The 57,671-nt window shown below is 71.8% G+C and carries 46 protein-coding genes (2 of these 46 only partly in view); 18 read left to right on the forward strand and 28 right to left on the reverse strand.

Going from position 1 to position 57,671, the window contains the following annotated elements:
* The 4 genes in view from ACQPXD_RS41860 to ACQPXD_RS41875 are tightly spaced (at most 9 nt apart) and all read left to right on the forward strand, a layout consistent with a single transcriptional unit that may run on beyond the window.
* Positions 1-601, forward strand: the final stretch of a protein-coding gene (locus ACQPXD_RS41860; protein WP_432828201.1) for a fibronectin type III domain-containing protein. It extends 1,979 nt beyond the left edge of the window; only the last 601 of its 2,580 coding nucleotides appear in the window; its start codon lies off the left edge, out of view; the stop codon is at positions 599-601.
* Between the two features lie 9 nt (positions 602-610).
* Positions 611-1,630 carry an AAA family ATPase gene (locus tag ACQPXD_RS41865; protein WP_432828203.1) on the forward strand — a complete coding sequence of 340 codons (1,020 nt, stop codon included), beginning with the start codon at positions 611-613 and terminating at the stop codon, positions 1,628-1,630.
* A gap of 4 nt (positions 1,631-1,634) precedes the next feature.
* Positions 1,635-2,750, forward strand: coding sequence for a DUF58 domain-containing protein (locus tag ACQPXD_RS41870; RefSeq protein ID WP_432828205.1), 1,116 nt, complete (start codon positions 1,635-1,637; stop codon positions 2,748-2,750).
* Positions 2,744-4,987 (forward strand): DUF3488 and transglutaminase-like domain-containing protein, encoded by a 2,244-nt coding sequence (locus ACQPXD_RS41875; RefSeq protein WP_432828207.1) that lies wholly within the window; start codon positions 2,744-2,746, stop codon positions 4,985-4,987. Before ACQPXD_RS41870 ends, ACQPXD_RS41875 begins: the two co-directional genes overlap by 7 nt.
* A 663-nt stretch (positions 4,988-5,650) precedes the next feature.
* Here the strand turns inward: ACQPXD_RS41875 and ACQPXD_RS41880 are convergent.
* Positions 5,651-5,995: a plasmid mobilization protein gene (locus ACQPXD_RS41880; protein ID WP_432828209.1), complete on the reverse strand. Its 345-nt coding sequence runs from the start codon at positions 5,993-5,995 to the stop codon at positions 5,651-5,653.
* 251 nt (positions 5,996-6,246) lie between these two features.
* On the opposite strand from ACQPXD_RS41880, the gene ACQPXD_RS41885 reads away from it, so the two are divergent.
* Positions 6,247-7,674 (forward strand): GH1 family beta-glucosidase, encoded by a 1,428-nt coding sequence (locus ACQPXD_RS41885; protein ID WP_432828211.1) that lies wholly within the window; start codon positions 6,247-6,249, stop codon positions 7,672-7,674.
* 412 nt (positions 7,675-8,086) lie between these two features.
* Here the strand turns inward: ACQPXD_RS41885 and ACQPXD_RS41890 are convergent, their stop codons facing one another.
* Together ACQPXD_RS41890 and ACQPXD_RS41895 are read right to left on the reverse strand one after the other, a co-directional pair.
* Positions 8,087-8,752: a response regulator gene (locus ACQPXD_RS41890; protein WP_432828213.1), complete on the reverse strand. Its 666-nt coding sequence runs from the start codon at positions 8,750-8,752 to the stop codon at positions 8,087-8,089.
* On the reverse strand, positions 8,749-10,173 hold the full coding sequence (locus ACQPXD_RS41895) for a sensor histidine kinase (protein WP_432828215.1): 1,425 nt from the start codon (positions 10,171-10,173) through the stop codon (positions 8,749-8,751). Before ACQPXD_RS41895 ends, ACQPXD_RS41890 begins: the two co-directional genes overlap by 4 nt.
* Before the next feature lie 187 nt (positions 10,174-10,360).
* Between ACQPXD_RS41895 and ACQPXD_RS41900 the strand changes: the two genes are divergently transcribed.
* The 4 genes from ACQPXD_RS41900 (at position 10,361) to pth2 (ending at position 13,801) form a co-directional block, all read left to right on the forward strand.
* A complete protein-coding gene (locus ACQPXD_RS41900; RefSeq protein WP_432828217.1) occupies positions 10,361-10,864 on the forward strand; it encodes a DUF1707 SHOCT-like domain-containing protein in 504 nt (167 codons plus the stop codon).
* 306 nt (positions 10,865-11,170) lie between these two features.
* Positions 11,171-11,818 (forward strand): SDR family NAD(P)-dependent oxidoreductase, encoded by a 648-nt coding sequence (locus tag ACQPXD_RS41905; RefSeq protein ID WP_432828219.1) that lies wholly within the window; start codon positions 11,171-11,173, stop codon positions 11,816-11,818.
* 43 nt (positions 11,819-11,861) lie between these two features.
* Positions 11,862-12,671: a metal-dependent hydrolase gene (locus ACQPXD_RS41910; RefSeq protein ID WP_432828221.1), complete on the forward strand. Its 810-nt coding sequence runs from the start codon at positions 11,862-11,864 to the stop codon at positions 12,669-12,671.
* 773 nt (positions 12,672-13,444) lie between these two features.
* Entirely contained in the window at positions 13,445-13,801 is a 357-nt protein-coding gene (gene pth2 / locus ACQPXD_RS41915; RefSeq protein ID WP_432828223.1) for a peptidyl-tRNA hydrolase Pth2, read from the forward strand.
* Positions 13,802-13,869: 68 nt separating this feature from the next.
* On the opposite strand, the gene ACQPXD_RS41920 is transcribed toward pth2, so the two are convergent.
* Positions 13,870-14,076, reverse strand: a complete 207-nt coding sequence (locus ACQPXD_RS41920) for a hypothetical protein (protein WP_432828225.1) — start codon at positions 14,074-14,076, stop codon at positions 13,870-13,872.
* A gap of 174 nt (positions 14,077-14,250) precedes the next feature.
* Here ACQPXD_RS41920 and ACQPXD_RS41925 point away from each other — a divergent pair, with 174 nt between their 5' ends.
* The 4 genes from ACQPXD_RS41925 to ACQPXD_RS41940 all read left to right on the forward strand — a co-directional run bounded on the left by ACQPXD_RS41925 (position 14,251) and on the right by ACQPXD_RS41940 (position 17,552).
* Complete coding sequence (locus ACQPXD_RS41925; RefSeq protein ID WP_432844152.1) at positions 14,251-15,219, forward strand: LLM class F420-dependent oxidoreductase; 969 nt, start codon at positions 14,251-14,253, stop codon at positions 15,217-15,219.
* Complete coding sequence (locus ACQPXD_RS41930) at positions 15,216-16,052, forward strand: hypothetical protein (protein WP_432828227.1); 837 nt, start codon at positions 15,216-15,218, stop codon at positions 16,050-16,052. Before ACQPXD_RS41925 ends, ACQPXD_RS41930 begins: the two co-directional genes overlap by 4 nt.
* 79 nt (positions 16,053-16,131) lie before the next feature.
* Complete coding sequence (locus ACQPXD_RS41935; RefSeq protein WP_432828229.1) at positions 16,132-16,920, forward strand: SDR family oxidoreductase; 789 nt, start codon at positions 16,132-16,134, stop codon at positions 16,918-16,920.
* Positions 16,921-16,931: 11 nt separating this feature from the next.
* On the forward strand, positions 16,932-17,552 hold the full coding sequence (locus ACQPXD_RS41940; protein ID WP_432828231.1) for a nucleoside/nucleotide kinase family protein: 621 nt from the start codon (positions 16,932-16,934) through the stop codon (positions 17,550-17,552).
* Positions 17,553-18,380: 828 nt separating this feature from the next.
* Here the strand turns inward: ACQPXD_RS41940 and ACQPXD_RS41945 are convergent.
* Both ACQPXD_RS41945 and ACQPXD_RS41950 read right to left on the reverse strand, forming a co-directional pair.
* Positions 18,381-19,217, reverse strand: coding sequence for an amidohydrolase family protein (locus ACQPXD_RS41945; protein ID WP_432828233.1), 837 nt, complete (start codon positions 19,215-19,217; stop codon positions 18,381-18,383).
* A gap of 1,810 nt (positions 19,218-21,027) precedes the next feature.
* Positions 21,028-22,245, reverse strand: a complete 1,218-nt coding sequence (locus tag ACQPXD_RS41950) for an alginate lyase family protein (protein WP_432828235.1) — start codon at positions 22,243-22,245, stop codon at positions 21,028-21,030.
* Between the two features lie 400 nt (positions 22,246-22,645).
* Between ACQPXD_RS41950 and ACQPXD_RS41955 the strand changes: the two genes are divergently transcribed.
* Positions 22,646-23,248: a hypothetical protein gene (locus ACQPXD_RS41955; protein ID WP_432828237.1), complete on the forward strand. Its 603-nt coding sequence runs from the start codon at positions 22,646-22,648 to the stop codon at positions 23,246-23,248.
* A 488-nt stretch (positions 23,249-23,736) separates the two neighbouring features.
* On the opposite strand, the gene ACQPXD_RS41960 is transcribed toward ACQPXD_RS41955, so the two are convergent.
* The 14 genes from ACQPXD_RS41960 to ACQPXD_RS42025 form a co-directional block, all read right to left on the reverse strand.
* Entirely contained in the window at positions 23,737-23,844 is a 108-nt protein-coding gene (locus ACQPXD_RS41960; protein ID WP_432828239.1) for an MFS transporter small subunit, read from the reverse strand.
* On the reverse strand, positions 23,841-25,232 hold the full coding sequence (locus tag ACQPXD_RS41965; protein WP_432828241.1) for an OFA family MFS transporter: 1,392 nt from the start codon (positions 25,230-25,232) through the stop codon (positions 23,841-23,843). The genes ACQPXD_RS41960 and ACQPXD_RS41965 overlap by 4 nt, the downstream gene beginning before the upstream one ends.
* Before the next feature lie 141 nt (positions 25,233-25,373).
* Positions 25,374-26,945, reverse strand: coding sequence for an FAD-dependent oxidoreductase (locus ACQPXD_RS41970; protein ID WP_432828243.1), 1,572 nt, complete (start codon positions 26,943-26,945; stop codon positions 25,374-25,376).
* 377 nt (positions 26,946-27,322) lie between these two features.
* Positions 27,323-29,569: a S8 family serine peptidase gene (locus ACQPXD_RS41975; protein ID WP_432828245.1), complete on the reverse strand. Its 2,247-nt coding sequence runs from the start codon at positions 29,567-29,569 to the stop codon at positions 27,323-27,325.
* A 77-nt stretch (positions 29,570-29,646) separates the two neighbouring features.
* Entirely contained in the window at positions 29,647-30,495 is an 849-nt protein-coding gene (locus ACQPXD_RS41980; RefSeq protein ID WP_432828247.1) for an SRPBCC family protein, read from the reverse strand.
* Positions 30,496-31,666: 1,171 nt separating this feature from the next.
* Positions 31,667-32,518, reverse strand: coding sequence for an FAD binding domain-containing protein (locus ACQPXD_RS41985; protein ID WP_432828249.1), 852 nt, complete (start codon positions 32,516-32,518; stop codon positions 31,667-31,669).
* On the reverse strand, positions 32,515-34,878 hold the full coding sequence (locus tag ACQPXD_RS41990; RefSeq protein WP_432828251.1) for a xanthine dehydrogenase family protein molybdopterin-binding subunit: 2,364 nt from the start codon (positions 34,876-34,878) through the stop codon (positions 32,515-32,517). The genes ACQPXD_RS41985 and ACQPXD_RS41990 overlap by 4 nt, the downstream gene beginning before the upstream one ends.
* The gene (locus ACQPXD_RS41995) at positions 34,875-35,399 is read right to left on the reverse strand and encodes a (2Fe-2S)-binding protein (protein ID WP_432828253.1); all 525 of its coding nucleotides are present in this window, start codon (positions 35,397-35,399) and stop codon (positions 34,875-34,877) included. The genes ACQPXD_RS41990 and ACQPXD_RS41995 overlap by 4 nt, the downstream gene beginning before the upstream one ends.
* A gap of 205 nt (positions 35,400-35,604) precedes the next feature.
* Positions 35,605-37,440, reverse strand: a complete 1,836-nt coding sequence (locus tag ACQPXD_RS42000; protein WP_432828255.1) for a DUF4118 domain-containing protein — start codon at positions 37,438-37,440, stop codon at positions 35,605-35,607.
* Positions 37,441-37,621: 181 nt separating this feature from the next.
* Positions 37,622-38,734, reverse strand: coding sequence for an XdhC family protein (locus ACQPXD_RS42005; RefSeq protein ID WP_432828257.1), 1,113 nt, complete (start codon positions 38,732-38,734; stop codon positions 37,622-37,624).
* The gene (locus ACQPXD_RS42010) at positions 38,727-39,752 is read right to left on the reverse strand and encodes a vWA domain-containing protein (protein ID WP_432828259.1); all 1,026 of its coding nucleotides are present in this window, start codon (positions 39,750-39,752) and stop codon (positions 38,727-38,729) included. Before ACQPXD_RS42010 ends, ACQPXD_RS42005 begins: the two co-directional genes overlap by 8 nt.
* Positions 39,739-40,596 carry an AAA family ATPase gene (locus tag ACQPXD_RS42015; RefSeq protein WP_432828261.1) on the reverse strand — a complete coding sequence of 286 codons (858 nt, stop codon included), beginning with the start codon at positions 40,594-40,596 and terminating at the stop codon, positions 39,739-39,741. The genes ACQPXD_RS42010 and ACQPXD_RS42015 overlap by 14 nt, the downstream gene beginning before the upstream one ends.
* A gap of 41 nt (positions 40,597-40,637) precedes the next feature.
* The gene (locus ACQPXD_RS42020) at positions 40,638-41,648 is read right to left on the reverse strand and encodes an LLM class flavin-dependent oxidoreductase (RefSeq protein ID WP_432828263.1); all 1,011 of its coding nucleotides are present in this window, start codon (positions 41,646-41,648) and stop codon (positions 40,638-40,640) included.
* 142 nt (positions 41,649-41,790) lie between these two features.
* On the reverse strand, positions 41,791-42,306 hold the full coding sequence (locus ACQPXD_RS42025) for a nucleotidyltransferase family protein (protein WP_432828265.1): 516 nt from the start codon (positions 42,304-42,306) through the stop codon (positions 41,791-41,793).
* 142 nt (positions 42,307-42,448) lie between these two features.
* On the opposite strand from ACQPXD_RS42025, the gene ACQPXD_RS42030 reads away from it, so the two are divergent.
* Positions 42,449-42,946 carry an NUDIX domain-containing protein gene (locus ACQPXD_RS42030; protein ID WP_432828267.1) on the forward strand — a complete coding sequence of 166 codons (498 nt, stop codon included), beginning with the start codon at positions 42,449-42,451 and terminating at the stop codon, positions 42,944-42,946.
* Here ACQPXD_RS42030 and ACQPXD_RS42035 read toward each other — a convergent pair.
* Positions 42,928-44,613 carry a bifunctional 3'-5' exonuclease/DNA polymerase gene (locus ACQPXD_RS42035; RefSeq protein WP_432828269.1) on the reverse strand — a complete coding sequence of 562 codons (1,686 nt, stop codon included), beginning with the start codon at positions 44,611-44,613 and terminating at the stop codon, positions 42,928-42,930. The two genes, ACQPXD_RS42030 and ACQPXD_RS42035, sit on opposite strands and share 19 nt — an antisense overlap.
* A gap of 221 nt (positions 44,614-44,834) precedes the next feature.
* Between ACQPXD_RS42035 and ACQPXD_RS42040 the strand changes: the two genes are divergently transcribed.
* Together ACQPXD_RS42040 and ACQPXD_RS42045 are read left to right on the forward strand one after the other, a co-directional pair.
* A complete protein-coding gene (locus tag ACQPXD_RS42040; protein WP_432828271.1) occupies positions 44,835-47,183 on the forward strand; it encodes a glycoside hydrolase domain-containing protein in 2,349 nt (782 codons plus the stop codon).
* A 22-nt stretch (positions 47,184-47,205) separates the two neighbouring features.
* Positions 47,206-48,300 carry a hypothetical protein gene (locus ACQPXD_RS42045; RefSeq protein ID WP_432828273.1) on the forward strand — a complete coding sequence of 365 codons (1,095 nt, stop codon included), beginning with the start codon at positions 47,206-47,208 and terminating at the stop codon, positions 48,298-48,300.
* Positions 48,301-48,384: 84 nt separating this feature from the next.
* Here the strand turns inward: ACQPXD_RS42045 and ACQPXD_RS42050 are convergent, their stop codons facing one another.
* The 6 genes from ACQPXD_RS42050 to ACQPXD_RS42075 all read right to left on the reverse strand — a co-directional run bounded on the left by ACQPXD_RS42050 (position 48,385) and on the right by ACQPXD_RS42075 (position 55,077).
* Positions 48,385-49,302 carry a carbohydrate ABC transporter permease gene (locus ACQPXD_RS42050; protein WP_432828275.1) on the reverse strand — a complete coding sequence of 306 codons (918 nt, stop codon included), beginning with the start codon at positions 49,300-49,302 and terminating at the stop codon, positions 48,385-48,387.
* A gap of 11 nt (positions 49,303-49,313) precedes the next feature.
* Positions 49,314-50,195 carry a carbohydrate ABC transporter permease gene (locus ACQPXD_RS42055; RefSeq protein ID WP_432828277.1) on the reverse strand — a complete coding sequence of 294 codons (882 nt, stop codon included), beginning with the start codon at positions 50,193-50,195 and terminating at the stop codon, positions 49,314-49,316.
* Positions 50,196-50,235: 40 nt separating this feature from the next.
* A complete protein-coding gene (ngcE, locus tag ACQPXD_RS42060) occupies positions 50,236-51,651 on the reverse strand; it encodes an N-acetylglucosamine/diacetylchitobiose ABC transporter substrate-binding protein (RefSeq protein ID WP_432828279.1) in 1,416 nt (471 codons plus the stop codon).
* A gap of 22 nt (positions 51,652-51,673) precedes the next feature.
* Positions 51,674-52,426 (reverse strand): sugar isomerase domain-containing protein, encoded by a 753-nt coding sequence (locus tag ACQPXD_RS42065; protein WP_432844154.1) that lies wholly within the window; start codon positions 52,424-52,426, stop codon positions 51,674-51,676.
* 38 nt (positions 52,427-52,464) lie between these two features.
* A complete protein-coding gene (locus tag ACQPXD_RS42070; protein WP_432844156.1) occupies positions 52,465-53,448 on the reverse strand; it encodes a MurR/RpiR family transcriptional regulator in 984 nt (327 codons plus the stop codon).
* Positions 53,449-53,799: 351 nt separating this feature from the next.
* Positions 53,800-55,077: an aspartate aminotransferase family protein gene (locus tag ACQPXD_RS42075; protein WP_432828281.1), complete on the reverse strand. Its 1,278-nt coding sequence runs from the start codon at positions 55,075-55,077 to the stop codon at positions 53,800-53,802.
* A gap of 44 nt (positions 55,078-55,121) precedes the next feature.
* Between ACQPXD_RS42075 and ACQPXD_RS42080 the strand changes: the two genes are divergently transcribed.
* Positions 55,122-56,141: a coiled-coil domain-containing protein gene (locus ACQPXD_RS42080; RefSeq protein ID WP_432828283.1), complete on the forward strand. Its 1,020-nt coding sequence runs from the start codon at positions 55,122-55,124 to the stop codon at positions 56,139-56,141.
* A 682-nt stretch (positions 56,142-56,823) separates the two neighbouring features.
* Here the strand turns inward: ACQPXD_RS42080 and ACQPXD_RS42085 are convergent.
* Positions 56,824-57,671 carry the 3' portion of a PucR family transcriptional regulator gene (locus ACQPXD_RS42085; protein ID WP_432828285.1) on the reverse strand. 685 nt of this gene lie beyond the right edge of the window, so only the last 848 of its 1,533 coding nucleotides appear in the window; its start codon lies beyond the right edge, outside the window; its stop codon occupies positions 56,824-56,826.

Consider the following 57,671-nt stretch of genomic DNA (forward strand, 5'->3'; position numbering starts at 1 on the left):
GGCCGGTCCGGGCGCCTCCGCCTCCGGCGCCGCGGACACCCTGGCCCAGCCCAAGATGACCGTCGACGACGGCGCCGACACCGCCGGGCTCAACTCGATCACCGCGCACTTCACCGCGACCGACGGCGGCGGCGCGCCGGCCAAGTGCAAGCTCGACGTGGCCGGCGTCGGGGCGGTGGAGGCCAACTGCTCGGGCTCGCTGACGATGAACGGGCTGTGGCCCAACACGGCGTACAGCTACACCGTGACGGTCACCAACACGGCCGGCATGACCGCGAGCGGCACCGGGTCGATCAGCACGCCGGTCTACAAGGGCACGGTCGTGTGCAACGACCCCGGCTACTGCGGGAAGACCGCCCAGGGCGGCGGCATCTGGGTCTACACGACCCCGTCGCAGAGCGGCAGCGGCATCGGGGACGTCTTCAACGGGGAGAGCTACGTCGCGATCTGCCAGACGAACACCAGCGTGAGCATCAACGCCGAGCCCTACGGCGGCAAGAAGAGCACCCAGTGGATCAAGATCCAGTTCAAGGGTGAGAACTACATCCCGTATGCCTGGCTCAACCTGCCCAACGGCACCGGGCCGCTGAAGCAATGCTGATGGAGCACCGTGATCGCGCCTGAACAGCCCATGGAAGCCGGCATACCGCACAACGCCGATCGAGCCACACTGGGCGCAGAGGAGGTCGCCGCCGCGGCGGAGCTGGTCGGGCGCCTCGCCCGCAACGTCGAGTCGATCGTGCTGGGCAAGCCGCAGGTGGTGCGGCTGACGATGACGGCGCTGCTGGCCGAGGGGCACGTGCTGCTCGAGGACGTGCCCGGGGTCGGCAAGACCACGCTCGCCCGGGCGGTCGCGGCCAGCGTGCAGGGCCAGTGGCGGCGCATCCAGTTCACGCCCGACCTGCTGCCCTCCGACGTCACCGGCGTGACCATCTTCAACCAGGCGACCCGCGGCTTCGAGTTCCACCCCGGCCCGGTGTTCGCCAACATCGTCATCGCCGACGAGATCAACCGCGCCTCGCCCAAGACCCAGTCGGCGCTGCTGGAGGTCATGGAGGAGCGCTACGTCACCGTCGACGGCGTCCGCCACGGGGTGCCGCGGCCGTTCCTCGTCGTCGCCACCCAGAACCCGATCGAGATGGACGGCACCTACCGGCTGCCGGAGGCGCAGCTGGACCGGTTCCTGATGAAGCTCGCCGTCGGCTACCCCAGCGAGGCGGTCGAGATCGAGGTGCTGCGCGGCGCGGTCGCCCGCTCCCCCGAGGCCCTCGACCCGGTCACCGACACGGCGTCGGTCGCCCAGCTGGTGCGGCTGGCCCGGCGAGTGCACATCGCCGAGCCGCTGCTGGGCTATGCGGTTCGGCTCGCCAACGCCACCCGCGCCCACCCGCAGATCCGCATCGGGGTCAGCCCGCGCGGCGTGATCGCGCTGACCCGGGCCGCCAGCGCCTACGCGCTCACCGACGGTCGCGGCTACGTGGTGCCCGAGGACCTCAAGACCCTCGCCGAGCCGGTGTTCGCGCACCGGCTGCTGCTCTCCCCCGACGCGCAGGTCCGCGGCGTCGCGCCGGCCGAGGTCGTGCGCCAGGTGCTCGACGCGGTGCCGGTGCCGTCCCCGGTCGCGGCCTGAGCCGATGCGCCTCACCGCTCGGGGGGCCGGGCTGTGCGCCGCGGCCGCGGTGCTGCTCGGCGTCGGGCTCGTCTTCGGGTACCCCCACCTCGTCGTTCTTGGCACCGCGAGCGTGGCCGCGCTGGTGTTCGCGGCCGGCTATGTCTGGTGGCGGCCGCGGCTGACCGTCTCCCGCGGCGTCGAGCCGGACCGGGTCATGCGCGGCGAGTCGAGCACCGTCACGCTGCGGGTCGGCAACGCCAGCCGGCTGCGCGGCGCCACGCTCGTCGCCCACGATCGCTGCGGGCCCACCACCGTGCCCGTCCCGCTGCTGCGGCTGCGGGCCGGGGGCGAGACGACGGCGCAATACCCGGTGCCGACCGAGCGCCGGGGCGTGATCGCCATCGGCCCGCTGCACGTGGTCCGCCGCGACCCGCTCGGGCTGCTCGCGCTGGCCCGCGGCTACGGCGGCACGGCGCAGGTCTGGGTCTACCCGCGGGTGCACCGGCTCACCGCCGTGCCGACCGGGGTCGCGCGGTCGCTCGACGGGCGCGACGACCGGGTGCCGCACGGCACGATCACGTTCGACACACTGCGGGAGTACGTCGTCGGCGACGAGCTGCGGCGGGTGCACTGGCGCACGTCGGCGCGGGTGGGCGAGCTGATGGTGCGCGAGCAGCTCGACACCAGCCTGCCTCGTTTGGTGGTACTCCTGGATGATCGGCGATCGTCGTATCCCGACCCGGAGCTCTTCGAGTCGGCCTGCGAGGCGGCGGCGTCGATCGTCCTAGCCGCCTTCCGCGACGCGCTCCCGATCGCGCTGCGCTTGCTCTCCGGCACCGCCCACGCTTCGGGCTCCTCGGCTCGCTCGTTCCTCGACGTGCTGGCCTCGGTCGAAATTTCGGACATTTCCGATTTTTCGTCTATTTCGGTTTTGCAGGCCGAGCGGGTCGGGGACACGCTCGTCTATCTGACCGGTTCGTCCGATCTGAGCCAGGTCAGCGCGCTGCGGACGGCCTATCCGACGCTCGTCGCGGGCGTGTTCGGCGATGACCGCCCGGCGCTGGAGCGGGTGGTGGTGCTCGCCGTCCGCGACGGCGAGGAGTTCGCCGCCGCGTGGGACGGGGTGCAGACATGGTGAGACGTCTGCTCGTCCCGGCCGCCCTGCTCGGTATGCTGGTGCTGGCCGGCGTGTCGCTCGCGCCCATCTACAACGGCACCCTGTTGCCGCTGCTCACCACCGTGGCCGCGGCCGCCTCCGTGCTCGTCGGCCTCGCCGTGCGCCGCCTGCCGGCCTTCACCGCCGCGCCCGCCTCGGTGCTGGGTCTCGCGGCGATGGTGTTCATCACGGTGCGTGTCTCCGCCCGGGCCGGCCAGATCCCCGGCGCGGTGCCCGACGTGGCCCGCGAGGCGCTGCGCAACAGCATCCCCCGGCTGCTCACCGCCCTGATCCCGATCGAGCCGCAGCCCGACACGGTGCTGCTGCCGGTCATCGCCACGTGGCTGGCCGGCCTGGCCGCGGTCGAGGTGGGCGTGCGCTACGGCCGCGTGCTGCTGTCCTACACCGCGCCGACGCTGCTGTACGGCGGGGCGCTGTACCTCGTCGGCCCGGACACCACGGCGGCGCGCGCCACGTCGTGGGTGCCGCTCGCCTACGCCGCCTTCGGCGCCCTCGGCCTGATCGCGAGCGCCCGCCCGGACTTCTCGCCCGACACGCTCACCGGCACCCAGCGCCGGACCCTGGGCCTGCGCGTCGGCGCCGGCGCGGCCGCCGGCCTCGCCGTCGTCGTCGTGCTCTCCCAGCTGCTCGGCCCCGCCGTGGCCGGCCAGGGCAACGACACCCCGGTCGACCCGCGCAACTACGTGACCCCACCCCAGCTCGACGCCCTCGACGAGAACCCGCTCGTCCGGCTCTCCGGCTGGAACCTCAACAAGGACCAGCACCTCTTCGACGCCGTCGTCACCCCCGGCCCGGGCGCCGCCGCCGAGCCGGTGATCCGCCTGGCCGTGCTCAACGACTACGACGGCGTCACCTGGCGGATCGGCTCGGTCTACCGCAACGCCGGCCGCGTCCTGGGCCGCCCCGACGGCGACGCCCCCGAGGTGACCCAGGAGATCACGATCGACGAGCTCGACGGCCGGCTCCTCCCGGCCGTCGCCACCCCGCAGCGCGTCGACGGCGTGCGGGTCGCCTTCGACGCCGACACGGGCACCATCGCCCTCGCCGACCCCCTGCACCAGGGCCTGACCTACACGGTCGTCTCCCGCCGCGACCCCCGCCCCGACGACCAGGAGCTGTTCGTGGCGGACGTACCCTCAGCCGAGGACGCCGCCCGTTACCTGACCCTCCCCGGCAAGGTCCCCGACTCGATCGCGCAGCTGTCGGCCCACCTCGGCGAGGGCGTCTCCAATCCGTACCAGCGCGCCTTCGCCATCCAGCAGTGGCTGGAGGAGCACTACAAGCTGGTCGCCGACGCCCCGAGCGGCCACGCCTACCCCAACGTCGAACACTTCCTCTTCGGCAACAAGCAGCTGGGCGGCCAGAAGGGCACGTCGGAGCAGTTCACCGCCGCCTTCGCGGTGCTGGCCCGGCTGTCCGGCCTGCCGACCCGCGTCGCCGTAGGCTTCCGCACCCACAAGGACGACAAGGCCATCCGCGGCGCCGACGCCATCGCGTGGCCGGAGGTCCTGTTCAAGGGCTTCGGCTGGGTCGCCTTCGACCCGCTGCCCAAGTCCGACACGGTCCAGCGCCCGGTCGAGGACGACTTCCGCCCGAAGCCCCCCGCGGCCCAGCCCCCGCCCAGCGCGGTCCCGCCCCCGTCCCAGCCGGCGAGCGCACCGCCGTCGCACTCCGCCTCCGCCGCGCCCGCCGCCCCCGCCCCAGGCGCCACCGGCCCGCTGCTCATCGCCGCCGCGACCACCGGGGCCGCGCTGCTCCTCGTGACGGGTCTTCTGGCGGCGGTACCACTCGTGCTGCGCAACCGCCGCCGCAGGCGCCTCACCGAGGGCCCGCCAGCCGCCCGCATCGATGCCGCCTGGACCGAGGTCCTCCTGGCCCTGCGCCAGGCGGGCCGCCCCGCACCCGCTCACCTGACCGCGGGCGAGATCGCCACCTACGCCGCGACCGCCGCCACCGTGCCCGCCCACGCCCCCGGCCCCCGCCTGCGCCCCGCAACCCCTCCGGTCGACGACCTGGCCGCTTTGGTGAACACGGTCGCCTTCGCCCCCGGCACACCCTTGCTCGACGAGCCGGCCGCCGCCCACGCCACCGCGCAGGCCACCGCCTACCTCACCGACCTGAGGTCCCGCCGCCCCTGGTGGCGCCGCTTGCTGTGGACCTTCGACCCCCGCCCCCTACGCTGGCACCGCCGCCCCTGACGGCCACCTTTTTTGGCCGTGCACCGTCGCCGTGCAGCAGCAACTCGGTCACATCCGCCGGCGTGGTGGGTGGAGGCGGTCAGCACTTGATCGTGTTGGCTTGATGTGAGGCGGCGGTCGCTTCGGTGCTTTACGCGCCGGGCGCCGCACGCCACGCAACACGGCGCAGCGACAGAAAGTCTCCGCGATCATGCCGAACCGGGCACCGCACCACCGGTTTTTCATGATCACGGAGTGGCGATGTACCCCTGTGTACCAAAAGTCTCCAGGATCATGAAAAACCCGTGCCGGGCCACCGCGAGCATCATGATCACGGAGACATACATCCGCCGCGCCGCCGCGCCGCCGCGCCGCCGCGCCCCGCCGCGCCGCCGCGCCCCGCCGCGCCGCCGCGCCCCGCCGCCGCCGCGCAGCCCCGGGGGTCGGCGCGACGACCGCTGTGCCCGCCGGGCCATCGACGCCCAGCCTGCGGCGGCTGCAGCCTGCCATCAACTACCAGGATCGGGCGCTGGCCTCATACACCACGCCAGCCGGACGTGACCAGCGGCTCCGCTCGAGCCACTACGCCTGACCTCCTGACCGGGCCCAAGCTCGTCCTCGTCGTGCGCCGCCGGCGGCGCTGGAGCCGCCGCGCCTGATTGCGCCCTCGGGAGCGCACGCCCGTCAAGCCGCGGCACCGAGGCTCCGCCCGAGCTGATGCAGCGCGCGGGTAGCGGTGCCGAGCTCACGCCGCGCGGCGTCGACGTCGATGGGAAGCGCCGCCGCCAGCGCCGCATTGCGGATGTAGGTCGACAGCGCCTGCCCGGCCGCACTCGCCGCCGCGGCAATCCCGTCGAGCTCGGTGCGACTGAACCGAACCGACACCACCGAGCGCACTTCCGCGACCGCCTCGCTCGGCACCACGTCACCGGCTGCTTCATCGCGGTGCTCATACAGATCCTCGGCCAGCGCCTCCATCTCGGCCACGCTCAGCCCCGTCACTGGGTCCACGTCCTCCGCCTTGCTCATGCCTGCTCCCATGCCGTAATCGGATATGCCGTCTTGGTCTCCGCGTATGCCGCTCCCGGTGTGCTGGACGACAGGGCCCCGCGGCACGACAACGCCCGGCCCGCGCCGCACGACAGGGCCCGCGCCAGGCTGCGCGGCAAGGGCCGGGCCGCACGGCAGGGGCCGGGCCGGGGTGCAGGGGTCGTGCCGGGCCGGGGTGCATGGTGTGCTGGTGGGGCGGGTGGGTGGCGGGCACCCATTACGGTTGCTGGATGCGACGGCGACACCTGCTCACCCTCGCCGCCGTCGGGGCGGTCAGTGCCGGCTGCGGGCCGGACGATGCGCCGCGCTCGAAGGGCGCGCCGGCGGCCGGGCCCGCTTCGGGCGGGTCCGGTGGGCCACGGTTCCCGGATGGGTTCGCGTGGGGGGCGTCGACGTCGGCGTACCAGATCGAGGGGGCTGCGGCCGAGGACGGGCGCGGGCCGTCGGTGTGGGACACGTTCAGCCACCAGCCGGGGCGGGTGCGCGGCGGCGACACGGGTGACGTCGCCGTCGATCACTACCACCGGATGTACGAGGACCTCGACCTCATGAAGGACCTCGGGCTGAAGAGCTACCGGTTCTCAATCTCGTGGTCGCGGGTGCTGCCCGACGGGCGCGGGGCGCTGAACGCCAAGGGGCTCGATTTCTACCATCGGCTGGTCGACGGGCTCCTGGCGCGCAACATCACGCCCGTGGCGACGCTGTTCCACTGGGACACGCCGCAGGCCCTGCAGGATAAGGGCGGCTGGGAGCAACGCGACTGTGCTCAGTGGTTCGCCGACTACGCCCAACAGATGTTCTACTCCCTCGGCGACAAGGTGTCCACCTGGCTGACGCTCAACGAGCCGAAGACCGTGGTGTCGCTGGGGTACACCACCGGCACGCACGCCCCGGGCAAGCGGGACCGGCGCGTGGCGAACGTGGTCGGGCACCATCTGCTGCTCGGGCACGGGCTGGCGGTGCGGGCTTTTCGTGGTACCAATCGAAAAGGACAGATCGGGGCAGCGCTCAATCTCTCGCCGGTCTATCCTGCTGATGCCTCGGCCGCGGCGGCGGAGCAGGCGACCGCCGTCGACGGCGAGGAAAACCGGCGATGGCTCGACCCTGTGCTGCTCGGGCGCTATCCGGCGGACTGGCTGGCGGCGCAGCCCGCGAATGCACCCGTGCGCAAGGCCATCCACGACGGCGACCCGGCGGTCATCGGCGAGCGCTCCGACCTGCTCGCCGTGCAGTACTACAACCCGATCCGCGTCACCGCGCAGGGCGGCCGGGCGTCTCCGCACGTCACGACGCAGGCGACGTGGCAGGAGGTATACCCCGACGGGCTGTACGACCTGCTGACCCGCCTCAAACGGGACTACGGCGACCTGCCGCTGACCGTTACGGAGAACGGGATGCCGTCGCCGAACGACGTCCAGGACGACGACCGGATCGCGTTCCTGCGCGACCACATCGCCGCAGCGCAGCGCGCGATCGCGGCCGGCGTGCGCCTGCAGGGCTTCCACGTGTGGTCGCTGCTGGACAACTTCGAGTGGGCCGAGGGATACTCGCAGCAGTGGGGCCTGATCCGGGTGGATCGGTCCACAATGGACCGGCGGCGCAAGGCGAGCGCGGAGTGGTATCGCGGCGTGATCGCCCGCAACGGCCTGCCTGCGTAGGCCCGGTTCGCCGACCTGGCTTCGTCGAGTCCACGCTCCGCCCGGCCAGCCAGCCCGGCTAGCTCAGCCAGCCCAGCCAGCCCGGGCGGACGAGGCCGGCCTCGTAGGCGAATAGGCCCGGTTCGCCGGCCTGGCTTCGTCGAGTTCACGCTCCGCCCAGCCAGCCCGGTTAGCCCAGCCAGCTCAGCCAGCCCGGTCAGCCCAGCCAGCCCGGTCAGCCCAGCCAGCCCGGTCAGCCCAGCCAGCCCGGTCAGCCCAGCCAGCCCGGTCAGCCCAGCCAGCCCGGTCAGCCCAGCCAGCCCGGTCAGCCCAGCCAGCCCGGTCAGCCCAGCCAGCCCGGTCAGCCCAGCCAGCCCGGTCAGCCCAGCCAGCCCGGTCAGCCCAGCCAGCCCGGTCAGCCCAGCCAGCCCGGTCAGCCCAGCCAGCCCGGGCGGACGAGGCCGGCCTCGTAGGCGAAGACGACGAGCTGCGCTCGATCGCGGGCGCCGAGCTTGATCATTGCGCGGCTCACGTGGGTCTTCGCGGTGGCCGGGCTGACGTAGAGCTTCGCGGCGATGTCCTCATTGGACAGTCCGGCGCCGACGAGCGCCATCACCTCGCGCTCGCGGTCGGTCAGGGTGTCCAGCGACATCGGGGCCAGCGGGGCGCGGGAGCGGCTGGCGAACTCCTCGATGAGCCGCCGGGTCACGCCGGGCGACAGCAGCGCGTCGCCGGCCGCGACCGCGCGGACGCCGCGCAGCAGGTCGACCGGCTCGGTGTCCTTCACCAGGAAGCCGCTCGCGCCGACACGCAGCGCCTCGAAAACGTACTCATCCAGGTCGAACGTGGTCAAGATGACGATCCGCACCTCGGACAGGGCGGGGTCGGCGGCTATACGGCGGGTCGCCTCCAGGCCGTCGAGGACCGGCATGCGGATGTCCATGAGCACGACATCCGGCCGGGTCTGCACGGCGAGCCGAACCGCCTCCGCGCCGTCGGCCGCCTCGCCCACGACCTCAATGTCGGACTGGGCGTCGAGCAGCGCCCGGAAGCCCGCGCGCACCAGCGCCTGGTCGTCGGCGAGCAATACCCTGATCACGATCGGTCGTCCTCCCGGAGCGGAATCGTCGCACGCACCTCGAAGCCGCCGCCCTCGCGCGGGCCGGCCTCGACGGTACCGCCGAAGGTGGCCGCCCGATGTCGCATGCCCGCGATACCATTGCCCTGCGCGGCGTCGCCCCACTTCGTGCTGTCGCCCGCCCGCACGCTGTCGCCGGACTTCGGGGCTTCGTTCGACCGCGCGCCATCCACGCGCTTCGGTGCCTCGCTCGGCCGTGCGCCGTCGCCCGGCCGCGTGGCATCGCCCGGCTTTGCGGTGTCGGCCTTCGCGGTGTCGGCCGGCCTCGCGGTGTCGTCGGGCGGCTTCGGACCGGTGCCGTCGTCGGTGATCGCCAGGGTGAGCTCGGTCGCGGCGTAGCCGACGACGACCGTGGCGGTGGCGTCCGGGCCGGCGTGCCGGCGGACGTTCGTGAGGGCCTCCTGCACGATGCGGTACGCCGCCCGGTCCACCTGCGGCGGCAGCGGCCGCGGGACGCCGACGGTGTCGAGCGTGACCGGCAGGCCCGCGCCGCGCGCCTCGTCGGCCAGCCGCTCCAGGTCGGCCAGGCCCGGGGCCGGGGTGCGCGGGGCGACCCCGCCCGGGTTTAGCCCGGCCAGCACGGCCCGGGTCTCGCGCAGCGCCTCGGCGCTGGCGTGCTTGATCGCGGTCAGCGCGACCCGGGCCTGCTCGGGCTGCTCGTCCATCAGGTGCAGCCCGACGCCCGCCTGCACGTTGATGAGCGACAGGTGGTGGCCGATGACGTCGTGCAGTTCGCGGGCGATGAGCAGCCGCTCGTCGCTGGCCTGGCGGCGGTGCTGCTCGGTGCGGGCCTTCTCCTCCTCGGCGCGGGCGAGGGCCGCCTGGTGCGCCCGGTCGCGGGCCATTTGGGTGTACCGCACGCCGCGCACCCGGGCCGCCTCGCCGAAGACCGCTATGATGAGAGTCCATACCCCGATCGCGATGAGCCGGCCGATCGAGATGTGCGGCATTGCCAGCACGACAAACGTGGTGTAGGCGGCGGTCACGGCGATCCACGTCAGCCAGCGGTAGCCCGCCGACAGGGCGGTGAAGACGGCCACGATCGCGGCGATGAAGCCCGGCCCATCGGGGTACTGCTGCGCGAAATAGGCGACCGTGGCGGTCAGCGCCCCGGCGAGCGTGGCCAGGGGCAGCTTGTGCCGCAGCAGCAGCGCCGCCGGGCCTGCGATCAGCAACAAGTAGCCGGTCTGGTCCAGTTCGTGACCGGTGGTGCCGTAGGCGGCGGCACGGGTGCCGAGCACCTGGATGAGCGCGATGAACACCGCGAAGGGCACCGGGTGCGGGCCGCCCCACCGACGCGTGTTGACCCGCTGCTCGATGCGTTCGAACCTGCGCTCCAGGCGCTCCGCTCGGCGCTCCTCGGCCCACGGCGGTCGTCTCACAGCACAACCGTAGTAGAGGCGCCTACCTGCGGCATCGCCTTCCCGGCGCGGCGGCGTGTACTCCCGCGGGAGTAGACGCCCGGCCCGGCTGCGCCCAGAGCGGTACCACACGAGCCGTCGCCGGTGCGACGCGCAGAACGCCGCCGGTCGGCACGCTGGAGTCCGACAACGGAAGGGGGCCGACAACATGGCCGGCGAACGGGTACGCGCCTCGGACGGGGAGCGCGAACAGTACGCCAACATGGTGCGGGCGGGCATGACCGAGGGCCGGCTCACACTCGAGGAGGGCGAGGAGCGGCTCAGCCAGGTGTACGCCGCGAAATTCCGCGACGAACTCCCGCCGCTCACCGCCGATCTGCCCGACGGGGGGCGGCGCGGGCTCTACGAGACGCCGGAGGCGAAGGAGCAGCTCGCCCAAGACAGCCGCCGGCACCTGCGGCGACACGCGTCCTTCGTGGCCGTGCTCGCGGCGACGCTGACGGGGCTGTGGGTGCTGTCCGGTGCGCACTTCTTCTGGCCGGCGATCCCGCTCTTCTTCCTGGTGATCGGCCTGGCCAGGCATGCGCGCTGGCGGGCCTACGGCGGGCACCACCCGCGCTGGGGTCGCGGTCCGTGGGGGGCCGCGGCCGAGCACGGCTGGGGGCGCGGACCGTGGGGGGCCGCGTCGGACCGGCAGGGCTGGAACCGCTGACACCACCCGGGGCCGCCGCCAGCACGCAGGCGGCGGCCCCTCGGTCCTGGGGCCGGACCACGGGAGCCGGCGGGGACCGGCTCCGGCTCGGACGAGTTGCTCGACGTCCCGACAGACCTTGACACCGCCGGGGTCCCACCGGCCAAGCGCCCGGTCGCGCAAGCCGCACAGCACCAACACGCGAGGGTCGCTGGTACCGCCGCCGCATCCAACAGCAGCAGGCGGACTCGCCACGACCGGCACGTCAGAATCGGGGCCGCCGCCGGCATGTGGCGAGCCCCGTCGATCCGGGAAGGGGCATCGCACATGTTCTTCTTCGAGCTCAAGGACCGGGTCGCGGTCGTGCTGGGCGGCCGGGACGACACCGCCAGCGTGTCCGCGGCGGTGTGCCGGCTGCTGGCCGAGCGCGGCGCGCGGATCGCCGCCGTCGGCCCCGATGAGTCCCAGCTCGCCGACCTCGTGGACGAACTGCGCTGGGGCGGTACGGAGGCGCTCGGGATCGTCGCCGAAGGTACCGATGCCGCGGCAATGGAGGCCGTGCGGGCCAGCGTCCTGACCGAGCTGGGCGCGCCCGACCTGCTCTTCGTCCTGCCCTGCCCGGACCGCGCCGCCGGCTGGCAGCACACGGTCGACAGTGGACTCACCACCGTCTTCCAGGCACTGCAGGCATTCGTGCCGGCCATGGCCGAGACCGGTGCCGGCGCGGTCGTCACCCTTGCCCCGCGCGGGCCCGACCCGGCCACCAACGCGGTCGGCGGCGGGGTGACGGCGCTCACCCAGCACTACGCGCGGCTCGTCGCCGACTTCGGTGTGCGGGCGAATGTCGTGTCTTGGACACCATGCGAGTCCACCGTGGACGACGCCGCCTTTGCCGCACTTTACCTGGCCTCGGACGCCGCGGCCACCATGACGGCAACGACACTCGACGTTGCGGGTACATTGATGCGACTGTAGGACCTATGTACGAATGACCGTCCACCTGGGATAGTCACGTGCCATGATGGGCTCGTCGCACGCGCTGTCCGGGGCGGCTGTCTGGTTGACCGGTTCGCTGGCGCTGGACCAGCTCGCGCACTTCCACCAGACCCCGCTGCAGCTCGCCGTCGGCACCGCGATCTGCGCCGGCGGCGCACTGGTGCCCGACCTCGACCTCTCCGGCCGGGTCACCCGCCGCCAGGGCGGCGCGACCGTGGCGCACACGTTCGGCGTGTTCTCGCTGTTCCTGGCCGAGTGCATCGAGAAGTTCTCGCTGGGCGTCTACAAGCTCACCCGCATGAAGCACGACCCGCCGCGGCACAACGGGCACCGCACCCTGACCCACACGCTCGTCTTCAACGTCGGCGTCGGGTACGGCACGCTGGCCCTGTGCAACGCCTACGGCAAGTGGGCGGTCATGGGCGTGCTCTTCGTGGCCTTCGCCCTGGCCCTGCGCGGCCTCTTCGAGCGCTGGGCGGAACGCGCCGGCTGGGTTATCGTGACCCTGGCCGCGGCGGGCGCCACTTTCGTGGTGTACGAGCGACTGCCGGGCGATCGCGGCTACCCCCTGCTGGGCCTCGCGGTCGGCGTCGGCGGCCTGATCCACCTGCTCGGCGACATGATCACCCGGCACGGCTCCCCCATCCTGTGGCCGATCCCCACCGGCCGCCGGATGTGGCGATGCATCGGCCTGCCCCACTCGATCGCCCTGACCGCCGGCGACAAGACGGAGACGGTCTTCCTGCGCACGGTGTTCGCGACGGTCGCCATCTTCGCGGGCGCGGTGCTGATCGCCCCGATCATGATGCAGCGCTTCGACATCGTTCTCTAGTCGTTCTATCCGAGCCCATCAGCCACTGGCGTCGATCCCGGCCCGCGCGGCCGGCGCGTCGGGGCGTGGCGTGGCGTTAACGCTGCCGCGCAGCGCGCCCGCCTCGCGCGGCGGGCGGGCGGGTCGGGGTCGCGTCCGCCGACGTGGTGTATGAGCTCAGCGTGTCCTCCTCGGACCGGCGCCGGTAACGCCGTGCTGCGCCGCGTGCGGTCCGGGGGCAGCCCGCCGCAGCCGTGCTCCGCCCGCGCCCGGCACCGGCGCCCGGGAACCGGCGCAGCGACCGGAAGTCTCCGTGATCATGCGCAACCCGGCATCGACACCACGGTTTTTCATGATCGCGGAGCGCTGATGTACCCCCGTGTACCGGAAGTCTCCGGGATCATGGCAAACCCGGTGTGCCGTCACCGCGGGCAGCATGATCACGGAGACATACGTCCGGCCCGGCCGCGCGGATCGGAGGCCGCGCCCGGCGGGTACGACATCCGCACCGTCCCGCCCCCGCCGCGCCACATCGAGGGTCGGCGCCGATGACCGGCGCGCCCCCAGCGGGTGGCCACCGACGCCCGGCCTGCGGCGGCGGCCACCATCAACTGGCACGATCAGGGCGCGCGGGCCTCAGACACCACGCCAGCAGGCGTGCCGCGGTCGGCGTCAATTCGCCGCGCCGCAGGTGATCGAAAACGGGATTCGGGGCAAAGTCGTTGTGATCCGATAAGTCGGGCGCTGCGCGCGGGACGGCCCGGCGGCGGGGCTGCGGACAGTACGATGCGGCCGTGAATGCGCAGGAAACCCGGCTCGTCATCGTGATGCGCACCGATCTTGGCATGGGCAAGGGTAAGATCGCTGCGCAGGCGGCGCATGCCGCCGTGGCCGCGGCGGTGCGACAGCAGCGGACCGCGGCGTTCGCCGACTGGTGGCGGGCCGGGCAGCCGAAGGTCGTGCTCAAGGTCGGCGACGAGGACACGCTCGGGCTCGTCGTCGCGGCGGCCGAGGAGGCCGGGCTGCCCGTCGAGGTGGTGCACGACGCCGGACGTACCCAGGTGGCGGCCGGCACTGCCACGTGCTGCGCGATCGGACCGGCGCGCGGTGCCGCGTTACAGCCGGTGACCGGCTCCCTGTCGCTGCTGTAGGCCGAAGCGCCCCGGACACGGAAACGGCCGCCCCCGTCGGGGAGCGGCCGTCGGTGCGCAAGGCGTCGTCAGTCGGCGAGCGTGACGATGCTCTGCGCCCAGCGGAAGTACTTGTTGGTGCCCAGGTCGCGCACGGTCTTGATGTTGAACGCGGCGAGCAGCTTCTCAGCGTCGCCCTCGCTGACGCCGGCGATCGCGGTGACGGGGGCGTCGGCGAGCTCCTGGGCGCTCTTGCCTTCCCACTCCTTCATGAGCTTCTTTTCCAGACCAAGCATGTTGCGCTCCTTCTCTCGGTGAACATGGTGAATCCGCGCTCGCGGTGAAACCCGCGCCAGGCTACGTCGGCCGCCTACCGGCTGCAACGTCGGGGCTCCTGGACGAGTGTGCCGATCTGCTTGCCACATCGGCCGTTTCGCGGAGATGATCGGCTGATGAACAGCCAATGGGGGCTGACGATCCCGTTGACGGGGATCCCGTTGCCCGACCACGCAGCGTTGCTTTCAACGCTACCGGATCTCGGGTACACGGACGTGTGGTCCTCGGAGGTTGCGGGCGCGGACGCGTTCACGCCGCTGGCGCTGGCCTCAGTGTGGTCGCCTACGCTGCGGCTGGGCACCGCGATCGCGCCGGTTTTCACCCGTGGTCCCGCCCTGCTGGCCATGCAGGCGGCGACCCTGGCCGAGGCTGCCCCGGGGCGGTTCACGCTCGGGATCGGCGCCTCCTCACCAGTGGTCGTCGAAGACTGGAATGCGGTACCCTTCGATCACCCGTACGAACGCAGCCGCGGCGTCCTGCGCTTCCTACGCACCGCGCTGGCCGGTGAGCTGGCCGACGGCGACTTCGGCACGTTCGCGGTGCGGCGGTTCCGGTTGGAGCGAGCACCGGCCGTAGCCCCGAAGCTGCTCCTGGCTTGTCTGCGATCGCGCATGTTGCGCCTGGCCGCGACCGAGGCCGACGGCGCGATCCTCAACTGGCTGTCGGTGGAGGATGTGGCGACCGCACGCGCCGAGCTGGCGGACGCGCCCGAGGGCTTCCAGGTGGTGGCGCGCATCTTCGTGTGCCCCACGGCCGACGCCGACGAGGCCCGCGCGGCCGGCCGCCGACTCATCGCGGCGTACCTGACCGTGCCCGCCTATGCGGCGTTCCACCGCTGGCTGGGCCGCGGCGAGGTGCTCAAGCCGATGTGGGACGCCTGGACCGCCGGCGACCGCCGCGGCGCACTCGCCGCCATCCCGGACGAGGTGGTGGATGCGCTGATCGTGCACGGCGCGCCCGAACAATGCCACGCCCACCTGCAGCGCTACGCCGCCGCCGGGGTCACCACACCCGTCATCGCCCTCCTGCCGACCCGCGACCTGGCCGCCGGCGGCCCGCCCGCGCTGCTGGAGACGCTGCGCGCCCTCGGAGGACGACCGTGAACCTCAACGGTCCGATCGCCCGACCACGCCAGCACCACCCCGCACGGCAACCGCTGAGCTCGAAGGCCCGATCGCTGACGCCCCGCGCCAAGACCGCGCACCTCAACGGCCCGACCGCCACAGCCGCACCCGCACCGCGCCGGGCTACAACCGCGCAGCTCCAGGGGCCGATCGCCACCGCGCAGCCCAACCGCCCGACCGCGACCACCGAACCCGCGCCACGCCGGGCAACGACCACGCAGCTCAAGGAGCCGACCGCCACCGCGCAGCCCAACCGCCCGACCGCGACCACCGAACCCGCGCCACGCCGGGCAACGACCGCGCAGCTCAAGGGGCCGATCGCCACCGCGCAGCTCAACGGCCCGGCCGCGACCGCCGAACCCGCGCCACGCTGGGGAACGACCACGCAGCTCAACGGGCCGGCCGCCACCGCGCAGCCCAACCGCCCGACCGCGGCCGCCGAACCCGCGCCGCGCCGGGCAGCGACCACGCAGCTCCAGGGGCCGATCGCCACCGCCACGCCTACGCCACGGCGGGCGGCGGCAGCGCAGCTCAACGGGCAGATCGTCGCCGTCGCAGCGATGCCACCCGGGAAGACCGCCAAAGTCGACGGGACGACCGCCATGCCGACGCCACCGCGGACGACGGCAGCCGGGCTCGTCGGGCCGGTCGTCGCCACCGCGGCTGCGCCACACCGGACGGCGACAGCCAGACTCGGCGGGCCGACCGGCGTCACCGCGCCTACGCCGCCTCGGACGACGGTGGCCGGGCTCGACGGCCCGATCGTCGTCATCGTGCCCAAGCCGCTGAAGACCTTGCGAGGACCATCGTGAAGCTTGACGGCCGAGTCGTCATCGCCGCCGGCGGCGCGCCCGCGCCGGTGGAGACGTTGTGCAACCTGGGAGGACGACCGTGAGGCTGGATGGCCGGGTTGTGGTCATCACCGGCGCTGCCGGTGGGATTGGGTCTGCGCTCGCCCGCCGGTTCGCCGCGGAGAAGGTCGCCGCGCTCGTCCTGGCCGACCTCGATGGCGCCGCCGCCGCGGCCCTTGCGGCGAGCCTACCCGGCGAGGCGGTCGGCGTCGAGGCGGATGTGACGAGCGAGGAGCAGGTGGCGGAGGTCGTCGCGGAGACCCTCGAGCGCTACGACCGCATCGACCTGTTCTGCGCCAACGCCGGCATCACCACCGGCGCCGGCCTGGAGGCGTCGCCGGAGACGTGGGAGCGCGCGTGGGGCGTCAACGTCCTGTCGCACATCTACTCCGCCCGCGCCGCGCTGCCCTCCATGCTCGAGCGTGGCGGCGGCTATCTGCTGCACACCTGCTCCGCGGCCGGCCTGCTGACCGCGGTCGGCGACGCTCCCTACGCGGTGACCAAGCACGCCGCGGTCTCCTTCGCCGAGTGGCTTTCCATCACGTACGGCTCGCAGGGCATCAAGGTCAGCGCCCTCTGCCCGCAGGGCGTCGATACCCCGATGCTGCAGGATGGCCTGAAGGCCGGCCACATCGGCGCCAAGGTCACCGCGGCCGGCGGCGAGGTCCTCTCCCCCGATCTGGTCGCCGACGCCGTGGTCGCCGGCCTGGACGCCGAGCGCTTCCTGATCCTGCCGCACCCCGAGGTGGCGAAGTACTACCTCAACCGCGCGACCGACACCGACCGCTGGCTGGCCGGCATGCGCAATCTGCGCGACAGCCTGTCATGAAGCAGCCCGACATGCTGCAGCCCGCGCTGGACGTGGTCGTGCCCTTCGCGCGCGGCCGCCAGGGCCGCACCATCGTGGGCATCTGCGGCCCGCCGGCCGCTGGCAAGTCTACCCTCTCCGCGGCGCTCTCGGATGCCCTGAACATCCACAATGGACTGTCCAGCATCGCGGTGCCGATGGACGGCTTCCACCTCTCCAACGCCGAGCTCGAACGCCTCGGCCTGACCGACCGCAAGGGCGCGCCGGAAACCTTCGACGCGGCTGGTTTCGTACACCTGCTGCGCCGCCTGCGCGCCGGCGAGGAGCTGGTCTACGCCCCGTCGTACAGCCGGAGCCTGCACGAGTCCATCGGCGGCGTGATCCCGATCCCGTCCGACGTGCGCGTGATCGTGGTCGAGGGCAACTACCTGCTGCTGGACCACGGCCCATGGGCCTCGGTCCGCGGCCTGCTCGACTTGGTCCTGTACCTCGACGCCCCCGACGAGGTACGCCAGGAGTCGCTCGTGCGCCGCCAGCTCGCGAAGGGCCTAGCCCTGCCGGCCGCTCAGGACTGGGTGACCCGCAGCGATGAGCGCAACGCCGAGGTGATCGCCGGCACCCGCAACCGCGCCGACCTGATCCTGAGCAGGTAGCGGCCGGCCGGTCACCGCACCACAAGGGTTGCAACACCCACCCGGCGCACCGCAACACGGGGCCAGTCAGCAACGCGGGCTCGGTCAGCAGCGGGCGGCCAGTCGGCAACACCGGGACGGTCCGCGCCGCGGGGCCGGTCAGCAACGGGCGGCCAGTCCGCAGGCGCGTGGCCGGCAGCAAGGTGGGAGCGGCCACCCGGTGGTGGTCAACCGCCGCCCGACGGTCGTCGGCGGTGCGGAATGCCCAGAGGCCCGCGCCGCGGGCTGGCCGCGTGTTACGGCCCAGGCTGCGCCGAAGCAACCGCACCCGAGGTGGCCTGCCTGCCCCCGTCCGGCGCGGCCGTTCACCGAGCGCCACCCGGTCCGGGAGCGAGGCCGGTCCGGGAGCGAGGCCGGTCCGGATCACGCCGGGGCAAGCGACGAAGCAACGGATGGTTCGGTGATCGGTCTCCTTGGCCGCTGCGCACCACAGCCCTCCGCCGCGCTTCGCGCGAGCCCGGGCAGGCATGACCGTGGCGACGGAGCCACCAACGCATTGCCGGGTAGGGCCGGCCCGTCCGGCCCTGGCGCGCGAACGCGTGCTCCGCGGCGTCACTGCGCTCCGCGCCAAGGTTGGACGGGCCGGCGATCGGAGGCCGCACCTGAGCTGGTGCGTCCGCTATTTGGTGTAGCCGGCGGCGTCGCTTCTATCCCACCCCCAGTGGCCGGTCGGGCTGCGGCGATCCGGGCTCGGCCGGCCGAGCGCGGCGCGCCGGGCGTGGCCGGACCACGGGAGTGATATGCAGTTGTCGATCTTTTCTGGCCAGTCGCGGTCATCGTAGCGGCCACCTACGACATTTTTTCGACGCCGAAGAGGCGGGCCGCGTTTTCCCAGCACACGGCCCGCAGCCAGGCTTCGCCGAAGTCGAGACGGCGCAGCGAGTCGATCTGGTGGGTGTACGGGTAAGGGATGTTCGGGAAGTCGCTGCCGAGCAGGATCCGGCCGGCGAGGCCCAGCGCGCGGATCCGTGGCAGCAGGGACGCCGGAGGGCCACCGAAGAATTCGGTGAAGACCATCGTTGTGTCCAGGTGTACCCCCGGATGCTCACCGGCCAGATCGAGAAAGCCCTCGAACTCGGGAGCGCCGAGATGAGCGACGATCGCGAGCAGTCCCGGGTGGCGGCGCAGCACCTCGCCGAACGGGCCCGGGCCGGTGAAGCCGTTGGCGACCGGTCCGGAGCCGGCGTGGACGACGACCGGCACCGCGGCCGCGGCGAGGCGGTCCCAGACCGGAGCAAGCATGGGCTCGCGCGGGTCGAAACCTCCGACCTGAAGGTGTACCTTGAAGACCCGTGCGCCGGCGGCGATGGCGGCATCGACGTGTGCGAGCACGTCCGGCTCGGGGAAGAACGTGGCGCTGGGCAGGCAGCCGGGCGTCCGGGCGGCGAAGTCGAGCGTCCATTCGTTGAGGGCGACGGCCATGCCGGGCCGGTGCGCGTAGGCCAGGGCGGTGAAGTGCCGCACGCCAAAACTCCGCAGGAGTTCTACGCGTTCGGCGTCGGATCCCCGGTACAAAATCGGCCAGGGCCGGCCGATCAGTGGACCCTGCTCGTCGAAATACGCCCACACCCGCCGCAACAGGCGCGGTGGCATGAAGTGGGTGTGTACGTCGAACAGCTCGTCCATCACGTCAACCGCGCCCCGGTTAGCCCGAGCGCGCCGGCCCGGGCGTCGACGCCGCGCGCGGCCGACCGCACGGCCGGGGCGCGAGAGCCCGCACACCGCCGTGACCGCCGGCTCAGGCAACGGCGGTGCGTGAGCGCGGCGAGTTCGGTGCGGTCCGGGTCGCGTGCGCCTATCCGGCCGCCGCCGCAAGCGGCTGTTCGTGCGCTTGGGGCACGATGATGCGCATGCCGCTGCGCCGGCCGGCTCGGCCGGAGAGCACGGTCATGGGCGAGTCGACCGCCGCCTGCCTGGTCGCCCCGGGCGGCGAGCAGGACCGGCTGCTCGGCTACGCCACCCGCACGATCGGTCGAGTCATGGCGATGGTGGAGCAATCGCCGGCCCGGTGCGGGGCCGTCCTCGTGGCCATCGGCCTCCAGGCGGCGCTGGGTGCGCAAACGGATAGCGTCCACAGTAGACGTCCGCACGCTCGGCACCGGAACCATGGTCGCGTGAAGGAACGCGGGCGCTGCACGGGCGGCGGCCGGAGGAAATGGCACGCGCCACGACAGCGGCGCCGTTCGGGCGAGCAATTCGCGAGTGGCATCGGCGTTGCCTACGGCGCTGGTTCTCACCCGTCGCAGTTTAGGCCGGTGCCGGCGGAGCGCGCGGTGGTTCACAAGCTGAGCGGCGCACGCGCCCGCGACGGTCGCAGCTGCCCATGGACGCGGCCACGGCGAAGCTGCTGACGGTGCACGGCACGCCGCGAAAGGCGGCGTGAGACCATGGCGCCGCAATGCGGGAGGGACACGACAGCGCGGCAAGCGGCTGCAGGCGACGCGAGGGCATGGCGCGGTTCCAACGCGACAACGACGCGACGGCGTGGCAAGCCGCTGCAGTCGACACGAGGGCACGACGCGGTGCAACGCGAGCAGGACGCGACAGCGCATAGCAAGCGGCGGCGGGCGACGGCGCGAGGGCGTGGCGCGGTGGGTCACGCCCGCCGGCGTGGTGTATGAGGTGGCCAGCGGCTGTTCATGGTGGTTGCGATGCGGCGACGGTCGGTTCGGTGGCGGCTGTGCTCTGCCCGCAGGGGCGGTGCCCGGCGCGGAGCGACCATGGTGTGCCCGACACGGACCGGCACCGCCACGCCGGCACCGTCACGCCGGCACCGTCACGCCGGCACCGCCGGCCGCCGGCCGGCATGGCGGCCACGTGGGTGCCCGACCTGCGCGTCCCATGCGTCCCAACGCGCTGGGCGGGGCGCGGCCGGCGATCACGTCTCGCCCGCCGGGCGCTGGCCGCTGTGGAGCACGGCGTAGCGGCCGGAAGTCTCCGTGATCATGCGCAACTGGCCCCGACACCAACGGTTTTTCATGATCACGGAGCGTTGATGTACCCCCGTGTACCACAAGTCTCCGGGATCATGGCAAACCCGTGGTGCGGCCACCGCGGGCAGCATGATCACGGAGACATACATCCGCTCCGGCCCGCCGCGCCATCCGGGGGTGGGGCGGGGCGGATGACCGCGGTGCCCCCACCGGCGGCCATCGACGTCCAGCCCGCGGCGGCCGCCCGACATGAACCACCAAGATCAGGCGCCGCCCTCGTACACCACCGCCAGCGGACGCGACCGCGCGGTGCGGATGGGCGACCCGGCCCGGGCGCGCTCGGCGATAAGCAGCTCCGGGCCGGTTGAGGCACAGGTCAGATCGAGGGTTCACGCGGTTCTGGGCCGGGTGACGTCCGGTCGCCAGCCGACCCCACCGACTCGCCGTTTCCGTGCGCTGGGGCGGGTCGGCCTGGACGACCTTGATGTGCGCGACGGTACGGGTCAGGCCGGGTTGTTCGCGTGGGTCAACGTCTCCCAGGCTACGAACAAGTTATTGCTGCCGGCTGGGCGCGATTGCTCGGTCAGGCGCTGCGTGTTGGTCATCGCGATGCCCATCCGGTTGTGCAGCGCGTTGAACGCGACCTCGGTGACCGGGCCGAGGCCGAGCGTGAGTTTGCCGCCGCAGAGCCAGGACGGCGCCGCCTCGCCGAGTTGGTACTTGCTGTGGAAGCCTAGCGCGTGGCGGAGGCGGTCGGCGATCTCCGGGTACACGTCCTGGCCCTGGATGCGGGTCGTCTCCGCGATGTGCGAAATCGCCGAAATGCCGTAGCCGGTATGCGTGAAGTCGCGGCACGTCTCCTGTGCCAGGCCGTCGACGAAGGTGCTCTGGCCTTGCCAGTACCCGATGATCTCCGACTTCGTGTCGATGGAGCCGATGCCCTTGGGATAGGTGCCGTCGGTGGTCAGATAGAGGTACGCCTGGACGCGGGCCCGGAACTTCGCCATCGCCTTGTCCCAGCTGGCGCGGTCCTCCAGGAACACCGAGATGCCGATCGCGGCCTCCATCATGGACAGTTCCCAGTTGCCGTTGCTACTGCTGCCGTTGATGAGCTTCGGCAGGTACACTGTCCGCAGCATGGTGGCGAAGCGTGCTTGGCCGGGCCAGTCGCCGTAGGTGTAGCGGATGATTTCCGCCGCCCGCGGCCACGATGAGCCCGCCCAGCCGGTCTGCAGCGGCGCGTTGCTGTTGGTGTGGTCCTTGATGGTGCCCGACCATGCGTCCATGATGGCGATGGCCTTGGTCGCGTATCGCGCGTCCCGCGTGATGTACCACGCCAGCGACAGCGTGTAGGCGGCGATCGCGTCCTCGCGTTCGTCCGTGCAGCCGTTGTTCGGGTTCGAGTAGGACCCGCACTCGACGGTGGCGCGGGGCTTCGGGGTGCGCGAGAGGGAGGCGTACTTCGAGGCCATCATCTGGTCGTTCGCCGCCTTCCACGGCTGCGCCCCGGCCTGCACCTTGCCCCGGACGAAGTCAAGCTGCGCCCGGCTCACCAGCACGCCCGGGTGCGCGAATGTGGTCGGCGCCGCGGCCGCCGCGGGCACGGTGGCGACCTGGGTGGCGCGCGCGCCGGACGAGGCGGCCGACGCATAGGTGGCACCGGCCACGGCGATGGCGACCGCGAGCCCGGCCACGCCGAGCAGAACGAGCCGTCGTGACATTGGAAAAGCCTCCCCAACGACGATCTGTTAGGGACTCTTCCTAATTTGACGGTGGTACCCGGGGAAGCCAGCACATCGAAACTTAAGAACCTGTTCCGCTCGCTATCAGGTTCGCCCGGCCAGCGGACCGTCCGGGCCGACGGCAATGCTCCTGAGGCCACGGCGCCCCGGCCGGCGAGACGTTGCGGGCCCACGAGCGGAGCCGACGACCGATCGCCGTAACGCCGCCAGTCGAACCCGGATCAACGGCGGAGCGCCAGGCGTCCGCGTTCACGTCGCGAGGCCGTCCGGGCCGACGGCGGCGAGGCGGGCGATCAAGGTGACATCGCAAAGCGTGGCCGCGCGGGTGGGATGACCATGGGAGTGCGGCGGGGTGTGGGGGTGAGGTCATGATGGTGTGGTGACCAATCTGAGTCGACGTTCTCTGCACGGGCTTGCCGAACTCGTGCTCGCCGGGCCGCAGCATCGGGCGAGCGGCACGATCCGTCTGCGGGTGACCGCGGACGGTTTCGCTACCGTGGCCGCGCCCGATCTGGCGGTGGCCGGCGATATGCTGGTGGTCGGTGGAGGGCGGCGGGTGCCACTGGCCGGCCGGACGTTCGCGGACGTTGCCGCCGAGGCGGGAGTCGAGGCCGGAGCACCGCGCGACCTGTATCCCGACGGGTCGGGCGTCGCCGAGCAGGACGTCATCGTGCTCGATGGGGCACCGGAGATTCTCGCCGCGTTCGCGGCCGGGGATGCGGCCTTGCGCGGGCTGAGCGCGGACCAGACGCCCGTGCTGTGGCCGGAGCACTTCGACGTCGGGGTATCGCTCGACGACGTGAACTACGGGGTGTCCGCCGGGGACTCGACGATCGACGAGCCGTATGCGTACGTCGGGCCGTGGACGCCGCGTGAAGGTGAGTTCTGGAACGTGTCGTTCGGCGCCGCGCACCCGGTGCGGGAGTTGCCCGATCTCGGGGCGTTCTTCGGGGAAGGACGGCGCCGCGCGGCGCAGGCCTGACCGGCCAGGGCTGCGCCGCGCGGAACGACACGCGCGCCAGACGCAGCGGCCGGGGCTGCGCCGCGCGGAACGACACGCGCGCCAGACGCAGCGGCCGGGGCTGCGCCGCGCGGAACGACACGCGCGCCAGACGCAGCGGCCGGGGTCGAGTCGCGACGAACAACTCGTGCCGGCGAGCGCTGGCCTGGGCGGACGACACCGCGATGGCGAACCGCCCAGCGCGGTCCACGCCGCATAGGCCGGCGCTGAGCCGGCGGCACCGCGCGGGGGATCGTGCTGGTCGGCAGCCGGCGCCGCGGCCCGCTGACTTCGCCGCAGGTCGAGGTGACTGCGCCCTACCGCCGGCTGACGGCGCCGCTGGCCGCGACGGCGTCTGCCGCGACGGCCACCGGTGATGTGGACGCCCGGCGCCGCGAGCGGACCAAGGGTCAGCCCGGGACCTCACCCGGCCGCGGGTGGCGGCGACGGATGGCGAGTGGGCCGGAGGGTCAGCCGAAGAGCTTCGCGGCAGTGATCACCGTCTCGATCACGCCGTAGCCGAGGAGGACTGCGACCAGGGCCCAGGCCAGGGCCAGGCGCAGGGTCTGCGGGGTCATGATGCCACCTTCTCCGGCTCGGGAGCCTGCTCGTGGTACCGCTGCGGAACCGGACGGATCAGCAGGTTGGCGATGAAGCCGACCGCGAGCACGCCCACCATCGTGAAGAGGGCGGGCTGATATGCGGAGGCGGTCAGTGTGCCGGGCTTGCCCTGGGCGTCGAGGAAGCCGTTGACGATCAGGGGGCCGGCCACACCCGCCGCGGACCAGGCGGTCAGGAGGCGGCCGTGGATGGCGCCGACCTGGTAGGTGCCGAACAGGTCACGCAAGTAAGCGGGCACGGTTGCGAAGCCGCCGCCGTAGAAGGACAGGATAAAGCCGGCCAGCAGGACGAACAAGGCCGTGGCGGTGTGACCCACCGAGGCGAGGAGGGCATAGAGGATCATGCCGACGCCGAGGTACACCATATAAATCGGCTTGCGGCCGATCACGTCCGATGTGGACGACCAGGCGAAGCGGCCGGCCATGTTGAACAGGGACAGCACGCCGACGAAGCCCGCGGCCGCGGCCACGCTGACCGTCGACGCGCCGCCGTCGCGGAAGAAGTCCTGGATCATCGGGCTGGCCTGCTCCAGGATGCCGATACCGGCGGTCACGTTGCAGAACAGCACCACCCACAGCAGCCAGAACGAGCCGGTGCGGATCGCGTTGGCGGCGCTCACGTTGGCGGTCGTGACCAGGGGCTTCTCGGCGACCTCGGCGGGGTCGAAGCCGGCCGGGCGCCAGTCGGGGCGCGGCACGCGGACGTTGAAGACCCCGAACATCATGATGAGGAAGTAGCCGATGCCCAGGGTGACGAACAGCAGGACCAGGGCCGAGCCGTTGGCCACCGACTTCGCGTTGCCCGGATCGTAGCCGGCGTCGTAGAGCGACAGCAGCTGCCGTGACAGTGGGCTGGCGATGAGCGCGCCGCCGCCGAAGCCCATGATGGCCAGGCCGGTAGCCAGGCCCGGGCGATCCGGGAACCACTTGATGAGCGTCGATACCGGCGAGATGTAGCCGATGCCGAGCCCGATGCCGCCGAGGACACCATACCCGAGGTACACCAGCCAGAGCTGCTTCGTGCCGATGCCGAGCGCGGCGACCAGGAATCCGGCGCCCCAGCAGCAGGCCGAGACGAACATCGCCTTGCGCGGGCCGTTGCGCTCGACCCAGGTGCCGCCGACCGCCGCGGACAGCCCGAGCATGACGATGGCGATGCTGAAGATGATGCCGATCGCGGTCTGGCCGGTGCCGAAGTGCGCGATGAGGGAGTTCTTGTAGACGCTGGTGGCGTACGCCTGGCCGATGCACAAATGCACCGACAGCGCCGCGGGCGGGATGAGCCAGCGGCTGTACCCCTCCGGCGCGATCGTATGCCTGGAGTCCAGGCCCGTCAGCAATGACATCGAGCGCCTCCCTTGGCCGGATTTCAGCCTAGATCGTTCGGCGTCGATGCGCGAGCGGTGGATACATCGGCGAACTTGAGTCAGATCCGGGGGTCAGCCGGCGGGTTCAAGCCCGCCACCTCGGCACTTGGGCGGTCGCGGCTACCGGGGTAGGGTGAACGAGCGCACCGGCGGCGGCGCGGTGCCCGAGCCGATCCAGGCCGCGAGAGCGGCGCCGGTGGCCGGGGCCATCATGATGCCGGTGGTGAAGTGGCCGCCGGCAAACCAGCCGTTGCTCACGCCCGGCAGGCGGTCGATGACGGGTTGGCGGCCTTCGATGTACGGCCGGAAGCAGCACCAGCGGCGGCTGATCGTGGCGCCAGCGGCGGCCGGCAGGATGGTGGCGAGCGCGGCGGCCATGGGGTCGGCGATCTCCGGATACACGTCCAGAGTCTGGTCGCCCTCGTCGAACGTGCCGCCGCAGACAATGGTGCCGTCCGGCAGCGGCGAGCCCCCGCCGAACGGGCCGGCCAGCACGCTGCCCAGGCGCCACGGCCCGGGCGCGACGGCGAGCATGTGTCCCTTGACCCAGCGCTGCGGCACGCCGACGTCCCACGGCGCCGGAACCAGGCCGGTGGCCAGAATCAGCGCGCCGGGGCTAAAGTCACCGACGTTGGTGTGGACGGCCGCGACCCGGTCGCCGCGCATGGTCACGCCGAGCATCGCGACACCGGTGGCGACCTGCCCGGCCCGCGGCGCGAGCGCGGCGGCGAGCCGGAGCGGGTTGACCGCCAACTGCCGCTCGGCGAGCACTGCGATCGCCCCGTCCGGCGGCACGACATCGGGCTCGAGCTCGCGCACCGCGGCCGCGTCGAGCAGCCACAGCCCGCCCCGCTGCGGCCCGTCGAACCGCGGCCCGTCGGCCTGCGATCTGTCGGGCTGAGGGTCGTCGAAGTGCGACCCGTCCGGGACCGGTCCGGGTGGTCGGGACGCTTCGGACGGGGGCCGGTCGCGGAGCAGTTCGTCCGGCGAGGGCTCCTCGGGCAGCGACCGGCGCGAAGGCGGCCCATCGGGCGACGACCCGCGCGGAAGTGGGCGGTCCGAGAACGGCGGCCCCGCCAGCGGGCCGTCCGGAAACGGCGGCTCCGCGCGTGGCCCTCCGGGCAACGGCCGATCCGCGAGCGGGCCGTCCGGAAACCGCGGCCCCGCAAGCGGTCCGCCGAGGAGCGGCCCGTCGGACGGCGGCCCGTCCCGGAGCGGGCGGCGGGACAGTGGCGTGCCTGACAGGGACTGTCCGGGGAGGGGTGCAGCGGACGAGGCCGAGGCAGGCTGGGGTCCAAAGGGGACGGTGCTGGCCGGCCGGATGTCGAGCCAGCGGGTTTCCCACGTGCCGATGGCGCCGCCCCACTCGGCGTCGAGTTCGCGGTACAACTCAAGGCTGCGACGGCCGAAGGCGACGAACTCCGGCCCGTCGGTGAGCAGATGCATGTCCGGGGCGATCGCGCCGCCGTTGCCCGACGACGCGCCGGGGGCGAGCCGCTCCGCGCGCTCGATGAGGACCACTCGCCCCAGCCCGGCCCGCAGACAGAAGACGGCGGCGGACAGCCCGATCGCCCCGCCGCCGACGATGAGCACGTCGGGGGTGCGGTCGAGGTCCTCCGGCCGACCGGGCGCGAGCGCCGCCAACTCCCCGGCGCTGAGCCGGTCGTCCCACACGGTCACACGATGACCCACCCCACCATCGTGCCCCGCAGCGCCGCGCCGCCAAAACGCCGCACCGGCCGCGACCGGGCGTCCACCAACGCCCCAGCGCCAACCGCCAGAGGGCAAGCCGCGCCGCGAAACACTCGACCCCGGCCGGCTCGGCCGCACCGGCCGCGACCAGGCGTCCGCCAGCGCCCGGCGCCGACCGCCAAGGGGCGAGCCGCGCCGCGAAACGCTTGACTCCGGCGGTCCAGCGGCGCCTTGGCGACAGATCGCCGGCGGGAGCGGGTCAGCGCCGTCGAGCGTCTCGCCGCGAAATGTGCGGCGGCGCCGGAACTCCGGTGCGATGACGGCGACGGCCCGCGCTTGGGGCGCGGGCCGTCGTCGTGTGCGGTATGGCTACTGGGTCACGGGGACAGGTCGATGTAGTTCGACCAGCCGCCGGCGTAGTACTTATACGTCGCGTGGCCGTCCTGGGTCATGGTGTACGCCTCCGTGGTGCCGAAGCGCGGGTTGTACAGCACCGACGGAGAGCCCGACGTGGTGCCGTCCAGGTTGTTCCAGCCGGACCAGCCGCCCAAGTAGTAGACGTACTGCAGCTCGTTGGCCGGCGTGTGCACGTACACCTCGGTGGTGCCGTGCGTCGGGTTGTAGATCACGCCGGGGTCGGTGTCGAGGCTGCCGCCCAGGTTGTTCCAGCCGGACCAGCCGCCCAGGTAGTAGACGTACGCAAGCTTGTCGGCCGTCGTGTGTACGTATACCTCGGTGGTGCCGTAGTGCGGGTTGTACAGCACGGCCGGCGTGCCCTCGGACTGGCCGCCCAGGTTGATCCAGTTGGACCAGGCGCCCAGGTAGTAGACGTACTGCAGGCCGGAGCCGCCGGTCAGGTACGCCTCCGTGGTGCCGAAACGCGGGTTGTAGAGCACGCCGGGGTCGCCGGTGAAGTTGCCGCCCAGGTTGATCGGGTCGGACCAGCCGTAGGAGTAGAAGCGGTACTCGAGGCTGCCGCCGCTGGTGCGGGTGTACACCTCGGTCGTGCCGTACTTTGGGTTGTAGATCACCGCGGGGTTGCCGGCGATGTTGCCGCCCAGGTCGATCCACGGGGACCAGCCGGCGGAGTAGTACCGGTAGGCGAGGTGGTTGTTGGACAGCCGCGCGTAGACCTCGGTCGTGCCGAAGCGCGGGTTGTACAGCACGGCCGGGTCGCCGGCGATGGTGCCGCCGAGGTCGGTCCAGTCGGACCAGTCGCCGGACCAGTAGGTGTAGATGAGGTGGTCGTCGGTCGATCGGGAGTACACCTCGGTCGTGCCGAACCGCGGGTTGTACAGGCTCATCGTCCGCCCGGCCGGGTGCGGCGGGTCGCCCTGGCGCACGTACACCAGCCGGTTGGGCGTGCCCTGCCTGGCGTATGCCGGGTAGAACGACATGTCGAGCGCGCCGATCGTGGAGCCCTGCACCAGCGCATTGCGGACCTGCTCGGCCGAGTAGTCCTGGTGGGCGTCCAGGATGAGCGCGGCCGCGCCGGCGACGTGCGGTGCGGCCATCGACGTGCCGTCGAGCGTCTTGATCGCCGCGTTGTCGGTGATCCAGGTCGAGGTGATGTCTACGCCGGGTGCGTAGAGGTCTACGCATGCGCCGTAGTTCGACCAGTACGCCGGATGGTCATTGATGTTGGACGCGCCGACCACGATCGCTTCGGAGACGTCGCTGGGCGAGCTGTCGCAGGCGGCCTGCGGGTTGCCGGCGTCGTCGCCGTTGCCGGCGGCGACCGTCCAGGTCAGGCCCGAGGCGATGGAGTTGCGCACGGCGGTGTCCAGGGTCGCGGACCGGTCGCCGCCGAGGCTCATGTTCACCACGGCCGGGTGGACGGCGTTGTCCGTCACCCAGTCGACGGCGGCCAGGACCTCGCCCAGCGTTCCCTCGCCGTTGCAGTCCAGCGCCCGGACGGCGACGAGGCTGATGCCCTTGGCGACGCCGTAGATGGTGCCGCCGATGATGCCGGCGACGTGCGTGCCGTGGCCGTCGCAGTCGTTGGCGTTGTTCGGGTCGTCGCTGTTGTTCTCGTTGCCGGGGCCGGGAATCTGGTGCAGCGACCGGTTGACGAGGTTGCGCCCGTAAGTGGCCCGGCCGCCGAAGTCGTCGTGCGAGATGCGGATGCCGGAGTCGACCACGTACGCCGTGACGTTCGTAGCCGTGTTCGGATAGGTGTACGTGTTGTCGTAGGTGTTCGCCCGGTTGTCGAGGCGGGCCAGGCCCCATCCCGGCGAGTTCTGCGTGCCGCTCTTGTGCAGCACGATGTTGCGCTCCACGCGGGCCACGTCGGAGTGCGCGGCCAGCTGCGCGGCCTGCGTATCGCTGATGTTGCCGATCGTGAAACCGCGCAGCGCGGTGCTGTACTGCTCCTGGACGTCCCCGCCGTACTGCTGGGCGAGCGACTGCGCCTTGGCGGCGACAAACGCCTGTGCCTGCGCCTCGTCCTGCGCGCCTGGCGGGTCCTTGAGCATCACTACGTACCCGTTGGCGACGCCCCCCTGGGCCTCGCCATACACGACGCCCTCTGCGGGCGCGGCGTTCGCCGGCGACCCCGTGCCCAACGCGGCCGCGACCGCGAGGGCCAGGGTGCCGAGGCGGCGCCGTCTTCCGATGCCGATCATCCGCCATCACCTTTGGTCATCCGATGGTTACTGACCGTCACCCTATCGGATGAACCGCCGGGATGGATCAAGAAGCCTCAGCGGCGCCTGATCCACCAGATGATGCCCAGGACCACCGCGAAACTCGCCGCGGCCGTCACTACATACGGCACGGCGCGGCGCACCGCCGGGCCAACGCCGCTCACCGCGAGCAGGTCGATCGGCTCGGCCTCGGGCTGGATCGGCGGCACGGGCGCCGGCTTTGCGACCGGCGCGGCATCGGGTCCCTGCCCGGCGGCCGCGGCCCCCGGCTCGGCAGTGGCCGCGACCGGCTCGGCAGTGGAAGCGACGGGCTCGGCAGTGGCGGCGACCGGCTCGGCAGTGGCGGCGACCGGCTCGGCAGTGGCGGCGACCGGCTCGGCGATCGCGGCCCCCGGCTGGGCGGCGACGGCCGCCGGCCCGGGCGCGGTTACCGGCTCGGGCGCGGCGGCCACCGGCTCGGCAACGGCGGTCAGCTTGCCGGCCAGGCAGTCGGCGAACTGCCCGATCAGCCGGCCGCTGACGTCGCCGATCAGCCCGCGGCCGAACTGCGCCGCCTTGCCGGTGATGTCGAGGTCGGTGGACACGTTCACCCGGGTGACCTCACCCTCGGCGACCAGCCCCGCGGTGACGGTGGCCTTGGCCGTACCCCCGCCACGACTGTCGGCGCCCGAAGCGCTCAACACCACCCGGTGCCCGGCCTCGTCACGCTCCGCGAAACGTCCGGAGCCCTTGAAGGTCATGCTGACCGGGCCCAGCTTGACCTTCACCGTCCCGGTGAAAGCGTCGCCGTCGACCGAGGTCAGCGTCGCGCCCGGCATGCAGGGCGCCACCCGTTCGATATCCAGCAGGACCGCCCACGCCTGATCGACGGGGACGGGCACGGTGAAGGTGTTCTCCAGTTGCACGGCCGTACCTCCAGCGTTCGGTGCATCCCGGCCGGTCGGGTGCCGGGTCCAGGTTGGACGTTAGTCGCCGCGGGGCAGCAAACGCAGCCAGCGCGCGGTAAGGTGACGCCGTAGCCGAACGGACGGGCCTGGCGACCTGCCCCTGCGACGACGAGCGCTTGCGTCGTGGCGGGCAAGAGCGGCGGCGCGGTCAGGAACTCGATCCGACCCATCAGGCACGGCGCCCGCATCGAGGGCGGCCGGAGCGGGGGCGGCCGGCTGAAGCGCGCAGGCGAGCGCCGAGTGCGCCACCCCGGGCCGCGACGGCGCGGTTGCGCTCGACCCCGCGCTCCACCGCGTGGCACTGCTGGTGGGTTGCGGGGTCGAAGGCGGTGGCCGGGGCCGCCTCCGACGCCGGCTTGCGCCCTCCCACGCCGCCAGATCCACGGGCTGACTCAACCCCGTCGATCCAGAGCGGTGCGACCCCCAGCCCGCCCCGCCCGCCGCGCGCGGCGCTGGTGGCCCCTGCGGCCGGTGCGGCGCGCGGCCCGTGCGGCCGGGTGCGGCGCACAGCCGGTGCGGCGCACAGCCGGTGCGGCGAACAGCCGGTGCGGCGAACAGCCGGTGCGGCGAACAGCCGGTGCGGCGCACAGTCCGTGCGGCCGGGCGCGGCCGGTGCGGCGCGCGGCCCACGCGGCCGGGCGCGGCGCGCAGCCGGTGCGGCGTTTTGCTTCCGCGATCATGCACCGGAGGCGTCCACTGGCCGGGATCCTCATGATCGCGGAGTGATAGTGCCGCTCCTGGTACATCATCGCTCCACGATCATGGAGATCCCGCCATTCGGGACGCTCCTCGGCATGATCGCGGAGAGAAAGTGCCGCCCGGGGGCACCTTACGTTCCTTGGTCGGTAACCAACGACCGGAGACCTCGCTCATTGTCGATCTCGACACGCCCGGACCTCAGAGCGGTCCGCCACCACCGCCGACTTCGACAAAGGCCCCAGCGGGCGACCTCGGTCGGTGCGCTGAAGCGCGCGGGCGAGCGATGCCTGGTCGAGATCACGGGCCGGCCCGGGGTCGTCGGAGGCGCCCGCGAGGTGGCGCGCACTGCGGCCGAGGCTGCACGCGGTGGTCGGTTCGGTGAAGGTGTACCGCCGCCGAGACCGGGATTCGCGGCGGTACACCTTCGGGATCACACGCCGAGCGCCCGGCACACCGCGCGGGTGGTCAGCACGCGGGCCAACTCCCGCCGGTAGTCCGCGGAGGCCGACAGGTCGTCGACCGGCGCGGTGCCGTCGGCCACGGCCGCGCACGCCTCGGCGATCGCCGGCTGGGCCGCGGGCGCGCCGGACAGTGCCGCCTCGACCTGGCCGGGGCGGTGCGGGACCGGGCCCATGTTCGTCAGCGCGATGCGGGCCGAGCCGATGCCGCCGTTGTCGCGCCGGACGGCGACGGCCACCCCGACGATCGCCCACGCCTGGGCGGTGCGGTGGAACTTCTCGTAGTGGGTCGCCCAGCCGGCGGTCGAGGGCAGGCGCACCTCGACCAGCACGTCGTCCGGCGCGAGCGCGGTGGTGAACAGGTCGACCGCGAAGTCGGCCGCGGCGATCGTCCGGCTGCCCGCCGGGCCCTGCACGACAAACGTCGCATCCAGGGCCGCCGCCACGGCGGGCAGGTCAGCGGCCGGGTCGGCGTGCGCCAGCGAACCGCCCAGGGTGCCGCGGTGGCGGACCTGGCGGTCGCCGACGGTGCCGGCCGCGGCGGCGAGCAGCGGCGCGTGCTGCCGGACGAGATCGGAGGCGGCGACCTCCGCGTGGGTGGTCATCGCGCCGATGACCAGCGTATCGCCCTCCAGCCGCACGCCGGAGAGGCCGGGGACACCGCCGAGGTCGACCAGGACGGTGGGTGCGGCCAGGCGCAGCCGCAACACCGGCAGCAGCGACTGTCCGCCGGCGAGGACCTTGCCCTCGTCGGCCGAGCCGAGCGCCGCCACCGCCTCGTCCACAGTGGACGGACGGATGTAGTCGAACGCGACGGGAATCAATGTACACCTCCGCGCTTGATGGCGCGCCACACCCGCTCGGGGGTGCAGGGCATGGGCACGTCGGAGACGCCGTACGGCCGCAGCGCGTCGACGATCGCGTTGACCACAGCGGGGGTGGCGGCGATCGCGCCCGCCTCGCCCACGCCCTTCACGCCGAGCGGGTTGGAGGTGGCCGGCGTCTCGGTCCGGTCGGTGATGATCGTGGGCAGATCGGCGGCGCTCGGAATGGTGTACTCCACGAAGGAGCCGGTCAGCAGCGTCCCGCTGTCGTCGTAGACGGCCTGCTCGTGCAGGGCCTGCGCGATGCCCTGCGCCACGCCGCCGTGCACCTGCCCCTCCACGATCAGCGGGTTGATCACCCGGCCGACGTCGTCGACGGCGACGTACCGCCGGATCGTCACCCGCCCGGTGAGCGTGTCGATCTCCGTGGCGCACAGGTGCGTGCCGTGCGGGAACGAGAACGTCTGCGGGTCGAAGGTCGCGTCCGCGTCCAGCGTCGCCTCGACCCCGTCGGGCAGGTCGTGCGCGGCGAAGACGGCAAACGCGCAGTCGCCGATGGTCTTGGCCGCGTCGGGGGTACCGCGGACCCGGAACGCCCCGCCGGTGAACTCGAGGTCGTCAGGGCTGCACTCCAGCATGTGGGCGGCGACTATCCGGGCCTTGTCGCGCACCTTGCGGCACGCCTCGACCAGGGCAACGCCGCCGACCGCGAGCGAGCGGGAGCCGTAGGTGTCCAGGCCCTTGTGCGACGTACGCGTGTCGCCGTGCAGCACCTCGACGTCCTCGAACGCCACGCCGAGCTCGTCGGCGACGATCTGGCTCCACGCCGTCACGTGCCCCTGGCCGTGCGGGCTGGTGCCGGTGACGACCTCGACCTTGCCGGTGGGCAGGACGCGCACCGCCGCGCTCTCCCAGCCGCCGGCCGCGTACCGCAGCGCGCCGAGCACCCGCGACGGGGCCAGGCCGCACATCTCCGTATACGTAGACACGCCGATGCCGAGCTGTACCGCATCGCCGGCCTCCCGGCGCTTGGCCTGCTCGGCGCGCAGCTCGTCGTAGCCGAACAGCTCGAGCGCCTTGTCCGTGGCCGCGTCGTAGTCACCGGAGTCGTAGACCAGGCCGGCGACCGTGGAGTACGGGAACTCCTCGGCCTTGATCCAGTTGCGCCGGCGCAGCTCGATCGGGTCCAGCCCGACCTCGACGGCGAGCTCGTCCATCGCGCGCTCGATGGCGTACGTCGCCTCGGGGCGGCCCGCCCCGCGGTACGCATCGGTAATCGTCGTGTTGGTGAAGACGCCGGTGCACTCGAAGCGGTACGCCGGGACCTTGTAGATCGCGTTGTACATGAACGCGCCGAGGATCGGCACGCCCGGCCCGACCAGGCCGAGGTAGGCGCCCATGTTGGCGATCAGCTTGACGTCGATGCCGGTGAGCGTGCCGTCGCGGCGCGCGGTGAGGGTGATGTCCTGGATCTGGTCGCGCCCGTGGTGGGCGGAGAGCATCGTGTCGGCGCGCGTCTCGGTGTACTTCACCGGCCGCCCGACCCGCTGCGCGGCCAGGAACGCGATCATCTCCTCCGGCGTGACCTGCAGCTTCCCGCCGAACCCGCCGCCCACGTCGGGCGCGATGACTCGGATCTTGTGCTCCGGCACCCCGGTCAGCAGCGCGTAGAAGACCCGCAGGATGTGCGGGATCTGGGTGGCCGACCAGACCGTGTACTCCCCCGCGCCCGGGTCCACGACCACGCTGCGCGGCTCCATGAACGCCGGGATGAGCCGCTGCTGGACGTAGCGGCGTTGCACCCGCACCTCGGCCTCGGCGTCGGCCACGCTCGAGCCGGTGCCGGCGTCGGCGGAGTCGAAGACCCAGGTGTACGACCGGTTGGTCCCCTTGTCCGGGTGCACCAGCCCCTCGTCGCGCGCCGCGGCCGCCAGGTCGAGCACGGGCGTCAGCGGCTCGTACTCGACCTCGATCGCCTCCAGCGCGTCGACCGCGCTCGCCGCGTCGCGGGCCACGACGACGGCGACCGCCTCCCCGTGGTGGCGCACCCGGTCGACGGCCAGCGGCGGCCGCACCGGGTGCACGATGTCCTCGGTCACCGGCCAGGCGCACGGGAGGCTACCCTGGACGTCGGCGACGTCGGCACCGCTGAATGCCGCGACGACGTTCGGCGCGCTCCGCGCTCCCGACACGTCGACCCGGGTGATCAGCGCGTGCGCGTGCGGGCTGCGCAGGATCGCCAGGTGCAGCATGCCGGGCAGCGCGATGTTGTCGGTCCAGCGGGTCCGCCCGGTGATCAGCCGCGCGTCCTCCTTGCGCCGCCGCGCGGCGCCGATCTCGGGCTCGATGGTGGCAGTCACGCTGTCACCTCCTCGGGCACCTGCGCCCGCAGCGCCGCGGCGGCGGCCTGCACGGCGCGGACGATGTTCTGGTAGCCGGTGCACCGGCAGAGGTTGCCGGACAGCCCCTCGCGGATCTCCTCCTCGGACGGGTCCGGGTTGTCGCGCAGCAGGTCCACCGCGGACATGATCATGCCGGGCGTGCAGAACCCGCACTGGAGCGCGTGCAGCTCATGAAATGCCTGCTGTACCGCGTGCAGGGACCCGTCGGGCCCGGCCAGGCCTTCGACGGTGGTGACGCTCGCCCCGTCGGCCTGCACGGCCAGGACGGAACAACTCTTGACGCTGTGCTGCGGCTCGTCGGGGCCGCCCATGAGCACGGTGCATGAGCCGCAGTTGCTGGTATCGCAGCCGATGACCGTGCCAACCTTGCCGAGCCGCTCACGAAGATGCTGAACGAGAAGGGTCCGTGGCTCGACGTCGTCGACGTAGCGGCTGCCGTCGACGTCGAGGCTCACCCGGACCCGTTGGGAAGAGGACATGCTGCCTCCCGCGGGAACGTGCCGAACGGCCCGTCGCGCGGCGGGCGCATCGCGGGCCACTGCCTGATCAGCACACCGCAGGACCAGTGACGAGCGCAACCCTCTGTGGGTCTTGACTTTTTCCAGCGGCCCTCGAACCCGGCAGCGTGAGGGCCGCGACCATGAGCCGCCGCACAACGCCGCCCGGCGCTCCGCCCAGGATGCGCTAGCCGCGTGCGGTGCGGATGCGCGGGCGCTGCCCGTCGAGGGCAGCGACGGGGATCTCGGCCAGCAGCGTCGTTCCGATGCCGGCCGGGCTGACGATGTCCAGGTGGCCGCCGACCGCCGCGATGCGGTCCCGCAGGCCGATCAGCCCGGAGCCCCGGTCCGTGTCGGCTCCCCCGACGCCGTTGTCGTGCACGCGGATGCGCAGGCTGGTGTCGCCCGCTTCGACGTCGACGCGGACCCGCGACGCCCGGGCGTGCTTGGCGGTATTCGTGAGCGCCTCCGAGACCACGTAGTAGGCGGCGACCTCGACCGGGTCCGGGAGTCGCCGGTCGACGGCCAGGGTGAGGTCGACCGGCACGGGGCTGCGGCGCGCGAGGGTCCGCAGGGCCGGGCCGAGCCCGCCCTCGGCGAGGATGCCCGGGTGGATGCCGCGGGAGATCTGCTGCAGATCCTGGAAGATGCCGGTGAGCCCGTCCACGACCTGCGACAGCTCCGTTCTGGCCGGGCCCAGGCCGGCGGGCAGTGTCGTCTCGAGCATGCGCAACCGCAGGCCGAGCGCGATGAGCTGTTGCTGCGCGCCGTCGTGCAGGTCGCGTTCGATGCGGCGGCGGGCCTCGTCGCCGGCGGCCACGATGCGGGCACGCGACGCGGTGAGCTCGGCGTGGCTCTCGGCGTTGGCGATGGCGGTCCCGACGAGTTCGGTGAAGTCGGCCAGCCGCGTCTCGGTGTCGCCCGGCAGGGGCTCTGGCCGGGTGGACGCGACGATCGCCACGCCCCAGACCCGGCCCTCGACGATGACCGGAGCGCCGACCGTCGAGCGGAGGCCGGCCCGCCGGGCGCGGTCGGCGTTCGGGCCGGCCGCGTGCTCGTAGGACATGCGGCCCGGAGCGCAGGTCCGGCGCACCGTGACCAGGATGCTGTCGCCCACGGCCGGGTACCTTCGCCGGCCCACGTCCAGCTCGCCGCGGCCGGTGACCTGGGTGAAGGTGCCGTCCGGTTCGCACCGGTACAGCCCGGTGGGATACGGGCCGAGGACCCGGGCCAGCTCGTCGGTGACCGCCTCGAACACCTCGGCCGGCGCGGCGCCCCGCGCGACCAGCGTCGCCACCCGCCGCAACGCGACCTGCTGGTCGGCCAGGAGCCGGGCCCGCTCGCGGCTCGCCATCAGCGAGTCGGTCATCGTCGCGCGCTCGCGGGCCGCGCTGAGCAGCGACTCCAGCGTGGGCACCAGCCACTGCCGCAGCCGCTGCTCGATCCGCTCGGCGACGCCGGCCGGGACCAGGAGGGTGCCCACGACCGAGTCCCCGGCGCGCAGCGGGAACGCGACCCGGCCGGCGCCGCCGCCGACCTCGTCGAGCTCGATCGCGGCGGAGGGCAGTTCGAGTGTCTGCGCGATGCGCCGCGCGGCCGCGCGCAGGGCAGGGCGCAGGTCGCGGGCGCCGAGGAGCAGGTGCGCCAGTTCGGCGGAGAGGTCGGCCTCGCGGCGACGTTGCGTGACTTCGAGGGCGTACGAGCGGGCGAGGTCCGCGAGGCCGCTCACCAGCATGGCGGCGATGACGAAGATCACCGTGTCCTCGAGATCCTCGCCGGCCGTGAGATTCAGCACGCCGAAGGGCGCGACGTGGAAGTAGTTGTAGGCCAAGGCGCTGGCCAGCGAGGTCAGGATGCCGAGGCCGGCACCCCAGACGGTGGAGACGACCAGGACGCCGAAGAGGTACACCACGCCGCGGGCGTCCCGGTGCTCCGTGCCGTGCAGCGCGTAGAGCGCCAACGTCTCAACGGTGACCAGTACCGCCGCGGCCAGGAGCCCGGCGGCGAACGGCGGCGGCCTCATCCGCAAGAACAGTGACAGCAGGCGGGCCCGCATCGCAGCTGCCCCCTTCCGCGTCGCGTCACCACGCTTGGAGGGTCGAAGGCTGTCCCGCAATCCGCGAGGTAGCGCTCGTCCTGCGGTGACGCGACCTCGAACCGCTTTCGTTGGAAGATTACTGCGGACGCCGGATCATCCCGCGTCGTCAGTCGTGGTGGATACGGCCGGCGGTGGTGGTCAGGCGGGCGCCGCCGCCGCCCCAGCGGCCGGCGATGATCTCGGCGGCGATGCTGATGGCCGTCTCCTCCGGGGTGCGGGCGCCCAGGTCCAGGCCGATCGGCGAGGACAGGCGGGCCAGCTCCGCCTCCGGGATGCCGGCCTCGCGCAGGCGGGCCATCCGGTCGTCGTGGGTGCGGCGGGAGCCCATGGCGCCGACGTAGGCGAACTCGTGGCGCAGTGCGACCTGCAGCACCGGCACGTCGAACTTCGGGTCGTGGGTGAGCACGCACACCACCGTGCGGTCGTCGACGCGGCCGGCGTCGATCTCGGCCTGCAGATAGCGGTGCGGCCAGTCGACGATCACCTCGTCGGCGCCGGGGAAGCGCTTGGACGTGGCGAAGACCGGACGGGCGTCGCAGACGGTGACGTGGTACCCCAGAAATCCGCCGATCCTCGCGACCGACGCGGCGAAGTCGATGGCGCCGAACACCAGCATGCGAGCCGGCGGCGCATACGACGCCACGAACACGGTCAGGCCCTCGCCGCGCCGCTCGCCGTCGAGGCCGTAGTGCAACGTGTCGGTGCGGCCGGCGGCGAGCAGGCCGCGGGCGTCGTCCGTGGCGGCGGCGTCGAGGCGCGCCGAGCCCAGGGTGCCCTCGACCGAGCCGGGCCAGACCACGAGGCGCCGGCCGATGCGCTCCGCGGGGCCCTCGACGATCGAGACGACGGCGACCGGGTCGCGGTGCTCGATGGCGTGCGCGACCTTGTCCAGGGACGGGAACGTCTGCTGGGTGACCGGCTCCACCAGCAGCTCGATGATACCGCCGCAGGTGAGGCCGACGGCGAACGCGTCGTCGTCGCTGACGCCGTAGCGCTGCACCACCGGGCGGCCGCTGTCGACCACCTCGCGGGCCAGCTCGTACACCGCGCCCTCGACGCAGCCGCCGGAGACGCTGCCGACCGCGGTCTCGTCCGGGCCGACCAGCATCGTCGCGCCGGGCGGGCGGGGCGAGCTGTGCCAGGTGCGCACGACCGTGGCCATGCCGACCGGGTCACCCGCCCGCCACCAGGTCAGCAGCTCGTTCAGCACCTCACGCACGGTGTACCTCCATGTTCTCCACCAACGCCGCGAGCGTCGCGATGGTGTGGCCGGCGACGAGGGCGTCGACGTGTGGCAGGACCGCGGACAGCCCGCCGGCCGACGGCGCGAAACCGGGGCGGCCCGCGTGCGGGCTCACCCAGATGACCCGGGCGGCCAGCCGGCGCAGGTGCGCCACGGCCTCGCCCAGCCGGGCCGGCTCGCCGGTCTCCCAGCCGTCGCTGAACACGACGACCACGGCCCGGCGGGCCACGCCGCGGTGACCGTCGCCGCGCACGAACGCCGACAGGGCGCCGGCCAGCCGCGTGCCGCCGCGCCAGTCCGGGATCGCCTGGCCGGCCAGGCGCAGCGCGGCCTCGGGGTCGCGGGTGCGCAGCGTGGCGCCGAGGGGGGTCAGCCGGGTGCCGAGCGCGTAGACTGACGTCCATCGGGGCCGGTGGCGGACCAGCGCGTGGGCGAATCGCAGCAGCGCGTCCGCATACGGCGACATCGAGCCCGACACGTCCACCAGCAGCACCACCCGGCGCGGCCGCGGCCGGCGGGCCCGGCGCAGCAGCACGTCGGGGCCGCGCAGCATGGCGCGCATGGTGCGCCGACGGTCGACAGAGCCGCGCGCGGCCGGTGCGAACCGCCGGCCCGGCCGCATCGGGCGGGCGCGCGCGGTCAGCTCCAGCAGGCGCTGCGCCTCCGTGCGCTCGTCGGGGCTCAGCGTCGCCAGGTCACGATGCCGCAGTACCTCCTGGTCGCTGGCCTGCACCGCCAGCGCCGGATCGGCGTCGGTGGCGGGCGCGGACGGCGGCATCGTGGCGCGGAACAGCGACCGCTCGGGCAGCCGGCGCACCTGCCACGGGGTGCCCTTCGGCGCCGCGTCGCGGGCGTGGCCGAGCACGGCCGCGTCGTAGCGCGCGATGTCCTCGGGCGAGCCGCACAGGGTGAGCCGGCCGACCCAGTAGGCGTGCTCGGGCCCGGCCGCGGCCAGCGCGGACCAGAAGGACAGGCGCCGGTCAAGCGAGTACATCGGCGCTCCGGGCCAGCTCGATGTCCTCGCGCACCTTGAGCACCACGCCGAGCGTCTCCACGCCGGGCACGGTCAGCCCCAGGGCGGCCAGCGCCGCCGCCCAGTCGATCGCCTCGGCCACGCCGGGCGGCTTGACCAGGTCGAGGGTGCGCAGCCGGGCGGTCGCCGCGGCGACCGCGTCGGCGAGCCGCTCGGCGACCCCGGGCAGCCGGGCGCGCAGGATGGCCGCCTCCCGCTCGGGCGTGGGGTGGGTCACCCAGTGGTACAGGCAGCGGCGCTTCAGCGCGTCGTGGACCTCGCGGGTCCGGTTGCTCGTCACCACCACGACCGGCGGCACGTCGGCCACGATCCGGCCGAGCTCCGGCACGGTCACGGCGGCGTCGGCGAGCAGCTCCAGCAGATACGCCTCGAACTCGTCGTCGGCGCGGTCGATCTCGTCGACGAGCAGCACGCAGGGGGCCCGCTCGATCGCCCGCAGCAGCGGCCGGGCCAGCAGGAACCGCCGGTCGTAGAGGTCGGCCTCCAGCTCGGCGGCCGACAGCGCGCCGTGCGCGGCCGCCTCCACCGCCCGCAGGTGCAGGACCTGGCGCGGGAAGTCCCAGTCGTAGAGCGCCTGCGTCGCGTCGAGGCCCTCGTAGCACTGCAGCCGGATCAGCTCGACCCCGGCGGCCTCGGCCAGCGCGGCCGCGAAGGCGGTCTTGCCGACCCCGGCGTCTCCCTCCAGGAAGATCGGCCGGTGCAGGCGCAGCGCGAGGAAGCCCGCCATCGCGAGCCCCTCGTCGGCGAGGTAGCCCACGTCGGCCAGGCGCGCCGCGAGAGCGGCCGGCGACGCGAATTCCGGCACGCCCCCAACTATGCTCCACCGAGCGGGCCGGCGGAAATCACTCAGGCGTCGAATGCCGCCCGTACCAGCGGCAGGACCTCGGTGCCGAGCAGCTCGATCGAGGTCATGACGAGCTCGTGCGGTACCCCTGACCAGTCCATCTGCAACGCATAACGGTCCGCACCGACCAGCTTGCCGACAGTGATGATGCGCTCGGCGACCTCCTCCGGCGAGCCGGTGAAGATCTGCTGCGCGCCGGCCGCCATCGCGTCGTACTCCGCCCGCGTCGGCACGGACCAGCCGCGCGCCTGGGCGCCGTACCGCATCGTGCTGAGCCAATAGGGGTAGAACGCCTCCTTCGCCTCGCGGGAGTCGCGGCCGATGAGGCCGATGGCGCCCATCGTCACGTGGCCGCCGCCGGCCCGCCGGTAGAGGTTGACCAGCGGCGCGAAGCGCTCCGGGCGCCCGCCGATCACCGCGTAGACGATGGGCAGCCCGAGCATGCCGGCGCGCACCGACGACTCCGGGTTGCCGCCGGTGCCGACCGAGATGCGCAGGTGCTCGGCGTACGGCCGGGGCCAGATCTCGGCCTTGTCCAGCGCCGGGCGGAACCGGCCGGACCAGGTGACCGGGTTGCCGCGGTCCAGCTGCAGCAGCAGTTGCAGCTTCTCGTCGAACAGCGCGTCGTAGTCGCCCAGGTCGGCGCCGTACAACGGAAAGGACTCGATGAACGACCCACGCCCGGCCAGCAGCTCGGCCCGGCCCCGGCTGAGCTGGTCCAAGGTGGTGAACTGCTGGTAGACCCGCACCGGGTCCTCGGTGCTCAGCACGGTCACCGCGCTGCTGAGCGTGATCCGCTCGGTGACGCTCGCCGCGGCGGCGAGCACCGTGCCGGGGTTGGAGATCGCGTAGTTGGGCAGGTGGTGCTCCCCCAGCCCGTAGAAGGCCAGGCCCAGCTGGTCGGCCAGCCGGATCCGCTCGATCGTCTGGGCCAGCTTGCCGGCGACCGAGACCTGCTCGCCGGTCGCCGGATCCGGATGCCGGTCGCCGAAGCTGTAGACACCGAGCTCCATCGACGCCTCCCCCTGGAAATCCGGCTGCGGCCGCCGGTACCCGCGTCCGATCATGGCAGGGTGACGCCGCGGCTGTCGGGCGGGGTGGTGCCGCCCCGAGCGGGACATGCCCGGCGCGGTGGGTGCGCGCCGGGCGAGGGCGTCAGGAGTCGGGCTCCGGGGGCACGTCGAGGTCGGTGTCGTCGGCGATGTCCTCGCACGGCACGCCCTGGACGGTGTCGGAATGGGCGACCAGGTAGGCACGGGCGCCCACGTCGGCCGTGGCCAAGGTGGTCACGCCGGGCCAGTGGTCGCGGCCCAGGATGACCGGGTGGCCGCGGCGGCCCTTGTACGTCGCGGTCATCAGCGCGCCCGAGCCGGCGGGGGCGGCGGCCAGCATCCGGGCCACCGCTTCCGGGCCGATGCCGGGCGTGTCGACGAGCAGCACGGCGACCGCTTCGGCGTCGGTGTCGGCCAGTGCGGCCAGGCCGACGCGCAGCGACGAACCCATGCCGCTCTTCCAGGTCGGGTTGTCCAGCAGCTGGGCGTCGCCGAGCTGCGCCTCGTCGCGGACGCGGCCGGACTCCGCGCCCAGGACCACCCAGATCCGCGTGCAGCCGCCGTCGCGTAGGGTGGCGACGGCGCGTTCGACCAGCAGGCGGCCGTCCTCGTGGCGCACGAGGGCCTTGGGCCCGCCATACCGGCGGCCGCCACCTGCGGCGAGAACCAGTCCGACTATCGCGCTCAGCGGGGCTCTCCTACATCCAACGGTCAGCACCGACTCCGATCAGACTAGTACCCGATCGGTAGGCTGCTTGCTCATGGCCCTCCATGATCACTGTTCGTACTGCGGCGCCGCCTATGCGCAAGGGGCGGCGTGGCCGCGGGTGTGCGCCGCGTGCGGCGAGACCACCTGGCGCAACCCCTTGCCGGTGGCGGTCGTGCTGCTGCCGGTCGACACCGACCACGGCCGCGGGATCGTCGTCGTGCGCCGCGACATCGAGCCGATGCGCGGCGAGCTGGCGCTGCCGGGCGGCTTCATCGAGCTCGGCGAGACGTGGCAGGAGGCGGCGGCGCGGGAGCTGCGCGAGGAGACCACGATTCTCGCCGATGCCGAGGAGGTACGCCTCTTCGACGTCCACAGCGTGCGCACCAGCAACCTGATCGTCTTCGGCGTGCTGCCCCCGCGCCCGTTCGCCGAGCTGCCGGCGTCGGTCCGCACCGAGGAGTCGATCGGCTTCGAAATCTCCATCGGCGCGCAGGAGTTGTGCTTTCCGACACACACCGAGGTGCTGGCGCGCTACTTCGCGTCCGCGTAACGCTCCACAGTGGATATATCGAGCGGGAAGCGTACCTCGGTGTCGCCGAACAGCAACCGGCGCGCCTCGTCGCCGGCGGCCCGGACGGCGGCGGTGACCGCGCCGGCCTCCTCGGCCGGGCAGTGCACGATCACCTCGTCGTGCTGGAAGAAGACCAGCTCGGCGCGGTGACCGGCGAGCGCGGCCCGGAGCCGGGCCAGGAGTACCAGAGCCCACTCGGCGGCGGTGCCCTGGATCACGAAGTTGCGGGTGAACCGGCCGCGGGCCCGGCCCCGGGCGCCGCCGCGCGACTCGACCTCGGCGCCCGGCTCGTCGAAGCCCTCCCGCCAGGTCACCGAGGCGGGCGGGCAGGTGCGGCCGAGCCAGGTGCGCACCAGTCCCCCGGTCTCGCCGATGCGGGCGGCCTCCTCGACCAGGTCCCAGGCGGTCGGGTAGAAGCGGCGCAGCGCGGCGAGGGCGGGCGCGGCGTTGCCGCCGGTCTGGCCGTACATCGCGCCGAGCAGCGCTATCTTGGCCTTGGCCCGGTCGCCGTCGAACGCCTCGGCGGCGAGGTTGGCGTAGAGGTCGCCTTCCGCGGCGGCGCGGGCGAGCCGGCGGTCGCCGGAGACGGCGGCGAGGACCCGCGGCTCGAGCTGCCCGGCGTCGGCGACGACGAACCGCCAGCCCGGGTCGGCGACCACGGCCCGGCGCACGACCTTGGGGATCTGCAGGGCGCCGCCGCCGCGGGTGGCCCAGCGGCCGGAGACGACGCCGCCGGGGATGTACTCGGCGCGGAACCGGCCGCCGTCGACCCACTGCTCCAGCCACGACCAGCCGTGCGCGACCCAGAGCCGGTACAGCTCCTTGTACTCCAGCAGGACCGGCACCGCGGGGTGGTCGACGTGCTCGAGCTCCCAGCGGCGGGTGCTGCGCAGCATGATGCCGGCCCGGGCGAACGCGCGCAGCAGCTCGGCCGGCGAGTCCGGGTGCACCCGCTGGCCGAGGGCCTCGTCGATGCGCGCGGCGAGCTCGGCCAGGCGCGCGGGCGGGCCGCCGACCGGCGAGGGCGGGCCGAGCAGCTCGCGCAGCAGGGCGTCGTGCACGTCGGCGCGCCACGGCAGGCCGGCCAGGCCGATCTCGACGGCGACCAGCGCCCCGGCGGACTCCGCCGCGATCAGGGTGCGCATGCCGCCGGCCCTGGGCGCGAGGGGGTGTGCCGAGGGCAGCTCGGGCAGCGCGTCGATCCGTGCCCGTTGCACGGCATAGACATCGATGAGTTCCTGCAGTGGTACCGCCGGTGCGTCGAACGCGTCGAAGAGCGACTCCTGTGACAGGCCGGGCGGCTCGGCCACCCGCGGCGGCGGGTCGGGCGGCACCGGGCGGCCGGCCAGTCGGGCGCTCGCGGCGGCAACCGTCCGCGGCTGGCCCCACGCGCCCTCGGCGCCGAGCAGGAGCGCCTCGGCCAGCTCGAGGTCGTGGCAGCGGTCGAGGCGGACTCCGGACCGTACCAACCGGGGATAGATCTCCGCCGTGGACGCCCAGAGCCACCGGGGACGGTCGCGTGACTCGATCTCGGCGACCGCCCCCGCCAGGTCGGCGACGGACCGCTCCGGCCCGGCGGGCGCGCCATCGTCGGCCAGCGGCCTGAGCAGACCACCGGCCCCGGACGGCACCACCGCGACGAGCACCAGGACATTATCGGCGCCGCCCGCGCCCGACACCCCGGCCTGGGCTGCTTGTCGCGCCCGCGGCGCACGTCGTTCGTCGTGGCGTATGTCACAGCGAACGGGGCAGCGCATCGAGATCCAGGAATCTAATGTCACCCTTATCGGTTGCCCGCCCCGGCAAATCTCATGCATATGCAATAGGGGCCCGGCTCCGTTCCGATCCACGGCTTAGGGGGAGCTGTATGGACGAAATGGTGCTGAGAGCCCAGCGATGGGTGAACGCCACCTATTCCTCGGTGCCCGGATACAATCGCTGCGCGGAAGACGGCTCCACCGGCTGGCAGACGATGTTCTCGCTCACGAGGGCGCTGCAGATCGAGCTGGGAATCACCTCGCTCTCCGACAACTTCGGCCCGACCACCTTTGCAAGACTGTCGGCGCACGGCAACGTCGGCGCCGCATCGCCGAATGTGAACATCCGGAAAATCGCGGAAGCCGGCCTCTATTGCAAGGGCTACTCCGGCGGTGACATAGACGGCGCTTTCGGCACGCGGACCGTTATCGGTCTCACGTCCATGCAGGAGGACATAGGTCTCGACCCGCAAGACACGCTCACCCCCAAGGTGTTCAAGGCGCTCCTCACCATGGACGCCTACGTGAAGTTGCCCGGCGGCGATCAATACCGGCGCGAGGTGCAGCAGTGGCTGAACCGAAACTTCAGCAACCGGCGCGATTTCTCCATCAGCTCGTGCGACGGCCTCCCCTCACGCAGCGCGCACAACAACCTGATCCTCGGCGTCCAGTTCACCCTGGGCTTCAGCGACGACGCGGCCAACGGTAACGTCGGACCGAACACCAAGGCCGGCCTGCGGACCGCGGCATACGTCAGAGCAGGATCCGTCGACAGCGGCGCCGTCGGGTTCGTCCGCCTGTTCAAGGCGGCCTTGATCTTCAACGGCTACGACGGCCACTGGGACGGCGCCGACCCCCACTTCGACTCCGCAATCACCGGTGTCACCGAACGGTTCCAGGAGTTCGCCGCCCTGAACCAGGACGGTGAGGCGAATCTCGACACGTGGATGTCCCTGCTTGTCTCGACCGGAAATCCGGACCGGGCCGGCCGGGCCATGGACTGCGCCCGCCCGCTCAACGCGGCGAAGATCGCGACCCTGAAGACCAACGGCTACGAATACGTCGGGCGTTATCTGAGCGGCGGCACGACCAAGGTGCTGACCAGCTCGGAAATCTCACTGATCAATGACAACGGCCTGGCGTTCTTCCCGCTCTATCAGGAGTGGGGGGACAGCATCACCCACTTCAACTCCACCCAGGGCATGACCGACGGCACGGCGGCCGTCGCCAAGGCGCACGAGCTCGGCATCCCGTTCGGCACCGTCATCTACTTCTCGGTGGACTACGACGCCCTCGACTCCGACATCTCCAGCAACATCATTCCGCATTTCCAGGGCGTCGCCGCGGCGGTGCACGGCGATGGCGACCAGTATGCGATTGGCGTCTACGGCACCCGCAACGTGTGCACCCGGCTGGCGAGGGCCGGTCTGACCACGCGCAGCTTCGTCAGCGACATGTCGACCGGATACAGCGGCAATCTCGGCTACAGCCTGCCGGAGGATTGGGCGTTCGACCAGATCGCCAATCTCATGCTCGGCGGCAGCAACGAGGAGACAACGCCGGGAGCGATCGAGATCGACAAGGACGTCGCGTCCGGCCGCGATGTCGGGGTGACCAGCGTTACGCGCCCGCGGGACTACAACGACGCGTTCTACACGTACCTGATCTGGGTCGAGGCCCGGGCCCAGCAGTGGTGGGACCAGGGGCACCAGAGCCGGTCGACCCAGGAGCTGACCGCGCAATACTTGCGATTTCGCGGCGGAAAGTACAACTTCACCGGCGCGGACACGGTTTTCGGCGCGATCGACGACGACTTCATCAATTTCGTGAAGACCTACCAGAGCCGCCCGGACATCGCGCCGTTGCGGGATCCAAAGCTGTTCCGCGACCAGGACGTCGAGCATTTCGGGGCGGCGTTCGGGGCGATGCTCAACAACACCCTGCACTCCGATTTCACCCGAGTCGGCCTGGTCGACTTCGGCGGCTGGGGCGGCGATCTCCTCGGCACCCTGGCGCAATTCACCGACACGGGCCTGCCGGCTGCAGACGCATACAGTTGGGCGATGAGTCATATCGCCTCCGACGGGGACGCCGGATATTTCAACATGGGCAACTTCCTGGCCGATGTCGACGCCTTCGTGTTCGGCTACCCGCACAATCTCGGGGACAACCGCAAGCTGTCCCAATTCATCAAGTACTACTACTCGGACCCGGCCCTCTCGTCGGCCCGGTTCACGCAGTTCTACTCCGCTCGGTTCCTGAGCTCGGCGGACATTCTCTACGCGGCGGCCATGGCCGTGTTCACGCAGACCGACGACGCGCCGTTCGCCGCCGCTGTCGACGCCTTCTGGTTCGACGAGGGCGGCGGCGGCTACATCGGCATCGACCTGGTTCCCGAGCAGATGAAGGACGGCGTCGCCAGAGCGTTCACCGACGTCGTGACGGCCCGCGCCGCCTAGTCCTGACCCCAGGGATGGAGCAATGACCGACACCGAAGCACACGCCGAGGCCGGCCGCGGCGGCCTGTCCCGCCGCCAGGTGCTGACCGCCGCCGGAGTCGTGATCGGCGCCGGTGCGATCGAGCTCGCGCCACCCTCGCCGGCATCCGCCAAGGCACCCGATCTCAGCCCGCCGGTCCTGACGCTGGAGCCGATCGCCGACGATCCCGTGACCGTGCTGTCCGGGGACTCCACGACCGTGGCCGCCTACCCCCGCCAGCTCGCCGTCCGGATCGTCAATACCGGCGCCGACCTGCCCGCGGGCACCAGCATCGAGATCAGCTTCGACCCGCGGCTGTATTCGCCGCGCCGCAGCGCCCTGATCACCGCCGGCACACGCCGAGTGAGGACCACCAGCGCCGTGCGGCGGGACAAGGCGACGGGGATGACGGTATGCGCCGTGACGCTCGGCGAACCCATCCCGGCGTCGCCGGACACGCAGCACGCGCCGGTGCTCGTCGCCGGCACCGCCCACCCCGCGCCGTATCCGCAGGACCTCCTTCGCAATACGGCGGATCCGGTCATCGAGGTCCCGGCCGCCGGCCGCTCGCCGAGGGTCGAACAGCGCCTGCGCGCCAGCCGGGCGCCGGGTGCAGCGACCCCCCGCACGCCGTGGGGTGTCGAGCTCACCGGCGGCTGGGGCCGCCACGTCGCACCGTCAGCGGCGGAGTTCGTCTACTACTACCCGCAACTGCTTCGCGTATCCGGCACCGGACCGGGCGACGCCCCGACTCCGCTCGCCTTCACCGTCGCGCTCGACCCCTACCTGGTCAAGGAGCTCACGACGACATCGGTGCTGCTCAACGGCAAGCCCCCCGCGGGCCGGATCCGGCTCGTCCGAACCGTCCGCACCACGTCCGTCTACGAGACGCAGTGGGCGACGCCGGTCAAGGTCAAGGCCGGCGACGTGCTGGAGATCGGGCTGCAGGCCCGTCTGCTCACGCCGCCCACCACCCTCCCCGCGATCAAGCACCCCGTGGTCGTCATCGGTGGCGCCGGAGCCGACCCGTCCCAACGGCAGACCGGTCGGCACACCATGACCAGGCTCGACTCGACCTGGGGCCCGATCTCGGGCTGACCACGAAACCTGAGGAGATGGACGCGCGCCGGGGCGGGCGCGGTTGTGCCGCCGCTCGCCGCCCCGGCGCGGTGCGTTCTGTGGCTACTTCACGGCGCCGGCGGTCAGGCCGGCCTGGATCTGACGCTGGAAAATGATGTACATGACGATCATCGGAAGGATCGAGATCGTCAGCGCGGCGAAGAGGCCCGACCAGTCCGCCTCGTAGCCGGCCGCCGTCGAGATGTCCTGGATGCCCTGGGTGAGCACCCATTTGTCCCGCGCGCCCGCCATCAGGACCAGCGGCAACAGGTACTGCGCCCACTGCCCGATCAGGTTGAAGATCGTAAGGCTGATCATGCCCGGCTTGGCCATCGGCAGCATCACCGAGAAGAACAGCCGGGTGTGCGACGCACCGTCGATCGTGGCCGCCTCGGCGACCGAGTTGGGCAGCGAGCGGAAGAACGCGGACAGGAAGAAGATCGTGAATGGCAGGGAGTAGGCGATGTACACCAGGATGAGCCCGGTATAGCTGTTGAGCAGACCGAAGTTCTTCACGACGAAGAACAGCGGCACGACAGCGAGGAACGGCGGGAAGGCGATGCCGGCGACGAAGGCGAAATAGATCAGCCGGTTGCCCCAGAACCGATACCGTGCCAGAACGTACGCCGCCATCGACGACAGCAGCATCGTGCCCAAGGTGCTCAGGCTCACCACGAGCACGCTGTTGAGCACGTAGCGGCCCACGTGCGCCTTGCTCCAGGCCCGGCCCCAGTTCTCCCAGCGCAGGTGGTCCGGCATGGACCACGGCGCGCTGAAGATCTCCGTGGTGTTCTTGAACGAGGCCAGGAACACCCAGATCAGCGGAATGATGATGAGCAGCGCCCAGACGGCCAGCATGACGTGCCCGAGGCCGCCGAGCAGGCTGAACTTCCGGCGGGGCGCGGGGGCCTTCGCACGGCGCTGGACGTCGGTGGTTCCGCTGCGCTGGCCGGGCGTCTCCCGGCCGATGGTGGCAGTCATGTCCCTGCCTCTCAGAACTCGTACGACTCGCGCCGGGTGACGCGCAGCGTGAGGACGGCAAAGGTGAGGGTCAGCAGGCACAGCGCGACGCCGTAGGTGCTCGCGTCGCCGAGGCGGCTCTGCTGCATGTTGTTGTAGATTTCCAGGCCCAGCACCGTGGTCGCGCCGTCCGGGCCGCCGTTGTCCTGGGCGAGCACCTGCACGATGGCGAACCCATCGAAGGCCATGATTCCCAGGTACACCCAGGCGGTCTGCAGCGTGTCCCACAGCAGCGGCAGGGTGATCGAGAAGAACAACCGCGCCTTGGAGGCGCCGTCGATCTCCGCGGCCTCGTAGATGTCGGCCGGGATGTTGGCCATGCCCGCCGAGAAAAGCACGACGTAGAAGCCGACCGCCTGCCACACGAGCACGGCGATGATCGACGGCAGGGCCAGATTTTTGTCGATGAGGAAGCCGACGGGCTTGTCCAGGCCGGCCTTGAGCAGCACACCGTTGATCAGGCCGGACTCGTTCGGCCGGTACACGGTCTGGAACAGCACCGCGATCACCGGGATCGCGAGGACCTGGGGGAGGAAGAACACCACGCGGTAGAACTTCGACCCCCAGACACCCGCGGTCTTGCCGCCCTGGCCCCTGCCACCCACGTTGAGCAGGAAGGCAAAGACCAGGGCAAACGCGATGGTAATCAGCGGCAGGAAGACCAGCATGATTGCGTGGTGCTCCAGCGCCTGCCAGAACCGGTGGTTGTGGAACATGCGCGAGTAGTTCTCCGTCCCGACCCACTTGGGCGGGACGTACCCGCGCCATTGGGTGAACGACAGACGGATCGTCTGCACATACGGGGACAGGACGAAGATCGCGTACAGCGTCACCGGCGCAACCAGGAACCCCACAATGAAGGGGTATCTTCCGTGCCGCATGATCAGGCTCCGATCAGCGCTTGAACTTGGTGACAGACGAGTCCTTCTTGATCTCGTCGGCCTTCTTCTGGATGCGCTCCACGAACGCGTCGGCGTTGATCCGGCCGAACATCAGCTCGTTGGTGGCGGTACGGGCCTCCTTGTCGAGATCCTTGTACCAGCCGTCGAAGTACAGGTTGAACACTTCCTGGCCGGCCGCCTTGAGGGCGTCCTGCGAGGACTGGATGCCGGGCGTGAAGCTGATCCCGTCCGTGCTTCCCTGCACCACGGTAGGCGCCTTCACAATCTCCGTGAAGCCGTGGCCGCCCGCCTTCGACAGCATCTGGCGCATGTACTCCAGGCCGCCCTTGGGGTTCTTGCTCTTGGCCAGCACGATGTAGCCCTCGCCGGCGGCCGCGCGGACCGCGGTCGGCTTGAGCTTGTCCGAGGTGGTGACGCTCGGCGTCGGCATCACCTGGTACTTGAAGTCGGTCGGTGTGTCCTTCTTCTGCTCGTTCTCCAGCCAGTCACCGGACGGGTAGAACGCGAGCTGGTACTGGTTCTGCTTGAGCTGGACGTCCGTGTGCTTGAGGCCCTCGGCGCCCTGCAGGTTGTACTTGGCACCGATCTCGGCCCACGCCGCCGCCGACTGCTTGATCGCGTCGACCTTCCAGGCGCCGTCCTCGAGGTTGTCGATGTTCTTGAGGATGTCCGTGCCGCCGATCTTCGCGGCGCTGGTGAGGAGCACGTTCCACATGTAGTACGCGGCGTTGGCACCGGCGTAGGCGAACGGCGCGATGCCGGCCTTCTTGATCTCCTCGCAGAGCGCGGTGAAGTCGCTCCACGTGGTCGGCGCCTTCCAGCCCTTGTCGGCGAACAGCTTGCCGGAGTACCAGATGCCGAACACGGTCGAGACGTAGTACAGCACGTACGGCTTGCCGTTGAACGAGCCGGCCTCGATGGTGCCGGGCATCAGGGTGTCGCGGACCTTCTTGTTCGGGTCGTCGACCGAGGGCGCGTCCAGCAGCGGGGTGAGGTCGGCGAGCTGACCGTCGGCGACGAGCGCGCCGAAGTCCATCGACTTCTCACCGGAGTTGTTCACGAACTCCGGGGCGTTGCCGCCGGAGATCAGCGGCTGCACCAGCGTGGAGATGGCCTGGCTGGACTGGTGCTTGACCTCGGACTTCGGGTGCGCCTTCTTGTACAGCGGCTCGTGCACGTCGGTGGCGTACTTGTCGCCGTAGCCGCCGTTGAAGATGATGACGTTGATCGGCTGGTCCTCGGGCGCACCGAGCGGGTTGGTCGCGCTGACCGCACCGGTGTTGGTGGTGGACGGCTCTTCGCTGCCGCTGTCCGCGCAGGCGGCCAGCAGGCCGGCGGCCGGCGTGGCGAGCAGGCCCGCCGCCGCCGCGCGCCGCAGGACGGTACGACGAGTCAGATCATTGGACATGTGGGGGTCTCCTCGGTTCGGGTCAGGCGGTTCGCCGGACGCGTCCGGCGTACCGCGACTCGAGGGTGTGGTTGTGCTCGTCCCCGCCGGGGACGTTTGCGGACAGGTAGACGGGAGCCACCTCGCCCGCGGCCTCGATACGTCGCACGACCTCGGCGACCACCAGCTGCGCGATCAGCGCGTTGGTGACCGAAGAGACCGGGCAGACCGCGCCGCCGCCTTCCAGCGACAGCAGTGCGTCGCCGTACGGCGCGCCGTTGTCCAGCACGACGTCGGCAATGTCGGCGAGCCGCTGCCCCGAGGGGTGTCTGGGGGACACCCGGACGGTGTGCTCGACCGAGGTGATGGCGATGAGTTTGTGCCCGCGCTGCTTGATCAGCAGCGCCATCTCGACGATCCCCCCGTTGATCCCCGACTGCGAGGCCATCACGAACACGTCCTCGGGACGCGGCGCGGCGATCTCGTAGAGCTGGGCGGCGATCGCCGGATCGCGCTCCAGCTTGTTGTCCTCGAGGATCCTCGGGTCCGCGCCGCCGTAGACGACGAGGTCCCGCAGGAGGATCTTGTTCGTCGGCACGAGCCCTCCGGCGCGGCCGGCGAAGTCCACCGCCACCGCCTCGGAGTGCCCCGTGCCGAACGCCTGGAGAAGCCCGCCGGCCTGTATCGCGGCGGTGATGTGCTCGGCCGCCTGGTCGATGTTGCCGGCCTGGGTGTTGGCGATCCGGTCGATGAGCGACTGGATCGCGGAGACGTAACCGTGAGCGGTGACGGCCATGCCGACGCCCTTTCTCGCGCGAGCGTCCTGGAGGGTGGTCACGACGCTTCCTTTCCGGAGGCCGACCGGTGTCCGGCGACCGCCTGGGCCGTGACGGAGAACGCTGCGTGGGCGCGCTCGTGGGTGCGCTGGGCGACCGCGATGTACAGCAGGTCGAGCACCACGAGCTGCGGGTGCCGGGCCGACAGGGCGTCGGGCCGGAAGGTGGTCGCCTGCGTCGCGGTGAGCAGGACGATGTCGGCGACCTCGGCCAGCGGCGAGCGCGGGAAGCTGGTCAGCGCGACCGTCGTCGCGCCCCGGCTGCTCGCCTCGGCGATCATCTCGATCGTCTCGCGGGCCTGGCCGCTGTGCGAGATGCCGAGGGCCACGTCGCCGGCCTTGAGCAGCGCCGCGCTGGCCAGGCCGTTGTGCACGTCGGTCCAGGCCCAGGCGGCGACGCCGATGCGGTGCAGGCAGAACTGCATCTCGCCGCCGACCAGCGCGCTGCCGCCCTGGCCGTAGATGTCGACCCGGTCGGCGCGGGCGATGGCCTCCGCGGCGCGCTCGATCTCGGCCAGGTCCAGCAGGGCGGCGGTGTCGTGCATCGCCTGCGTGTCGGCGGCCATGATCTGGCCGAGCACGCGCTCCAGCGGGTCGGTCGGCTGGATCTCGCGGCCGATGTCCATCGTCCAGCCGCCGGTGCGGGCGGCCCGGCCGGTCTCGCCGGCGATGGCCAGCCGCAGCTCGGCGTAGCCGACGAAGCCCAGCGCCCGGCAGAAGCGGGTCACGGTGGCCGGCGAGGTGCCGCTGCGCTCGGCGAGCTCGACGATCGTCGAGCGGGCCGCGGCGGCGGGGTCGGCCAGGATCAGCTCGGCCACGCGCTGCAGGGCGCCGGTGAACTCGGGCAGCCCGGCGCGGACCCGCGCCAGGACGCTCTCGCCGGCGGCGACCGCGGTGACCGCGAAGCCGTCGACCGGGACCGATGAAACGGGCGAGGCGTTGACAGCGGTCTGCACCGCCGTGCCCTCCTCGCGAGCCGCCATCATCCGCCCTTTCAGCAAGGTTCCTTAACTGTTAGTGGTAAAAGTTCTTACTGAGGGGCCCTTCTTGTCAAGGTGTTGGGTGAAGTTTTCAAACTGTTACCAAGGACGTGGATCTTAAAGGCACCTAAAACACCAGGTCGATACCGGTAATGGCCACTGGATGGCGAGGCTCGGCGCGGGTCCAAGGAGACCATCCCGAAGCGCCCGGACGGCAGACGCCGTCCGATATTTTGCCCGTTTTGTTACCTGCGGGGCCGCGGAGAAATCCGCCGGTTTTCATGGAAAAGGCCGAACCAACCCGTCTGGGGAGGTTCGGCCGTTCCGATGATCGTTGTGTTGACCTGGGCGTTCTCAGCCCGAAACACTTCCGTGCTCGCGGAGGGCACTGGTCAGAATTTCCAGGCCCTCGCGCGCCTCTTCCTCGGTGAGGTTCAGCGGCGGGCCCATCCGGATCGTCGTGCCGTAGAGGCCGCCCTTGCCCACCAGCAGCCCGTCGCGCTTGCACGACTCGAACACCGCCGTGGTCGCGGCCGTGCTGGTCAGCTCGATGCCGATCATCAGCCCCTTGCCGCGCACGTCCGCCACGATCGGGCAGTCGAGCGCGCGCAGGCCGTCGAGCAGGATCGCGCCGGTGCGGGCGGCGTTGGCCTGCAGGTCGTGCTCCAGGATGTAGTCGAGCACGGCGTTACCGGCGGCGGTGGAGATCGGGTTGCCGCCGAAGGTGGAGAACGAGATGCCCTGCACCGCCTCCAGCACGTCGGCCCGGCCGACGACACCGGCCAGCGCGAAGCCGTTGCCGATGCCCTTGGCGAAGGTCAGCAGGTCGGGTGTCACGTCGTGCGCCTGGTACCCCCAGAAATGCTCGCCGGTGCGGCCCCAGCCGGTCTGCACCTCGTCGGAGATCAGCAGGATGCCGTGCTCGTCGAGGACCCGTTTCCAGACCGCCAGCAGGCCGTCCGGGCCGTGCACGAACCCGCCGACGCCCTGGATCGGCTCCGCGATCAGGCACGCCACCGGCCCGGCGGTGGTGGTGGCGAGCACCTCGCGCAGGTCCTCCTCGGCCGCCTCGAGGTACCGCTCGTCGCTCATGCCCTTGAACAGCCCACGCAGCCGGTCGCCGGAGTGCAGGTAGCTGACGTTGAACGGGCTGAGTGGCGAGGCGGACCACGCCCGGTTGCCGGTCACCGCGATCGTGGCCGCCGTGCGGCCGTGGTAGCTGTTGCGCACCGCCAGGATGCTGCTGCTGCCGCGCTTGTTGGTGGCGACCTGCAGCGCGGCCTCGTTGGCCTCGGTGCCGGAGTTGGTGAAGAACACCCGCGCGTCGGGGATGCCGGACAGCCGCGCGATCTTCTCGGCCAGCTCGACCTGGGCCCGGATCAGGTACAGCGTCGAGGTGTGCACGATGCCGGTGCGCAACTGCCGCTCGACCGCCTCGCGGACCTCCGGCAGGTCGTAACCGAGCGAGTTGGTCAGTACGCCGCCGAAGAAATCGAGATAGATCCGCCCATTACTGTCCGTTACACGGGATCCCTTACCGGTGACCAGTTCGATCGGCTCGTCGTAGTACACGGGCATCCAGGCGGGCATGACCCGCCGATGGCGGGTGAGTAGGTCGTCCATGGAGTACATTCTCGCGCTGGCGTTTTCCGGGCGCTTCGATATGCTGTCCCGCGATGTCGACGGCACCGAGACGGATCCTCACGCTCCTGGTCACCGCGCTGGTTCTGGTGGCCACGTTCGGTAACGCCGCAACGGCGGAGCCCACTCCCGGCGCGGACGAGGACGGCGGCCAGAACCTCACTGTGCGTCAGGCCCTGGACAAGGCGACGGCGGAGTACAACGACGCCAAGGGCCGGCTCGACAAGTCGATGGCCGACCAGGCCTCGATCGGCGAGCAGATGACGAAGACCCAGGCCCGCCTCACCGAGCTGCAGGCCGGCGCGGGCACCATCGCCGCGGCCGCCTACCGCGGTCGCCGGGTCAGCCTGGTCAACGTGATCGTCGGGGCGGAGAACGCCGACGACATGATGCACAACATGGTCACCGTGCAGTACATGCTGCAGCAGGACGACAAGCAGCTGCGCGAGCTGGCCGCCACCCAGCAGCAGCTCCAGCAGCAGCAACAGGACATCGCCAACGCGGTGGCCAACCAGCAGGCGCAGCTGAAGATCATGGAGACCAACAAGAAGGCCGCCGAGGACGCGCTGCGCAAGGCCGGCGGCGGCGCGGACGCGGGCGGCGGCGCCCCATCGGGCGGCAAGGTGACCACGAACGGGGTCGCGCGCAACTCCGACGGCTCGCTGCCGAAGGAGGGCTGCACCCTCGACGACCCGACGACCAGCGGGTGCATCTCGCCGCGCACGCTGAACGTCTACAACGAGGCCCGCCGGGCCGGCTTCACGCACTACACGTCGTGCCACCGCAACGGCGGGGGCGGCGACCATCCGCTCGGCAAGGCCTGCGACTTCTCGGCCAACGCGACCACCTTCGTCAACGCCCGCGCGACCGGCGCCGACAAGACCTACGGCGACAGCCTGGCCGCCTGGGCGATCGCCAACGCGAAGAACCTCGGCATCAAGTACGTGATCTGGTACAAACGCATCTGGCAGCCGAGCAGCGGCTGGAAGTCATACGGCGGCGACGGCACCCCCGCCGGCGACCACTACAACCACGTGCACATCTCAGTCCAGTAGCGACCGTTTCCGGATAAGTCCGAACACTCCGTGTCCTGACTTATCCGACATTTCGTATATGTCGCTGTCCGCGCGTTTTTGCCTGACTCGGGCCGCGTCACTTCCAGACCGTCGCTCCCGCCAGACACCGCTCGGGCCTGGCGGCCCTCCCTGCCAGGCCCGCGGCGCCAAGCCCGCACCCAGTCCCCGGCTACACAAGCCCGATAAGTCGGGCGCTCCGCGCCACGACTTATCGGACATATCACGATAAAGCCGCATCCCTCGGCGGCTCATCGCGGGGCCGCCGGCACGCAGGGCGTTCCCACGCGCGGACCCTGGCCCGGGTGCGCCCGAAAGCCGCCGCCCTGTCGCTGTCGCAGGCGCAGCGGGCGCCGCTGGCCCGCCGCGGGGTGCGGGTCCACGTGGTGCTGGCCGTTCTCGCGCTAAGTCTCCGTGATCATGCGCAACTCGCCGCCGTTCGCCGACTTTTTCATGATCGTGGAGAGTCGATGTACCCGTGGGTACAGTAAGTCTCCGCGATCATGGAAAACCCTTGGTGTCGTCGGCGACGGGTGCATGATCGCGGAGAGATACCGCCGGTCCGCGCGCGGCTCACGGCGACTTAAACGGACATGTCGCCCGTCAGGGTATAAGTCCGAAAAGTCGTGGCGCGGAGCGCCCGACTTTTCGTTTCGCGAAAGTGTCAGCTGCGTAGGGCGTCCAGGGCCAGGAGGGCGACGTGCAGGGACAGGCAGGCCTGCACCGAGTCCAGGTCGGCGCCGAGGATCTTGCGGATCTTGGCCAGGCGTTCGTAGAAGGCCGGCCGCGACAGGTGGCTGTGCTCGGCGGCGGCGGACTTGTTGCGGCCGCAGTCGAGGTACACCCGCAGCACCCCCAGCAGCTGCTCGCGCGGGTTGCGGGCGTCGTAGGCCAGCAGCGGGCCCAGCTCGCGCTCCACGAACGTCTGCAGTCTCGGCTCGTCGCGCAGCATGTGCAGCAGGCCGGGCAGGCCCACGTCGGTGACCCGCACGACGCCGCTGACCGGGTGCCTGACCGCCTCGGCGACCTGGGCGGCCTCGATCAGCGAGCGGCGGGCCTCGCGCGGGGTCGAGACGCCCTCGCCGGCCGCCACGATCACCGTTTTATCGGACTTTTGGAGCTTCTCCGCGAAAAGTCGCAACATTTCGGGTTCGTCGGATTTGTCGCGCAAGGCCAGCAGGACGCCCGCGCTCATCGGGTCCAGCGTGCCGACGAGGCCCTTGAGCGACAGCTCGGACAGGACGCGCTCGGCCTGAGCGGCCAGTGCCGGGCGGATCACCAGGCCGACCAGGTGCCGGCGCTCCAGTGGTACGCCCAGCGCCCGGGCCCGCAGCACCACGTCCTCGACCGGCATCGCGTGGTTGATCAGCGCGGTGAGCAGCGTGCGCTGCGGCCCGCCCGGGTCAGGATCGATCAAGCGGCCCAGCGCGAGCGTCGAGGCGGCCCGCTCGATCAGGATCACGTGCCGCCGCTCGGCCGCCGGCACGCGCATCAGCAGCCGGCCCCAGTCCT

The organism is Dactylosporangium sp. CA-092794, assembly GCF_050948465.1.
GTDB lineage: Bacteria > Actinomycetota > Actinomycetes > Mycobacteriales > Micromonosporaceae > Dactylosporangium.

Bases quoted from the DNA above. Each gene is read 5' to 3' on its own strand.
- ACQPXD_RS41870 (WP_432828205.1), top strand. From the start codon at position 1,635: ATGCGCCTCACCGCTCGGGGGGCCGGGCTGTGCGCCGCGGCCGCGGTG.
- ACQPXD_RS41875 (WP_432828207.1), top strand. From the start codon at position 2,744: ATGGTGAGACGTCTGCTCGTCCCGGCCGCCCTGCTCGGTATGCTGGTG.
- ACQPXD_RS41880 (WP_432828209.1), bottom strand. From the start codon at position 5,995: ATGAGCAAGGCGGAGGACGTGGACCCAGTGACGGGGCTGAGCGTGGCC.
- ACQPXD_RS41885 (WP_432828211.1), top strand. From the start codon at position 6,247: ATGCGACGGCGACACCTGCTCACCCTCGCCGCCGTCGGGGCGGTCAGT.
- ACQPXD_RS41900 (WP_432828217.1), top strand. From the start codon at position 10,361: ATGGCCGGCGAACGGGTACGCGCCTCGGACGGGGAGCGCGAACAGTAC.
- ACQPXD_RS41905 (WP_432828219.1), top strand. From the start codon at position 11,171: ATGTTCTTCTTCGAGCTCAAGGACCGGGTCGCGGTCGTGCTGGGCGGC.
- ACQPXD_RS41910 (WP_432828221.1), top strand. From the start codon at position 11,862: ATGATGGGCTCGTCGCACGCGCTGTCCGGGGCGGCTGTCTGGTTGACC.
- ACQPXD_RS41920 (WP_432828225.1), bottom strand. From the start codon at position 14,076: ATGCTTGGTCTGGAAAAGAAGCTCATGAAGGAGTGGGAAGGCAAGAGC.
- ACQPXD_RS41940 (WP_432828231.1), top strand. From the start codon at position 16,932: ATGCTGCAGCCCGCGCTGGACGTGGTCGTGCCCTTCGCGCGCGGCCGC.
- ACQPXD_RS41945 (WP_432828233.1), bottom strand. From the start codon at position 19,217: ATGGACGAGCTGTTCGACGTACACACCCACTTCATGCCACCGCGCCTG.
- ACQPXD_RS41950 (WP_432828235.1), bottom strand. From the start codon at position 22,245: ATGTCACGACGGCTCGTTCTGCTCGGCGTGGCCGGGCTCGCGGTCGCC.
- ACQPXD_RS41960 (WP_432828239.1), bottom strand. From the start codon at position 23,844: ATGACCCCGCAGACCCTGCGCCTGGCCCTGGCCTGGGCCCTGGTCGCA.
- ACQPXD_RS41965 (WP_432828241.1), bottom strand. From the start codon at position 25,232: ATGTCATTGCTGACGGGCCTGGACTCCAGGCATACGATCGCGCCGGAG.
- ACQPXD_RS41975 (WP_432828245.1), bottom strand. From the start codon at position 29,569: ATGATCGGCATCGGAAGACGGCGCCGCCTCGGCACCCTGGCCCTCGCG.
- ACQPXD_RS41995 (WP_432828253.1), bottom strand. From the start codon at position 35,399: ATGTCCTCTTCCCAACGGGTCCGGGTGAGCCTCGACGTCGACGGCAGC.
- ACQPXD_RS42000 (WP_432828255.1), bottom strand. From the start codon at position 37,440: ATGAGGCCGCCGCCGTTCGCCGCCGGGCTCCTGGCCGCGGCGGTACTG.
- ACQPXD_RS42010 (WP_432828259.1), bottom strand. From the start codon at position 39,752: ATGTACTCGCTTGACCGGCGCCTGTCCTTCTGGTCCGCGCTGGCCGCG.
- ACQPXD_RS42020 (WP_432828263.1), bottom strand. From the start codon at position 41,648: ATGGAGCTCGGTGTCTACAGCTTCGGCGACCGGCATCCGGATCCGGCG.
- ACQPXD_RS42030 (WP_432828267.1), top strand. From the start codon at position 42,449: ATGGCCCTCCATGATCACTGTTCGTACTGCGGCGCCGCCTATGCGCAA.
- ACQPXD_RS42040 (WP_432828271.1), top strand. From the start codon at position 44,835: ATGGACGAAATGGTGCTGAGAGCCCAGCGATGGGTGAACGCCACCTAT.
- ACQPXD_RS42045 (WP_432828273.1), top strand. From the start codon at position 47,206: ATGACCGACACCGAAGCACACGCCGAGGCCGGCCGCGGCGGCCTGTCC.
- ACQPXD_RS42050 (WP_432828275.1), bottom strand. From the start codon at position 49,302: ATGACTGCCACCATCGGCCGGGAGACGCCCGGCCAGCGCAGCGGAACC.
- ngcE (WP_432828279.1), bottom strand. From the start codon at position 51,651: ATGTCCAATGATCTGACTCGTCGTACCGTCCTGCGGCGCGCGGCGGCG.
- ACQPXD_RS42065 (WP_432844154.1), bottom strand. From the start codon at position 52,426: ATGGCCGTCACCGCTCACGGTTACGTCTCCGCGATCCAGTCGCTCATC.
- ACQPXD_RS42070 (WP_432844156.1), bottom strand. From the start codon at position 53,448: ATGGCGGCTCGCGAGGAGGGCACGGCGGTGCAGACCGCTGTCAACGCC.
- ACQPXD_RS42075 (WP_432828281.1), bottom strand. From the start codon at position 55,077: ATGTACTCCATGGACGACCTACTCACCCGCCATCGGCGGGTCATGCCC.
- ACQPXD_RS42080 (WP_432828283.1), top strand. From the start codon at position 55,122: ATGTCGACGGCACCGAGACGGATCCTCACGCTCCTGGTCACCGCGCTG.